Below are 57671 nucleotides of genomic sequence, written 5' to 3'. Positions count from 1 at the left end.
TGCCGGCATCTTGCATCACCCCCAACACCAGCGCAAACACACTCCCCATCACTCCGCCCGCCCCAAAATAATCGTCGCATTGTGCCCCCCCATGCCAAACCCGTTGGACATTACCATGCGCAGCGACGACGGACGCGCCGTATTGGGCACGTAATCCAGATCGCAGGCGGGATCAGGCGTTTCGTAGTTGATTGTGGGGGGGATGATGCCGGCATTCAACGCCTGCACCAACACCACCGCCTCCAGCGCCCCCGCCGCCCCCAACAAATGCCCATGCACCGACTTCGTGGAACTGATCGCCACTCGGTACGCATGGTCGCCGAACACCGTTTTGATCGCCGCCGTCTCGCTCTTGTCGTTGAGCTGCGTCCCCGTGCCGTGGGCGTTGATGTAGTCAATGTCCGTGGGCGGGATGCCGGCATCCGCCAGAGCCATCCGCATCGCCCGCACCGCGCCCGCGCCATTCTCCGCCGGCGCGGAAACGTGGTAGGCGTCGGCGCTGGTTCCATAGCCGAGGAACTCGGCATAGATGTGCGCGCCGCGCGCCAGGGCGTGTTCCCGTTCCTCCAGGATGAGAATGGCCGCCCCCTCGCCGGTGACGAAACCGTCTCGCCGGATGTCAAAAGGACGAGCGGCGCGCGCCGGGTCGTCGTTGCGCGTGGACATGGCTCCGGTGGCGTTGAAGCCGGCGATGACGATAGGCAACAGCGGCGCTTCCGTGCCTCCCGCCAGCATCACCGATGCCTCGCCACGCTCAATGATGCGAGCGGCCTCGCCGAGGGCGTTGTTGCTGGCGGCGCAGGCGGTGGCAATGGCCATGTTCGGGCCGCGCAGCCCGAAGGCGATGGAAATGGCGGCGGCAGGCGCGTCCGCCAGCAACATGGGGATGAAGAAGGGGGAAACGCGGTTGAGGCCTTTGCTGCTGGCTGTGTTGAGGCCGTCCAGCAGGGTGTTCATGCCGCCCAGGCCGCAGCCGAGGACGACGCCGATGTCGTCCTGGTTGGCGTGGGTGGGGGAAATGCCGGCATCTCGCAACGCATCCTCCGCCGCCGCCATGGCAAACTGCGTGCTGGGGTCCATCCGCCGCGCGTCCTTGCGCCCAAAACGGGCCACCGGATCGAAATCCCGTACTTCGCCGCCAAACTGCGTCTTCAACTCTCGCGTATCGCAACGTGTCAACGGTCCAATGCCGGACACCCCATCGCGGGCGCGCGCCCAGGTCGCTTCCGGCGTATGCCCCAGCGGGTTAATCGTCCCCATCCCCGTAATCACCACACGTCGTTTCTCGTTCATCATTCACCCTGGCGCATCGCGCCCCATCTCCGCCCCCCTACAAGATGATATAACCCACCATCGCGGATCAGGTTGCTGACAGGGCCGAAAAGCAGCGCGCAAGCAACAATGCCGCCAATCTCGCGCGGCCTTTGGGCGACACCCACTCTTGCGCCCCCTTGTCAGGTCACGAACTGGCTTCTATACTATGCAAACATTTGTGCGAAAAAGGAACCGCCCATGACGAGACAACCGTCCCGCACGATTTACCCGCTCTCCGCCCTCCGCGCCACCGTGCTGCGCACCCAACGCCTGGCAACGCCCCATGACGCCTCCCCCACGCCCACGCCCGATGCCATCGCCGATCTCGTGCGGGCACTCGGCTACGTGCAGATCGACACGCTGCACGTCGTCCAGCGCGCCCATTACGTCACGATATGGTCACGCTTCGGGTCATATGCGATTGATGATTTCCACAAGCTGATTTACACTGCCGGTCAGCGCCGGCTCTATGAGGGGTGGGGCCACGCCGCCAGCATCATCCCGCTGGAATATTATCGCTACCACAGATGGCGCACGAATCGAAAAATCAGCTACAACCCCGCCTTCCAGGAATGGGCGAGCAAGGGCGGCAATCGCCAGTTGGCCGCGCAGACTTTGGCGCGCATCCACGAGGAAGGCGGGCTGCGCGTGGGCGATTTTGAGTACAAAGGCCCGCGCAAGGGGGAGTGGTACGACTGGAAGCCGCCGAAGATGGCGTTGGAGGCGCTGTTTGCCTGGGGCGATCTGATGGTGGCCGACCGCGTGAACTTCCATCGCGTGTATGATGTGCGGGAGCGCGTGCTGCCGGCATGGGTGGACACCACGCCCGTCAATCCCGATGAGGCGCGCCGCTTCTGTCTGGAGCAGGCGGCACAGGCGCTGGGCGTCTTTGAGCCACGTCATCTCACTCTCTACGCTTACATGAGGGCCACGCCTGCCCGCTCACTGATCAAGGCGCTAATCGCGGAAGGCGCGTTGGTGGAGATTCAGGGCGAATCCATGAACGGAACACAAAAATGGCTGGTGCATCGTGACAACCTGTCCCTGCTCCAGCGTGCCGCGGAGGGGGATGTCAAGGCGAATCGCACTACCTTTCTCGCCCCGTTCGATTCGTTGTTCTGGGCGGGGGAGCGGGATCAAAAGCTGTGGGGCTTCAAGCAACTGCTGGAATGTTACAAACCGGCCGCGCAGCGTGTCTATGGGTACTTCTGTTTCCCCATTCTGCACAAAGACCGGTTGGTGGGTCGCTTCGATCCGAAACTGGACCGCCAATCGGGCGTGCTGCACCTGAAGGCGCTCTACCTGGAGCCGGGTGTTGGCCTGGATGATGAGCTTGTGGTTGCGGTTGCTGCCGGCATGCGTGACTTCCTCACCTGGCACAACGCCACCAGCCTCCAAATAGAGAAAAGCAACCCATCCACATTCGGCGAAAAACTGATGCGCGCCCTGTAGCACGTCTCTTTTCTAAAAGCACCCTGTCCATTTGCCCAAGAGGCGCGTTTCATTTCAGTTGACCACTGCTGTAGGACCATTCGCCGAATTGTCCGCCGCCATGAAAGGACAGTGCGAGCAAATTGTGCGACGGCGCGGGCAGCCTGAGCAACCTATTTGAAACACACCCACCCAGGTTAGTTGCCAGTTATTTCAGAAATGCGAACAATATACGGAGAATAGCAAGCCGGTAGCAAAACAGGTGATTTTATGAAAGTGCCCCACCCAATACCATATCAAGGAAGCAAGCGGAAAATAGCCAGATATGTTCTTGCCTGTTTTCCGCGCGACATTGACACGCTCATTGAGCCGTTTGCCGGGTCAGCAGCGATAACGATTGCGGCTGCTTCTTTAGGCAAGGCTTCGCGTTTTTACATTAACGATCTCAATGCTCCATTAATGTCGTTATGGGAAGAAATCATAAACGACCCTCAAGGATTGTCGGGAAAATACGCTCATTTGTGGGAAGAACAACAGGAAAACGCACGAGAATACTATGATCTCGTGAGGGACAAATTCAATGCCACACACAAACCTGAATACTTGTTGTATCTCTTAGCCAGATGTGTTAAAGCATCGGTTCGGTATAATCCCAAAGGGGAATTCAATCAAAGCCCGGACAACAGACGATTGGGACGTCGCCCGCAACAGATGGCAGGCGATATACATGCAGTATCGAACTTACTGCGGGGCAAAGTCACAATAACCAGTCAGGACTATAGAGAAATGTTATCCTTCATGGAAGAGGGTGATTTGGTATACATGGATCCGCCATATCAAGGGGTCTGTGGGACCGGGGATCCTCGCTATTATGGGGGGATTAACTCCGAAGAGTTTGTGCAGTTCCTGGTAGAGCTTACGAGCCGGGATATTTCGTTTATTCTTAGCTATGATGGGCGTACAGGGACGAAGACTTATGGGAAGAGTCTTCCATCCAACCTGGAAATGCGACACATTGAAATCAATGCCGGCAGATCCACGCAATCCACCTTGCTAGGGCGTAAAGCGATAACGTATGAATCGATCTATCTCTCAAAGGCTCTTGTATCGCGGTTAGGCCCCAAAATACAGGAAATCGAAGGGAAAACACACAAGCGACCCGCGCGGCAGCTTGAGCTATTCCAGATGTAATACGGACAATACGGTATAATAAACGCATGTCTGCTACGTATGTTGTCGTTGACCTGGAAACAACGGGGTTGGACCCGAACCGCGACGCCATTATTGAGGTGGCGGCGGTTGCTTTTGAGTTGGATGGTATTGTGGAGGAGTTTTCCACGTTGGTCTATCCGCATCAGGGCATTCCGGCGCTGGTGACGGACCTGACGGGGATTACGGATGAGATGGTGGCGGATGCGCCGGGCATCACGACGCTGCGCCCCCAGTTGCGCCGTTTCCTGGGGGATAGCGTGGTGGTGGGGCACAACGTGGATTTTGACATGGGGTTTTTGCGGGCCGCGTATGTGGGGGCGAATAATGCGCGCCTGGATACGGTGACGCTGGCTTCGATTGTGCTGCCAGATGCCGGCAAATACGCCCTCGACGCCCTCATCAAACACCTCAACCTGGACAACCTCACCGGACGCCAGGAACACCGCGCCCTCGCCGACGCCCACCAAACCGTCGCCCTCTTCTACACCCTCCTCGAGCGAGCGCAGCGCATGGGCGTGGCCCGCCTGAACGAAATCGTCCAGAGCGGGCGACGACTCGGCTGGCCGGAAACACGCTTCTTTGAAGAAGCGTTGGGATTAGCCGTGCGGCATGGATTTGGGCGTGGCGGGGCGCAGCGCGTGGAGAAGTTGTTCGATCCGCCCAAAGTGGAAGGGCCCAACCTCGCCGGCGTGGGAGACGACCCAAAGAAAATCGACGCGCAGGCCATCGCCAACATGCTCAAACCGGGCGCTAATTTCAGCCGCGCCTTTCCCGACTACGAATACCGCGAACAGCAGGTCGCCATGGTGCGGCGCGTGGCCGAAGCCTTCAACCACGGCGAACACCTGTTTGTGGAAGCGGGCACGGGCACGGGCAAGAGCATCGGCTATCTCCTGCCCGCCGCCTTCTGGGCGGACAGCAACGACCGCCCCGTAGTCGTCTCTACCAACACCATCAACCTGCAAGACCAGCTTATCAGCAAAGACATTCCCCAATTACAGCGATTGCTTTTTTTCGACCTGCGCGCGGCCATCCTCAAAGGAAAGCGCAACTACCTCTGCACCCGCCTTTTTGAGCAGATGCGCCACCGCGGCCCAGGCAATGCCGACGAGATGACGCTCTATGCGCGCATTCTCAACTGGCTACCCGGTTCCGACACGGGAGACGTCAACGAGATCACCCTGCGCACGCGCGAAGAACAGCTCGCCTGGAGCCGCCTCAGCGCGGAAAACGACGGCTGCAACCGTGATGTGTGCGCGCAGGCGCGCTGCCCGCTACATATCTCGCGTCAGCGCGCGGCCAAGGCGCACATTATCGTCGTCAATCATTCGCTGCTGTTGGCCGACGTAGCTGCCGGCAATATGGTCATCCCCGAATACCATGATCTAATCATTGACGAGGCCCACCACATCGAAGCCGCCGTCACCGACAGCCTCAGCTTTGAAGCCGACAAACGCTACCTGGATTCCGTGCTGGAAGACATCGTGCGCCCGCGCGCCGGCCTCCTCGGCCAGGCACAAGCCGCCGTGCAGGCCGTCGTCCCCGCCGACGTGGCCCGTCGCTTCCACGCCCTCGCCGACAGCACCCGCGAACAAGGCGTACTGGCCGCCAGCTACGTGGAGGATTTCTTCGCCACACTGCAATACTTTGTGCGCGACCACCTGAACCAGCGCAGCCAGTACGCGCAGCAGCTCCGCCTCACGCCCGCCCTGCGCACCCAGCCCTATTATGATGAAGTGGAAATGAGTTGGGATAACTTGCGCAAGCCGCTGAAAAAGATCAGCGAAGGGGTGCAATCCCTGGCCGGCGGATTGGCGGAGCTGCGCGACGATTTTGAACTGGAAGATGGCGAAGACCTGGGGTTGGGATTGACCAACCTGGGGCGCGACCTGGCGGAGATTCTGTTGAAAACGGACGCCATCATCGCCGCGCCCCAGGATGAGTGGATTTACTGGATTGAGATGTGGCGTGACCGCATTTCGCTGCACGCCGCGCCGCTGCACATTGGCCCCCTCTTCGCCGAACACATCTTCAAGACCAAAGACACCGTCATCCTCACCTCCGCCACTATGCGCACCGCGGACCCCGGCGCGGGCACGGAGCCGGGCTTCACCTACATTCGGGAGCGGCTGAATGGGCATGACGCCGCCGAACTGGCCGTGGGTTCTCCCTTTGACTACAAAAGCTCCACGTTGGTCTATCTCCCCACGGACATCCCCGAACCGAACCAGCCAGGCTACCAGCGGTACGTGGAGCAGGCGATTATTGACGTTGCCACGACATTGGGTGGGCGCACCATGGCCCTTTTCACGTCCTACAGCCAGTTGGCGCAAACGGTGCAGGGCATAGAGGCGACGCTGAAAGGCCAAGGGATTACGGTGCTGGCGCAGCTTGAGGGAGCCTCACGGCAGCAGCTTCTGGAACAATTCAAGGCGGAGGACGCGCGCGCCGTCCTTCTGGGAACCCGCTCCTTCTGGGAAGGGGTGGACGTGCCTGGTCCTGCTTTGCAGGCGGTGCTGCTGGTGAAAATCCCCTTCGACGTGCCTTCCGACCCCATTTTCGCCGCCCGCTCCGAGACGTATGACAATCCCTTCTTCCAGTACAGCATTCCCGAAGCGGTGTTGCGTTTCCGCCAGGGCTTTGGTCGCCTTATCCGCCGCCAGAACGACGAGGGTATTGTCGTTATTCTGGACCGGCGCGTGATCAGCAAGCGATATGGGCAGCTATTTCTGGAGGCCCTGCCGGAATGCACCGTTATCCGCCAGCGCATGGGTCGCCTCGGCGAATTGACGCAGCGCTGGTTTAACCGGGAGCGTGCCTAGCATGAGCCTGCGCCACTTCATCACGACAACGCTACGCCCCGCCGTGTATCACGGACATGGCAAACGTCCGCCCTTCTTTGAGGGTTGGTATTTTAAGTTGGTGGATGCGGCACGGGGGCAGGCGTGGGCTGTTATTCCGGGGATTTATGTGGGGGAAATGCCGGCACAAACCCACGCCTTCATTCAGGTATTAAACGGCAATCGGAACGTCGTGGAATATCACCGCTTCCCCCCGGAAGCGTTCGCCGCCTCCAACCGCCAGTTCGACGTGCGCATCGGCGACAACCACTTCACCACCAACACACTCATCCTCAACCTGCCAAACCTGCAGGGACGCCTGACATTTACGGGAACCATCCCCTGGCCGGTTACGCTACCATCTCCAGGCGTCATGGGCTGGTATGGCTGGGTTCCGGTGATGGAGTGTTACCATGGCGTGGTGAGCATGGATCATCGCATTGATGGCCGCCTGGTCCACGATGGACACATTATTGACTTCAGCGGGGGGCGCGGCTACATCGAGAAGGATTGGGGCCGGCATTTTCCGCGCACGTGGGTCTGGCTACAAGCAAATCACTTCCCCACGCCGGGGACGAGCCTGATGGCCTCCGTCGCCCGCATCCCCTGGATTGGGCGCGCTTTTCCCGGTTTCATTATTGGCTTGTGGCACGAGGGAATGCTGCATCGCTTTACGACGTATACGGGGGGGGTGCTGGAAGCGGTCAACGTGGCAGACACGGACGTACAGGTGGTGGTGCGGAACCGGCGTCACCGGCTGACGATTACGGCGCGGCGCTCCGCGGGGGCGACGTTGCTGGGGCCGACGCCCCAGGGGATGGCGCCGTTTGTGACGGAGATGCTGGGAGCGGCGGTGCGGGTGGTGCTGACGGACCTGGATGGGCAGGTTTTGTTTGCGGAGGAGAGCGAAAATGCCGGCATGGAAGTCGAAGGCGACACCTCCCTGCTACAGCCATAACATCCCCCCCCCGCAAAAAAAAACATCCCGCCAGAGATGGGCGGGATGTTCCCAGTCACAAAAGTCAGTCGCGCGCCAGCGCGCCAGGCGACATCCCGGATTTTGCCAGGTCTGGCCCAATCCGCGTCCGCCTGACACGCTCAACTCAAACGCATATTCTCAATCGTAATCGTCAAATTCGGCAGCGCATCCAGATCGAAATCTTCATCATTTTCGTACAACTGCTCCATAATCGTCTCCAAAGCAATCATATAGGCATCGTACGAATCCAGTTCATCGTTTTCATCCGTTTCTACTTCCAGTTCAATCGTGCTGCCGCCCTCAACAACACCGCCATCGGCCAATTCCAACTGAAAGGTATAGTCAAAATCGAGATTGGTGTCCATGTCAAACTCCTTCGAAGTATCGTTTTTGATTCGTGATAGCCGGTTGCGAATTCCTCCGCGCCATCATTTTTCATTCGCCGCGGAACGCCAATCATGCCCGCTCTCGCGGACCATTGGCAACAGACAACCAGAAATCTACCAAAAAGCAGACACGCCTTCATGGATTCTTCCATGAAGACGCACCACCGAAAGGCTGGATTGTAACCTCACTGCCTATAGAATACCAGAGACACGCAAACGGCGCGGTGAGCATCGACCTGCGTACACACATGCAAACCCACCAACGCACAGAGGAAAACATGAACAACCGAAGGATGTGGGCATGGTTATTCGTCACGGCACTGCTGGGGTTGAGTTGTCAGCTCGTTACGGGAACAGGCAGCGGCAATCCGGCGGCGGCGTACGGCGTCAAGCGGGACGAAGGGCTGTTCCTGGCCGGTGGGCAACCGCAAACGCTGGACCCGGCCACCACGTTGAGCGGACCAGACAGCATCGTTGGACACGTGTTCAGCGGGCTGGTGCAGCTTGACACACAGTTGCAAGTGCAACCAGACCTGGCCGCCGGCTGGCAAGTCAGCGAAGATGGCACGCTCTACACCTTTTTCCTCCGCCACAATGCCGTGTTTCACGACGGACGCCCCGTCACCGCCGCGGACGTCGTCTTCTCCTGGGAACGGGCCACCGACCCCGGCCTGGCCTCCGATACGGCGCTGACTTATCTGGGGGACATTGTGGGCGTGGCGGAGAAGGTCAGCGGCGCGGCGGACCACATCGCCGGGGTGCGGCAACTAGACGATTACACGCTCCAGGTACAAATTGACGCCCCCAAAGTGTATTTTCTGGCAAAACTGACCCTGCCCGTGGCCTTTGTGGTGGACCGGGAAAATGTGGCCGCGCCCGATTGGGAGCATCACGCAAATGGGACAGGACCGTTTCGGCTCCAGGTATGGAAGGATGATGAGATTATTGTACTGGACCGCAACGAGCAGTATTACCGCACGCCCCCGGCATTAGCCCACGTCGTAGTCCTCATGGGAGCGGGCATTCCCCTATCCCTGTACGAAACAGGCCAGATCGATATGGTCGGCGTCGGTGGCAGCACCCTGGAACGGCTGCGAGACGTAGATAATCCCCTATCGACGGAGTTGCAAATGAGCGTGGATTTTTGCACATCCTACGTGGGTTTCAACGCCGGCGCCCCGCCATTTGACGACGTGCGCGTGCGGCAAGCATTTACGCTGGCAATAGATCGGGAGCAATTGGCACGCACATTGTTTGGAGAGGACGCCATTCTTGCCTCTGGCCCTCTTCCGCCTGGCATGCCCGGCTACCAACCTCCAAACCCGCTTCCCTTCGACATTTCCCAGGCGCGGCAGCTTCTCGCCGAAGCGGGCTACCCCAACCCCACGGACCTCCCCCCCATCACCTTCGCCACGGACGGCTACGAGGATATCGGCCCCCTCGTGACCACCCTCATCACCCGCTGGCGGCAAAACCTGGGCGTTACCATCACGCCCACCCTGATAGACCCTTACCGCTACTCTCAGTCACTGTACGACAACCCTGCCAACCTCTTCACCTACGGCTGGTGCGCCGACTACCCCGACCCGGAAAACTTCCTCGACGTCCTCTACTACAGCGGCTCCCCGCAAAACCTGGGTCGCTTCCATGACGCCGATCTGGACGCCCTGCTGCTACAGGCGCGTAGCACAGCAGACGTCACGGCGCGGCTCGCCCTGTACGCCCAGACGGAACAGCGCCTCGTGGCCGCCGCCCCCGCCCTCTTCATCACCCATCCCCTCTCCGCCATCCTCGTCAAGCCCACCATCTACGGCTACACCCTCACGCCCATGGGCGTCCCCCAGTGGCAAAACCTATCCCGCCAATCCAGCCCGCAGGTCAATTTGCCGAAATTGACCGGACAAGACAGCGGCCCGTCCTACAACGCCGCCACCCGCAGGTCAATTTGCCGAAATTGACCGGACAAGACAGCATCTTGTCCTACATTGCGGCCATCCGCAGGTCAATTTGCCGAAATTGACCGGACAAGACAGCGTCTTGTCCTACATTGCGGCCACCCGTAGGTCAATTTGCCGAAATTGACCGGACAAGACAGCGTCTTGTCCTACATTGCGGCCACCCGCAGGTCAATTTGCCGAAATTGACCGGACAAGACAGCGTCTCGTCCTACAACGCCGCCACCCGCAGGTCAATTTGCCGAAATTGACCGGACAAGACAGCGTCTTGTCCTACATTGCGGCCATCCGTAGGTCAATTTGCCGAAATTGACCGGACAAGACAGCGTCTTGTCCTACATTGCGGCCACCCGTAGGTCAATTTGCCGAAATTGACCGGACAAGACAGCGTCTTGTCCTACAACGCCGCCATCCGTAGGTCAATTTGCCGAAATTGACCGGACAAGACAGCGGCCCGTCCTACAACGCCGCCATCCGTAGGTCAATTTGCCGAAATTGACCGGACAAGACAGCGTCTTGTCCTACAACGCCGCCATCCGCAGGTCAATTTGCCGAAATTGACCGGACAAGACAGCGTCTTGTCCTACATTGCGGCCATCCGCAGGTCAATTTGCCGAAATTGACCGGACAAGACAGCGTCTTGTCCTACATTGCGGCCACCCGTAGGTCAATTTGCCGAAATTGACCGGACAAGACAGCGGCCCGTCCTACATTGCGGCCACCCGTAGGTCAATTTGCCGAAATTGACCGGACAAGACAGCGTCTTGTCCTACAACGCCGCCATCCGCAGGTCAATTTGCCGAAATTGACCGGACAAGACAGCGTCTTGTCCTACATTGCGGCCACCCGCAGGTCAATTTGCCGAAATTGACCGGACAAGACAGCGTCTTGGACAAGACATCCGTAGGTCAATTTGCCGAAATTGACCGGACAAGACAGCGTCTTGTCCTACATTGCGGCCACCCGCAGGTCAATTTGCCGAAATTGACCGGACAAGACAGCGTCTTGTCCTACATTGCGGCCATCCGTAGGTCAATTTGCCGAAATTGACCGGACAAGACAGCGTCTTGTCCTACATTGCGGCCATCCGCAGGTCAATTTGCCGAAATTGACCGGACAAGACAGCGTCTTGTCCTACATTGCGGCCATCCGCAGGTCAATTTGCCGAAATTGACCGGACAAGACAGCGTCTTGTCCTACATTGCCGCCATCCGCAGGTCAATTTGCCGAAATTGACCGGACAAGACAGCGTCTTGTCCTACATTGCGGCCACCCGCAGGTCAATTTGCCGAAATTGACCGGACAAGACAGCGGCCCGTCCTACAACGCCGCCACCCGCAGGTCAATTTGCCGAAATTGACCGGACAAGACAGCGTCTTGTCCTACATTGCGGCCATCCGCAGGTCAATTTGCCGAAATTGACCGGACAAGACAGCGTCTTGTCCTACACACGCGGCCACCCGCAGGTCAATTTGCCGAAATTGACCGGACAAGACAGCGTCTTGTCCTACATTGCAACCACCCGCAGGTCAATTTGCCGAAATTGACCGGACAAGACAGCGTCTTGTCCCATTGCGGCCACCCGCAGGTCAATTTGCCGAAATTGACCGGACAAGACAGCGTCCCGTGCAACCCAGGTCAATTTGCCGAAATTGACCGGACAAGACAGCGGCCCGTCCACCATCCGTAGGTCAATTTGCCGAAATTGACCGGACAAGACAGCGTCTTGTCCTACAACGCCGCCATCCGTAGGTCAATTTGCCGAAATTGACCGGACAAGACAGCGTCTTGTCCTACAACGCCGCCATCCGTAGGTCAATTTGCCGAAATTGACCGGACAAGACAGCGGCCCGTCCTACAACGCCGCCATCCGTAGGTCAATTTGCCGAAATTGACCGGACAAGACAGCGTCTTGTCCTACAACGCCGCCATCCGTAGGTCAATTTGCCGAAATTGACCGGACAAGACAGCGTCTTGTCCTACAACGCCGCCATCCGTAGGTCAATTTGCCGAAATTGACCGGACAAGACAGCGTCTTGTCCTACAACGCCGCCATCCGTAGGTCAATTTGCCGAAATTGACCGGACAAGACAGCGTCTTGTCCTACATTGCGGCCATCCGTAGGTCAATTTGCCGAAATTGACCAGTCTCTCCGGGAATAAAAAAGCTCTGCCCATTGATGTGAGCAGAGCTTTTCACTCATCAGATACTGCGTTGTGTCTCGCGTTCTCACGCTTTCTTCAAAACGGGCAGCCCATTCTTGCTTTCCGAAACGATGTACCCGGCGGGGACAGCATCCAGAGCGCCTTCTTTGGCCTCTTTGGCGAAGAAGTAAATGGTTTGCTTCGTTCCATTCTTCAACGTTGTCTCGCGGCCATGCAGAATGTAGGCATTGCCTTTGGAATTGGTGTAGGAATAAGCCATCGTCATTACCTTCCTTGTGAATTTGTTTGCCACGTGCGAGGAAAGGCAATCAAGACAGTTGGCGGCTCACACGTGGTTCCTCCAGCATGAGTAGGTGCACTGCGCCCGACTCATGCTCATTGACTGAGCGGCGCGTATCTTAGAGTAGTTTACACTGGAAAGCAACATTTTTTCACCTGAAGCGAATTCTTTAAGGTTTACTCTCAGGTGGAATTCAGGAAGCGTATGCTTCAAGCGTCAATTGACGCCCTTTTTGGAGACTGTTATACTTTTTCGACCTCTGGCGGCAGGCGGGCCGCCCTCCCAGACCGCAATACGTTGGCTCTCTGCAAACTCATCGGGTCATGGCCTAAATATGGGGCGGCATGGAGATTTTAGTCGGGACCGTTCCGGCTGAAGCCTCCACTCCCCCTGAGATGCCAAGAGCCAAAACTTCTACTCAAAATGGAACAGCATGGCAGATAAAGACAAACTCGTCTCTCGTAGTGAAGATTTTAATGAATGGTACAACAGCCTGGTGCTGAAGGCGGACATGGCCGACTATGGCCCCGTGCGCGGCACGATGATCGTGAAGCCGTATGGCTGGGCGTTGTGGGAAAATATGCAGCAGGCATTGGACCGCCGCTTTAAGGCCACGGGGGTGCAAAACGCGGGCTTTCCCCTCTTTATCCCCATGAGTTTTTTGGAAAAAGAGTCGAAGCACGTGGAAGGGTTCGCCCCGGAACTGGCGGTGGTCACGCATGGCGGCGGGCAAGAATTGGGGGAGCCGCTGGTGGTGCGCCCCACGTCGGAGACGATCATCGGCCACGCTTACGCCAACTGGATTCAGAGCTACCGCGACCTGCCCGTGCTGATCAACCTGTGGAACAGCGTGGTGCGCTGGGAGCTACGCACGAAGCTGTTTTTGCGCACGCTGGAGTTTTACTGGCAGGAAGGGCACACGGCCCACGCCACCGCCGCCGAAGCGGAAGAACGCACGCGGCAAATGCTGGAAGTGTACGCGGATTTCGCCATCAACGAGGCGGCCATCCCCGTCATTCGCGGCGAGAAGTCGGCGTTGGAGCGTTTCGCGGGCGCGGACCGCACGTACACGATTGAGGCGATGATGGGGGATGGCAAGGCGCTGCAATCGGGCACGTCGCACAACCTGGGGCAGAATTTCGCCCGCGCCTTTGACATTCAATATCTGGACGCGAACAACGAGCTGCAACATTGCTGGACCACGTCCTGGGGATTGAGTACGCGCTTCGTGGGCGCGGTGGTGATGACGCACGGGGACGATGCGGGGCTGGTGCTGCCGCCGCGCCTGGCGCCTTACCAGACGGTGATTGTGCCCATTTACCGACGGGACGAGGAACGCGCCACGGTGATGGAGGCGGTGGAGCAGATTGCGCGGGCGTTGGTGGCAGAAGGTATTCGCGTCAAGGTGGACGACCGCGACAACCTCACGCCGGGCTTCAAATTCAACGATTGGGAGTTGCGCGGCGTGCCCACGCGCATTGAAATCGGGCCGCGTGACGTGGCGAAGAATGCGGTGGCGTTGGCCCGCCGCGATGTGCCGGGGCGCGAGGGGAAGGTTTTTGTGAGCCAGGATGGTCTGGCGGCGCGGGTCAAGGAGCTGCTGACGGAGATTCATGTGGGGATGCTGGATAAAGCCACCCGCTTCCGCGACGCGAACACGCATGACGTGAGCGATTATGCGGGCTTCAAAGAGGCGATCCAGACGGGTTTTGCGCGGGTCTGGTGGGCCGGCGGCAACGAGGATGAGTTGCGGGTGAAGGAAGAGACGAAGGCGACGATTCGCTGCTTTCCGTTGGAGCAGCCGGGCGGGGGCGGCGTCTGTTTCTACACGGGTAAGCCGGCGGACCGGGTCGCTATTTTTAGCCGGGCCTATTGAAAGCCTGAAGAAACCGGTTTTTACGACGATGCCAGGAGAACGTTATGCGGCTGTCGCGCGCGTTTGGTAAGACATTACGGGAGGCCCCGGCTGACGCGGAGATGATCAGCCATCAGCTGTTGATTCGGGGGAGTTTTGTAAGGCCATTGAGTGCCGGCATTTACACCTACATGCCCCTCGGCTACCGCGTCCTGCGTAACCTGTGGCGCATCATGTCCGAAGAGATGGACGCCATCGGCGGACAAGAAATGTGGATGCCTAATCTACACCCCGCGACCATCTGGCAAGCCACCGGTCGCTGGAACACCGTAGACGTCCTCATGAAGTTGGAAGGGAGCGGGGGGCGGGAATACGCCCTCTCCCCCACGCACGAAGAAGTCGTCAACGACCTCACCCTGCGCGACGTAGAGAGCTACCGCGATCTGCCCCGCTTCATCTACCACATCTCCAAGAAGTTCCGCGACGAACCCCGCGCGCGCGGCGGCCTCATCCGCCTGCGCGAATTCGTGATGAAGGACGCCTACACGCTGGACGCCAACGAAGCCTCCCTGGACGCCTTCTATCCCCAAATCCTGGCCGCCTACAAACGCATCTTCGACCGCTGCGGCGTTCCGGCAGTGATGATCAACGCCGACGTGGGCGCCATGGGCGGCAAATCGTCGCAGGAGTTCACCGTGCCCCACCCGCAGGGAGAAGACCTGTTCATCGCCTGCGAAGCGTGCGACTACGCCGCCAACGTAGAAGCCGCCGTTTTTGTGCGTGAGGGTCGTCCGCCCGCCACGCCGGAGCCGCTGACAAAAGTCGCCACGCCCAACTGCACCACCATCGCCGAAGTCGCTGCCTTCATTGGCGTGCCCACCAGCCAGACCGTGAAGGCGGTCTTTTATTGGGCGACGCCGTTGGGCCAGCCGGAAACGGCGGGGCGGTTCGTTTTTGCCCTTGTGCGCGGCGACCTGGACGTGAACGAGGTGAAGTTGAGCAATGCCCTGGATGGTCGCGTGCTGCGCGCGGCCACGGACGAGGAAATCCGGGCGGCGGGGGCGGTTCCGGGATATGCGTCGGCGGTGGGGCTGCCGATTGCCACGGATTTGGATGCGCCGGGTGTATTCGTGATTGCCGACCCTTCCATTGAAGCCGGGGGAAACTTCGTGGTCGGCGCGAACGACGCAGGCTACCACTTCACGGGAGCCAACTATCCCCGCGACCACGCCATTAGCCAGATGGCGGACATTGCCCAGGCGGATACGGGCCACCAGTGCCCGCGGTGCGGCGGGCGTTTTGTGGCGCGGCGCGGCATTGAGTTAGGCCACTGCTTTAAGTTGGGAACGCGGTACAGCGCCCCCGTCAATGCCGTTTACCTGGACGAGGAGAACCAGCCGCAATTGATTTATATGGGGTCGTATGGGATCGGGCTGGATCGGCTGATGGCGGTGATTGCGGAGTTGCATCACGACGCGGATGGGTTGATCTGGCCGGAGAGCGTGGCCCCGTACCGGGTGCATTTGCTGCATCTGGGGAAGGGAGAGGATGTGCGGCTGGCGGCGGAGGGGCTTTATGCGCGGTTGCAGGCGGCGGGCGTGGCGGTTTTGTATGATGATCGGGAGGTGAGTGCCGGCATTAAATTCAAAGACGCCGACCTCATAGGCATCCCCTACCGCCTGGCTGTGGGCGGGCGCGGTCTGTCCCAGGGAACCGTGGAGCTAAAACGACGCGGCGAGTCCAGCCGCCAGGACATCCCTCTGGAAGACGTGGTACAAACCGTTAAGGACTGACGATGAAATAAAGTACGGACTTGCCTCGTCAGTTTGCAGGAACGGTTTGGATGTTGCCGGCATATTTCACCTGTGGCATAATTCGCTTTACAACATCGGTTTTGGGCCATTAGCTCAGTTGGCAGAGCAGGTGACTTTTAATCACTTGGTCGGGGGTTCGAGTCCCTCATGGCCCACTTCCATCAGACCAGCCAAAGAGTCGCGGCAGCGGCTCTTTTTTGTTGCGCTGCGCGACCAGGCCGCGATGCCTTGCCATCTCCCCGACTTACTCGTAGAATTCGCCCACTATGACGCTCGTGTCCCGTAACTACTAACGCGCTAGAAAATTGGTCCAATCTGGCTTAGCCGTTACCGTGCCCCAAAAATAAAGGATGAAAGACGACAAATGGCGAAGGACTTATTCGTCATTCGTCCGTTCTACCTGATAACTTTTCTCAAAGGAGATCCGACGTGGCAACACCCGCCGAACATCAAGAAGCATTGAAGAAAATCAAGGGAGGATTGGCGACAAAGATACGCATTCTGGCTAACCATGACTGTTGCCCGGTGTGCAGGCAGGCCCAGGGCGCGTATGAGTTTGATGACGTACCGGAACTGCCGGTGGAGGGCTGTTCTCATCCCCAGGGCTGCCGCTGCACGTATGCCCCGGTGCTGGATCGGTTTGGCCCGTAGGGGCGCGTTTCTTCTGTCACTATGGGCGCTGCGCCGGAATGCCGGCATTTACCCCCATTCCCCACCCAATCGCCTATGTCCCCTGCTCCCCGACACGCTTCGCTGATGCGCGGCTGGTTCTGCCTCCTCACACTCTTCCTGGCAGCCTGCGGCGGCGCGGCGGCGCAGCCCACTCCCACCCCCACACGCGATCCCATCGTGGTCCACGGTGAAACGGTCTTCAATCTTCATTGCGCCACCTGCCACGCAACCGCGCCGGACACCATCATCGTCGGTCCTTCACTGGCAGGCGTGGCCGAACGCGCCGGCACGCGCGACGCCAACCTGACGGCCAAACAGTACATCGAAATATCCATTTTGCGACCAGATGCGTATCTTGTGGCCGGTTTTCCCAACGCAATGCCGGCAGACCTGGGCAAAAAACTCACCAGCGAAGAACTAGACGCCGTCGTCACCTTCCTGCTCACCCTAAAATAGTTAACATAACCATACATCATACATCATACATCATACTTCTCCATTCACCACTGACCCAGGAGGCCCCCATGTCAACCCTTCTCAAATGGATTTCGCGCATTTTACTTCTGCTAGTGGGCATCGTGGTGCTACTGATGCTCATCGCCGCCTTCACACCCATCCCCGCCGACCCCGTCGTCGCCCCCGCCGACTACGGCGCGGGCGCCAGCAGCGTGGAACCCTCCTACAGCGGCCTGCAACGCGCCTGGCCGCCGGAAAACACCCCCGCCGACAATGCCACAACCCCGGAAAAAGTCGCATTGGGTCGCCTGCTGTTCTTTGATCCCATCCTCTCCGTCAACGACGACATCGCCTGCGCCACCTGCCACCACCCCGATCTGGCCTTTAGCGACGGGCAGGCGCGGCCAACCGGGGCCAGCGGCAAGATGATGCCGCGCAATGCGCCCGGCCTGTGGAACGTCGTGTACCAGAAGTCGCTGTTTTGGGACGGGCGCGCCGCGTCGTTGGAGGATCAGGTACAGACGGCGGTGACGCATGTGGATGAGATGGGCAGCGATCCGGTGGATATGGAAGCGCAATTACAGGCGATTCCCGAATATGTAACGATGTTTAACGCTGCTTTTGGCGGCGGCGAGGCGGCGGTAACGCTGGCGCACGCCACCCAGGCCATTGCCGCTTTCGAGCGCACGCTGGTAAGCAACAACAGTCCATTTGACCAGTACGCTGCCGGCAATTTTGACTCCCTCACTCAACAGCAACGCCGCGGCCTCAACCTGTTCCGCTCCGCCGCCACCCGCTGCTTTGAATGCCACTCCGCGCCCACCTTCACCAACGACACCTTCCGCGTCATTGGCGTCCCCAGCGACGATCCGGGGCGCACAGGCGTGGCTGCCGATGCCCCCGCGGGCGCGTTCAAAGTCCCCTCCCTGCGCAACGTGGCCCTCACCGCCCCCTACATGCACGACGGCTCCCTGGCCTCGCTGGAGGAAGTCGTCGATTTTTATGCCGACGGCGGTGGGCGGGCACACGGTATGAGCAACGTGGACCAGTTCATCCTCGGCTTTGACCTCACGGACCAGGAGAAGGCGGACCTGATCGCCTTCCTCTACGCACTCACGGACGAACAAACCCGCCCCGAAATCCCCGCCGCCGTCCCCTCCGGGCTGCCCGTGGTGCAGCCCGTGGACAATCCGGCGCGGGCGGAAGTCGCGGCGGCGAACGCGGTCAACGCCGCCGGCGAACGTTTGCAACCGGCGCGCGCGCCGATGACGATCCGCGTGGAAACGGGCGAGCCAATCCAGGCCGCCGTGGACCGCGCCCGTCCGGGAGATACGGTGCTGGTTCCGTATGGTGTCTACCACGAGCGCGTGGTGGTGGACCTGAGCGATTTTACGCTGTTGGGCGAGGCGAACGCGGCCGGGGATTGGCCGGTACTGGATGGCCTGGGGGAGATGGCGGATGGCGTGATTGCCTCAGGCAACAATTTTGAAATGGCGAATTTCGTGGTGCGACATTACAAGAGTAATGGCGTGCTGGTGGAGGGCGCGACGGGGGTGCATTTGCATCATCTGTATGTGGAGGATACGGGGACGTATGGGATTTATCCGACGCGCAGCACGAATGTGTTGGTGGAGGATTCGACGGCGGTGGGGATGCATGATGCCGGCATTTATGCCGGCAAATGCGCGCAAGTCGTCGTCCGTAACAATGTCGCCTATGGCAACGTCCTGGGCATCGAGGTCGAAAACACCGACACCGCCGAAATCTACGGCAACCACACCTACGACAACGCCACCGGCATCTTCGTGGACCTGCTCCCCAACCTCCCCTCTAAAGTCTCTCTGAACACAAAAGTGTACGACAACCTGGTGGAGAACAACAACCACGTCAACTTCGCCCCGCCGGAAATCACCGCCGCGCTCGTGCCCGAAGGGGCGGGCATTGTCCTTCTGGGCACAAACCAGGCGGAGATTTTCGAAAATACGGTGCAGGGGAACAATAGTGCCGGCATCGCCGTCTTCAACCTCACCATCGCCTTTGACCCCGCCACCGTAGACGTTGGCCCCATTCCCGAAGACAACTGGATTCACGACAACATCCTGGAAAACAACGGCGCCAAACCCGACAAAATGGTCGCCGACCTGGGCATCCCCGGCGCCGACATCCTCTGGGACGTTTCCGGCAAAGGCAACACCTTCGACCAACCCGGAGCCAGCAAATTCCCGCCCCTCATGCCCACCAGCAAATGGCCTACGCCCCTCTACCGCATCTACTGGCACACCCTCAACCTGGCCCTCAAACTCCTGGGATAAGGCCCAAATCAGACGAAAACGCGGGCGCGCCGCGCGGTATGCGTGGCGCGCCCGCCTCCTCACCACCCACATGCTCACCCTGGCACGCGCCGCCATCGCTCGCCGCTTCATTGGCTGGATTTTTGCCCACATGAGCAACCTCTTGCCCCTCAAACGACTGCGGGAAACGGAAACGCTGCTCGCCTTCCACCATCCCCAACCGAATTACCCACTGCACATCCTGCTCGTCCCCAAGCGGACCATCCCCAACCTCGCCGCCCTCACACCCGCCGACGCCGACTTCACCGCCGATTTATTCGCCGTCGTGCAAAGCCTCATCGCCCAATTCGACCTGCAACAACACGGGTATCGCCTCATCGTCAACGGCGGCCCCAACCAGCACATCCCCCAACTCCACTTCCACCTGATCAGCGACCTTCCCACCCGCCTCGAATGAGCGCCGCGGCGCGCCACCAGCAATGAGAACATCTTCCCGGAAGCTGTTACCCAGGCTATCATCCGTGAATGAGCTTCCGGGAAGATTATTTTCGAAGGAAAAATCCATGAACATCGAAAACAACCCCGACTACCCGATGGTCCGTGACCTCTACGCCATCCCCCGATTGTTTGGCGTCTCCGGCCGACGCGAACGCGCCGATTTCCTCTATCGTAATAACGAAACCGGCGTGCCTTTGCTATACCACTGGCACGCCGGCGAGTCTCGGCTTCTCACGCCCGGCAATGAGTCCGTTTATGGCGAGGCCGTCCTCCACCCCACACAGCCCTGGGTCATCTTTGCCCAAGATGAAGGCGGCAGCGAAAAATACAACATCTTCCGCCTGGACTACGAGAGCGGCGAGCGACAACAGATCACCCCCGCCCCCATTGGCCGCGTTGGCTGGCTGGCCTGGCTCACCGATGATAGCTGGCTGGTCGCCGGCGGTGATGACGAGGAGCAATACGTGCGCATTCTGCAGACGAACGGCGACATGCGCACCCTTTTTACCAGTAGCCGCTGGCTCCTCTCTATTGACTATGACCCCGATCTGGGCCTGGCGGCGCTCTCCGTCGGGCGCGGCGCGGACAAAACCAACTTCGATGTGGGCATCCTGGATGTCGCCGCGGGGCAGCTCACGCGCTGGCACAGCGAAAGCGATGCCTCCCGCGAGGCCCAGGTAACCATCCGCGCCGGCCAACTCGCCTACACCACCACCGTCAACAAAGACCAGGAACAAATTATCATCCGCGACCTGGCCCACGGCGCGGAACTTCAACGCATTCCCGTTCCCGGCAACGTGGAAGACATGCACTGGTTGGACGCCGAAACCATCGTCGCCATCGTTGGCCACCATGCGCGCCTGCAACCGCGCCAGCTTTCCTGGCGCGACGGCGTCTGGTCAGAACCGCTGGGAACCACCTCCGCCTGGGCAGTCACCGTCACCCAGGATGGCCCCGTCTGGGCGGGCAGCCGCCTGGACCAGCCCAACACCATCAGCCGCTATCGCCGCGGGTCGGCGGAGGACGTGATCACCGTCACGCAGGCGGGCTCCTACGTGCCCGTGGAAAATCACTGGTTCACCTCCTTCGATGGGCGGCAAGTGCAGGGCTGGCTGCTGCGTAACGCGCAGGCGGATGCGCCATTGGTCGTCTACTGCCACGGCGGCCCCACCTCCGTCACTTCCGACATGTGGCGGGCGCAAATCCAGGCGCTGGCGCTGGCCGGCTTCCACGTTTTCGCCCCCAATTTTCGCGGCAGCACCTCCTTTGGCACGACGTTTGAAGAGTTGAACATCGGCGACCTGGGCGGAGGGGATATGCAGGACGTCCTCTTTGGGGCGCGCTATGCAGCGCAGGCGCTAGGCAGCGGCGAGAAACCGGCGATTACGGGCGGCTCCTATGGCGGCTTCCTCACCCTTTTTGCCCTCACCACGCAGCCGGACGAGTGGGCCGGCGGCGTCGGCATCGTGCCCGTGGCGGATTGGGTGGACGACTATTATCTGTTGGACGCCGGTTTTCGCTTCTACGATGAATTCTTCTTCGGCGGCAGCCCCACGGAAAAACCGGACCTGTACCGCGAACGCTCCCCCATCACCTACCTGGCGCAACTCAAAGCGCCACTGCTCATTCTACATGGCGAAAACGACTCCCGCTGCGCCATTGAGCCGGTCATCCGCTTCGCCGAAGAGGCCAAAACGCGCGGGCTGCCCGTGGAAATGGTGATCACGCGGGACGAGGGGCATGGCTCCGTGGTCAACATCAACGCCATACGGGACACCGTTATGACGTTGACACACATGAGACGCCTGTTTGCCCCAGACGCCGATAATTCGCATTCTAGTACCTCGACAACCTAAAAATGAGGGGTGAGGATGCGAACTCCTCAAAATCACATTGTTGAGGTACTAGCATCTGACGGGAGAGGCGGGACCGGCAGGGCGTCATCTTGATAGCGACCGACACACTGTCACCCGCCTGTCTCGCCCTTTATGCCGGCAGCATAAAGATAAAACGCCGCGAAAAAGATACCGTTTGTCTGGCGCAATAGGATTGCGCGCCGCCCCCCGGCGCCTTATCATGCCAACTTGAGCATTGCCCACCGGAAGGGTTCGTTCTTGCTTACCGGATAACCCAACGTTGGTTTTGCACGAACCCTCAGCCGATTTCGATTTTGGTGACGGCGTCGAAATCGAGGGATTCGCCGGAGCCAAGAATCGTTTCCAGGGCCATATTGGCAAACTGGAAGAACGCTTGCAAGTCGTCTACGCGCTCCAGGTAGAAGGCGGCCAGCTCTTTTTCCTCTGGGCTGAGGCCAGACTCCGCCTTTTGCAATCGGGCGACGCTGTCACCCAGCACTTGCAACGCCGTTTGCACTTCGCGCCGCTCCCGCCCGTTCAACACGCTGCGGATCACCTGCCACATATCGTGTTCCGCTTCGTAGTACTTTTTCCGCTCCCCACGCACCCACACTTCCTTGGCCATGCCCCACCGCTCCAGGGCGCGCATGTTCATGCTCACCGAGCCTTTGCTGATTTTCAGCCGCTCCATCAAGTCGTCCAATGAAAGTGGCTCCGGGCTGAGCAGAAGCGTGCCATAGAGCCGCCCCATCACCTCGCCAAACCCAAAAAAGCGAGCCAGACGACCGAGGCCCGCGACGGTGCTTTCGTTGACGGCAGTTAATGCGTGGTCCATAATTTCCCTTTTGTTCAGAACGTTTTGAATGAAGGTTAGCAAAAACAGGGAGATATGACAAGGATAGAAATAGGGAGCAGGGAACGGAAAGAAGATTGGTCCAATCTCAGCAAGTTAATTTTGGACGATTACTTAGTCTGACCAGTGGAGCAAAGGGCCGTGGCCGCGGGTGAGCCGCCAGGGGGCGGCGGCACGGATGGCTTGTTGGGTGAAGGCGTGGGCGGCGGCGATGGCCTGGGGCAGCGGTTGCCCTTGCGCGAGATAGTTGATGATGGCGGCGCTGAGGGTGTCACCGCTGCCGTGGGTGTTGGCGGTGGTTTGGCGCGGGGCGCGAAAGAGGGTGATCTGGCCGTCGTGGAGGATGTCCACGAGGTGGGGGCCATCGGGGATGCTTTTGAGGAGCCAGGGGCGAGGGTGGGCGGCGCGCAGGTGTTGAAGGGCGGCCACCCCTTCTGCGACATGCCTTACCGCCATTCCGCTCAACAGTTCCGCCTCCCGCCGGTTTGGCGTAATCAGTGCAGCGCGCGGGAACAGGGCCATTTCGTACGCCAGGGTCACGGCGGCGGGAAACATGGCTTCGCCGCGATGATTCACTAACACCGGATCGACCAGCAGGGGGATGTGGGCGTACGGGGCAAGGGCGGCGGCGATGGTTTGCACCAGGTCGGCTTGACCGATGAAGCCTGTTTTGATGGCGTCGGCGCCGTAGTCGCCGAGGACACTCTCTATCTGGGCGGCGACGAGCGCAGGCGGGAGGAAGTGGGCGGCGGCGATGCGTTCGCTGTCTTGCGCGGTGACGACGGTGAGGGCGCTCATGCCGTAGGCGTGCAGGGCGGTGAAGGTTTTGAGGTCGGCTTGAATGCCGGCAGCGCCGCCGCTGTCCGAGCCGCCAATAGTCAGGAGCCTCAACGGGTAGGATGAGGACATGGTTACCGCAAAGGGGCGAAGATTGGTCCAATCCCAAAGATTGGACCAATCTGGCCATGGATTTTACATATGGCTGATGATGGCGTCGGCGAAGCCAGACGTACTCACCTTCGTGGCCCCTTCCATCTGGCGATGCAGGTCGTAGGTAACGGTCCTGGCCTGGATGGCTTTGGTCATACCGTCAATAACGAGGTCGGCGGCTTCCTGCCAGCCCATGTATTCGAGCATCATGGCCCCGCTGAGGATGAGACTGCCGGGGTTGACCATGTCTTTGCCGGCATATTTCGGAGCCGTGCCATGCGTCGCTTCAAACAAAGCCACGCCATCGCCAATGTTCCCACCGGGAGCCATACCCAGGCCGCCCACCTGTGCCGCGGCGGCGTCGCTCATGTAGTCGCCGTTCAGATTCAGCGTGGCGATCACGTCGTACTCATTGGTGCGCGTGAGGAGTTGTTGCAGCATGTTGTCGGCGATACGGTCTTTGATCACGATTTTGCCGGCAGGCACTTTACCATCATACGCCGACCACAACTCATCTTCCGTGATCGTCACGTCGCCGAACTCATCTTGCGCCAACTCATACCCCCAGTTCTTAAACGCCCCCTCCGTAAACTTCATGATATTGCCCTTATGCACCAGCGTCACGCTACCGCGGTGATGGTCTACCGCGTACTGCACCGCCTGGCGCACCAGCCGCTTCGTGCCAAAGGCCGTCACCGGCTTGATGCCAATGGCCGCATCCATGCGCACATGCTTGCCCAGCTTCTCATTCATGAACTGAATAATTGCCTTTGCCTCGTCCGATTCCGCCATCCATTCAACACCCGAATAAACATCTTCCGTGTTCTCACGGAAAATAACGATGTTCATTTTCTCCGGTTCGCGCATGGGGCTGGGCGTGCCCGGAATGTAGCGCACCGGGCGCACGCACGCATACAGGTCCAGCACTTGCCGCAGCGTCACGTTCAGGCTACGGAAGCCGCCGCCGATGGGTGTCGTCAACGGGCCTTTGATGCCCACGGCGAACTCCCGCATGGCCGCGAAGGTTTCTTCGGGCATGTAGTTGCCGGCATACAGGTTGGCGGCCTTTTCGCCGGCGTAAATTTCCATCCAGGCGATCTTACGCCGGCTGCCATACGCTTTCGCCACCGCCGCATCCCAGACGCGAATGGAAGCGGGCGTAATGTCTACGCCAATTCCGTCTCCTTCGATGAAGGCCAGGATAGGATTGTCAGGAACGTGCAGCTTGCCGTCGGTATACGTGATTTTTTCGCCGTTGGGAACGACGATGTGTGAATACGCCATATTATTTCTCCTCGAGTGGAATGGTAACTGAAATGCGGGGGATTCTACCGCAGTCAGATTGATACCTGAAAATACCGCCTTGCGGCGGCACGGCTCCTGATTTTAATGCAAATTGGCTTTGCCGGCATCCCGGCGCAGCCACACACTCAATAGTAAGACACGCGCATGTTTTTCACCTCAAACACCTCAATGCGCCCCCACAAATTCGTGGACACGATATACTGATGGGCAATGGCGTTATCTTCCGCCAACGAGTTGTTTCGCACCTCATCCGCCGGCGGCGCATAAACCCCCACCATCCGCAACCCTCCCGACTCATTACGCTTTACATCTCGCCACTGGATAGCCTCTAAAACATGCTGCCGGTCTTCTCCTATCGCCTGCAGCAATTCCTTCTGAATTAACCGCATCATCAACGGCACATTCGCAAAAACAGGCGGCGAAAGGCGCACATTTATCTTGTCAACATGACTCTTGACGGCGCTATACGCCACAAGAATGGTCACAACCAGCGTCGGCAACATGCCGGCAAACCATAACGTGGCGAACAATCTCGTGGAAAAGGACGCCACCTCTGGAGGCGACTCTGGCTCAGGCTCCGGCTCATCTGGCGTACGTTCACGGAGGGCCGCGAAGCCCTGATCCAGTGTCTCCCAAATGTCCTTTTGCGCCTCCAAGACCTCCGTGGACAAACTATCACGAATCTCCTGGTAGACTCCGAGCAGTGTTTGTACAGTCTGTTCTTGAGGCGGAGGGGACGCCGGGAAAACCATGCCTTGTACTTGAGCCAATGCGCGAGGTCCAATGATCACCATCATCGGGATGACAACAACCAGTGAGAAGGAAAGCAAGCCTATTGTCGGCCCCATACCCTTGAACGAGGCATCACCCTTCTTCGCCCCGACATACCGGCTAATGAATTGCTGTTTGCGGATTTCTGGCCAGCGATTCGTCACCAGCGTCATGATAGCCAGGTTGCTGAATAGAATGCCGGCAAACAGCAGCAACGTAGCGCCAGAGCCCAAGCCAGCGAGAAAGCCCATTAGAGCAGCCAGCGCGCCCATTACCACAACCATCCCCACCCCGAACACAGCGGATCGGAAGGAATCCAGCCAGTCTGCAACATTGTACAGAATCACCTGCCACGGGGTTAACGGCAGCAAGTGCACTCTGTGTTTGTAGCGCAGTTGTAGCCAAACGCGATTGTCGGTATCACAGCGAGGGCATAGCGTCGTGGGGCGTTCACCAACAACAAAGATGCTTGTCGTATCTATTGTGAATTTCTCATTACAACAAACACATTCGATAGTGCGCGGCTGATCGGGGGGGACGTTCAGATCGGGCATCAGGTTGCTAGCTCGGAGATGCTGCCCTGCTGTACAGGGCAAGCTGAGGGAGCAATAAGGACGGGAACAATGCTTAATAGTAGCACCCTTGTCTTGATGATGGCAACTTTAAGCGGATAGGCATGCGTCAAATTCATGAATGCGGATGCATGGAACCGTAACAAGAGTGCAATACGCCGCCCCTCCACAGATTGGTTCATTCTCCAAGAAAAAGGCCAAAAACCGGGTTTTTACACATGAACCACTCTGGTAATTTCGGCCGGAAAATCGAAAAACCCGGTTTTTTCAGTGAACTCAAGAGTGAACCAATCTTGGGAAGCAGCGCGTCATGAATACTTGGTGAAAGGTAAACAGACAAGTGGGCGGGGAACCATCAACGCCCATCAAGCTGGTCTATAATAATCAAAGGGAACGATGAGCGGCAGCTACGTGCTGATGTCGCGGGCGTTTCGCCTGGAAAACGTTGGCGACTCTTCACTTCGTTTTTATACAATGAAGGTGTGTGCTTGTTCACCAGCCGCGAAGCGTGTTCTGGACGACGTTTTACAAGGCCACATTTCAGGTGACGGACACGGACAGGCAACCTAATGCCGTCCCGTCAAATGAATAGCTGACAACAAGATCTCAATGTCGCAAATTCCGGTTTAATTCGCCGCCCGCTTACAACACAGGTACATCCTGGTTTACTGCGAGAGTGTCAACCGGCCCACTGCGGAGATGACAACCCTTTGACATAATAGTTTATCCATGAAACGCGGAATTTTTCCCCCTTTTCTCATTTTTTGGGCATTGTTGCTTGCCGGCTGCGGTACGGTTAGCCCATCGACGGCAACATCTTCTGCCGGCATTCCCACGGCAACGGCCAGCACAACAGCAGCCCCAACGACCAATCCCACAGCCACGCCCACCCCTCCCCCCACATCCGCGCCCGGGCCTCAGCCCGATCTCTCCCTTTCCGCCGGCGGCATCTTAATTTATCCCGTGGCTCCCGTCTACGGCGGGGAGCGGGTGACGTTTGAGGTGCTGGCGCATGTGCCGGACCTGATTGCGCCGCGGGACGTGGGGGTGAGCATTTTTGTGAATGAGCAGTTGGTCGTGCAGGACCGCCTGAACGGTAGCAATCTGGGCGGCGATGGCGTGGGGCTGTTCCCCTGGGTGTGGACGGCGCCGGATGTGGCGGGCACGTACACGGTGACGGTGACGCTGGACCCGCAAGATGTAATTCGGGTGGGAGATGAGGATGCCGGCAATAATCAGGCGACCCATTTTCTGCAAGTAGCGACGACGACGGAGATGCCGGCATCTGTCGCCAACGCCGCCTGGATAGTAAGAGAAAACAACTGCTGCCGTGTGCACGTCGTCAGCGGCACCGCCGCCGAACGGGACCTGAACGACCTGCTCACCCTCACCGACGAGGCCGTAGCCCAGGCCGCCAGCCGCCTGGAAGAGCAGCCAAACAACCGCCTCAACGTGTACCTCGTCGACCGCGTCATCGGGCAAGGGGGCTACTCGGCGGGACCAACATTGGTCGTCTCCTATCTGGACCGGGATTATGCCGGCACGGGCCTGCGCGAAGTCCTGGTACACGAAGCCGTCCACGCCATCGACAGCCAGTTCGCCCCCAAACGCATCACCTTCCTTGCCGAAGGCGTCGCCGTCTGGGCCACCGGCGGCCACTACAAAACCGAACCACTCGACGAACGCACCGCCGCCCTCGTCGAACTTGACCGCTACGTCCCCCTCGCGCAACTCATCAACGACTTCTACCCCCATCAACACGAAATCGGCTACCTCGAAGCCGCCGGATTCATCAGCTACCTCGTCAACCAGTACGGCTGGCCCGACGTGCGCGCCTTCTACGCCAGCGTCAGCGCCGACATCGCCCCCACCCAGGCCGACGCCGTAGATATGCAGTTGCAGGCCCATTTCGGCACCACCCTGGCGCAGCTAGAAGTCGAATGGCTTGCCTACCTCGGTCGTCTACGCCCACAGCGCGAGATCGTCACCGATCTGGCAACCACCATCCGCTATTTCGACACCATGCGCCGCTATCAATCCGTCTACGACCCCACGGCATACTTCCTCACCGCCTGGCTGCCCGCACCGCAGCAGGCGGAGGAACGCGGCATCACCGCCGACCTGACACGTCACCCAGAAGAGGAGGTTAACGTGACGCTGGAAACCATGTTGGGGGCGGCGGATGAGGCCTTGCGTGCCGGCAATTACAACCGCGCCAACGTCATCCTGGACAGCGTCGAACGGGTCCTCGACTACAACGGGGACTTCCTCGATCCCCTCGCCAACAACTACCGCAACATCGTCCGCACCCTCCACGCCCGCGGCTACACAGCCCAACAGATCGACCTGCGCGGTAGTCGGGCCATCGTCCAGGCCAGCCTACAAGACACCATCCACCTGCGACAAATCCTCCTCACCCTCAACAACAGCGTCTGGTCCTTTGCCCAATAACCCGCTGCGCCGCACGCACCAACAACGCCGCCAATCACGCGCGTCTCCCACCCACGGAATCCCGTTAAAATTGCCCCTACAAAGGTGAACCATTTCCTGATTTATGCTACAATGCCCTTGCTTGCATTTGGCAGCCAGGCACACCGTCACTTGATATCCCCTCCTGGCTCTCATACGGCCTGACCCTTCAGCTTGCTGCCAAAACTACGTAGAGAGGAGAGATTTCTCAATGATTGAGGTCGAAATTGATAGTATTCGGATAAGCTTAATCTCTCAGCATCGCATCGTCATGTTGCGCGAAGTCGATGGGCAACGCCAATTGCCGATCTGGATCGGCCCGTGCGAGGCTGACGCCATTACCATCGAACTGCAAGACACGGAAATCTCCCGTCCCATGACCCACGATCTCCTCAAGAGCGTCATTGAGCAACTCCACGGCAGAATTTCACACATCCTGGTCAGCGAGCTGCGCAATCAGGTGTTCTACGCCCGCCTGGTTCTGGACGTAAAAGGGGAACAAATGGAGGTCGACTGCCGTCCCTCCGACGCCATCGCCCTGGCGGTGCGCGCCAAAGTACCCATCTTCGTCGGCGAATCCGTCCTGGACGAGGTAGGCGTGCTACCCGAACCCGACGTCAGCGCCAAAGAAGAACCAACCCAATCCGGTGAAGACACACTGGATGCCTTCATGGATTTCGTGGACACTCTGGACTTCGACGACTTCGACGAATAACGCCATCACTATCAGCCATCCACTTGGTGACCATCTAAAGACAATCTGCCATTTTGCGGGTTAGCAGGTCACCTCCAACGCATCCAACGACTCCATGATTTCTTTCTGGATGCGTCCTTGCCTGTTACCTCAGGTCGTCAGCCCAAACGTGGAACGCGAGGCTCTCTTGCGTTTCACGTTTTGTATTCTCCACAGCCATAACCCTGACGTCGCGTGACTACAAACCTGTTGCCTGCGCCTGGCGCAGGCAACGCGGGGCTGACACGAGCTTCGACAAACTCAGCCCCCGAAAGGGTTAGCAGTTACGACATTGCCCGCCGTGGCCATCATTCACCCTCACCACCATCTGGGAAATGTCATTCTGGGAACTGCCATCAATGGCAGCCCACTTCTCTTGTGAATCTTTATGGAAACAATCGAAAGATTGCCCCCGCAGAGCATAGACGCCGAAGAAGCCGTCCTGGGTTCGCTCCTCATCGATCCAGACGCCATTCACGATGTTGCCGCCTTCCTCAGGCCGGACTCTTTTTACCGCGAGCAAAACAAGTGGATCTATGAGGCCATCGTCAGCCTGTATGAAAAGCGCGAACCCGTTGACCTGGTCACGCTGACGGAGCGGCTGAGCAAAAACGGCCAACTCACGGAGATGGGCGGGGAAGCCTACCTCATCAGTCTCATCAACACCGTCCCCACGTCGGTCAACGCGGAAAGCTATGGCCGCCTGGTGGAAGCCGCCGCCATGCGCCGCAAGCTGATCAAGGCGGCGGGCAGCATTGCCAACCTGGCTTACGACGAAGCCGAAGACATTGAGATCGTCATCGACCGCGCGGAGCAGACGCTTTTCGCCGTTACCGAGGAGCGCACGACCCGCGACCTCGTGTCCGTGCGCGAAGTTGCCCGCCAATACCTGGACCGCATTCAAGCCCTCTCGGAATTGGGCCAGGACATGATCGGTATCCCCACCGGCTTCACCGACCTGGACCGCATTCTCAGCGGCCTCAACCGCTCCGACCTGATTATCGTGGCCGCACGCCCAGGCATGGGCAAGACCGCGCTGCAACTGAGCATTGCCCTGGCCGCGGGCATGCGTTATGCGCGGCGCGTGGCTATCTTCAGCATGGAAATGAGCGCCGAGCAGTTAGTGCAGCGCATGATCGCCGCGGAGACGCGCATTGACTCGCAGCGACTGCGGCGCGGCGATCTGCACGATCAGGAGTGGCCCATCTTCTTCGAGGCTGTAGGCCGCCTTTCCGAAACCAGTATCTTCATTGACGACACCCCCGGCGTTACGCCGGCGCAACTTCGCACCAAGTGCCGCCGTCTCTACGCTGAACACGGGCTGGATTTGATTCTGATCGATTATTTGCAATTGATGCAGTCGGATCGCTTCTCGAATAACCGCGTACAGGAGATCAGCGACATCTCGCGTGGCTTAAAAAACCTGGCGCGTGAACTGGATGTGCCCGTGCTGGCTGCCGCTCAGTTAAGCCGCGCCGTGGAACAACGCCAGGATAAGCACCCCGTCCTCTCCGATCTACGTGACTCTGGCTGCTTAACTGGTGACACGTTGATTACCATGGCGGATACTGGCGCGCGCATACCCATGCGTGAACTTGAAGGGAAGCATGGCTATTGGGTATGGTCGCTAAATACCATGACCTGGAAGCTGGAAAAGTCCCAGGTCAGCCGCAGCTTTGCCACAGGCGTCAAAGACACTTTCCGCCTGACAACCCAATTAGGGCGGACGCTCAAAGCAACCGCGAATCATCGTTTTCTGACGATTTCGGGGTGGAAACGATTGGATGAATTAACGCCCGGAGATCACATAGCCCTGCCAAGCGCGGAGCTATCCCGTCTGGCGGACAGCGACGTGTACTGGGACAAAATCTCGGACATCGTTTTTGCCGGCACGGAAGAAGTATTCGACCTGACCGTACCCGGCAATCACAACTTCGTGGCAAACGACATTGTTGTTCATAACAGCATTGAGCAGGACGCGGACATCGTCATGTTTATCTATCGGGACGAATACTACAATCCCGACACCACGGAACGCCCCAACATCGCGGAAATCAACATCGCCAAGCACCGCAATGGCCCCACAGCCACGATTGACTTATACTGGCACAATAAGCTGGCGACGTTCCGCAACTTGCAGCGCCAGGAACTAAATCTGTAGCTGGCGCCATATACCGCGCCGCATACGGACAAGACATGAAAGGCTTCCCCGGATTCCCTGACGGCAAACTGCGATTGACAGTTGTGCCCAACCTCTTTTTCAGCGACCTGCTGCCGATTATTGATAATCTGGCGGAGCTGAAGGTAACATTGTACGCTTTTTGGGCGCTATCGCAAAAGGAAGGCAAGGTCCGCTATCTGCGCCTGACGGACTTCCTGAGCGATTCGGTGCTGCTGTCGGGATTAGGCGCCAACCCGACGACGGCGGCGCAAACACTCATGGACGGTATCGAACGCGCCATTGCCCGCGGCACATTTCTGCACGTGAGCATTGAGGGGGCGGATGGGCAGATAGACCTCTATTTCCTGAACACGGAAAAGGGGCGCAGCGCGGTTGAGGGCATCACGCGCGGCGAGTGGCGGCCCGGAACGGATGACGAGAGTCCCATCACCCTGTTGGTGGAACGCCCCAACATTTTCGTCCTCTATGAGCAAAACATCGGTCCGCTGACGCCGCTGATTGCCGATGAACTGCGCGACGCGGAGCAAACGTATCCGCCCGCCTGGTTTGAGGAGGCGATTCAACTGGCGGTGGAGAACAATGTGCGCAAGTGGCGATACGTTTTGAGCATTCTGGAAAGATGGCGTCAGGAAGGGAAACATGATGGAATCAGCCGCCGAGATTCTGCGCAAAGCTTACGACAGCAAATCCCCGATGAATTCAAAGACATCATCAAACGGTAAAGAGATGCCGGCATCAAAGAACTTCGAACGTCCAACAGGCGGGCGCGCTGACTGTCCGTTGTGCGGGGGCATGGGTTTTATGATGCCGAATGTGCCGCCAACGCATCCCGGTTTTGGTCGCGCTGTGCCGTGTGAATGCCGGCATTCTCTCGTCGAAACAGAGCGGCACGAAAAAATGCTCAAACTGAGCCAGTTAGGCCCCCTGGCCGAATGCACCTTCGACACCTTCCTGGCCACCGGACACGGCCTCACCCCCATCAAACAACGCAACCTCAAACTCGCCTTCGACGCCTGCCAGACCTACGCCCAGGCCCCGAACGGCTGGCTCGTCCTCAAAGGCGGCTATGGCTGCGGCAAAACCCACCTGGCCGCCGCCATCGCCAACCACCGGCTCAACCTGGGACATCCCGTCCTGTTCATCAACACCCCCGACCTGCTCGATCACCTGCGCGCCGCCTACAGCCCACACGCGGAAACCACCTACGACGAACGGTTCGAGCAAGTGCGCAACGCCTCGCTCCTTGTCCTGGACGACCTGGGCACGCAGAGCAACACGGAATGGGCACAAGAAAAACTGTACCAGATTTTCAACCACCGCTACAACATGCGCCTCCCCACCGTGATCACCACCAACGAGGAGCTGGAATCCATCGAAATTCGCATCCAGTCCCGCATGGTTGACCCCAGCCTGACGCAAATCGTACACATTGCCGCCCCCGACTTCCGCCGCGCCGGGGTGGCTCAGGACCAATCCGACCTCTCCACGCTGAATCTGCACATGGACAAGACGCTGGACAACTTCAGCCTGCGCGAAAACGAACTGCCGCGCGCCCAGTCGGAAAATTTGCGGCGCGCCCTGGAAACAGCGCGCACTTTCGCCGAAAATCCGCGCGATTGGCTGGTGTTCAACAGCGTAGGGTATGGCAACGGCAAGACGCACCTGGCGGCGGCCATCGCCAACCACGCGGCGCGCGGCGGCGAAGCGGTCTTGTTCGTTCTCGTGCCCGATTTGCTGGACCACCTGCGCGCCTCCTTCAATCCCGCCAGCGGCGTACGCTACGACCAGCGGTTCGACGAGGTGAAGAAAGCGCCCTTATTGGTTTTGGATGATCTGGGGACGGAAAGCGCCACGGCGTGGGCGCGGGAAAAGCTGTACCAGTTGTTCAACTATCGCTACAACGCCCGCCTGCCTACGGTGATCACGACGGCCACGCCCATTGATGAAATTGACCCACGGCTGGCGACGCGGATGTTGGACGGCAGCCGCTGTACGTTTTTTGTGCTGGAAGTGCCCAGCTTTCGCGGCGGCGCCAAACCGAAGGCCCCCTCCCGTGCCAGGCGTAAATAAAAGCCTCTGCTCAGGGTTCGGGGATGAGGAGGGGGTCGCCGGCGACGATCTGGTTGGGGTTGGCGAGGCCGTTTAGTTGCAGAATGGCGTCCACGGTGACGTTGTATTGGGCGGCGATGGTGATCAGGTTTTCGCCGCGTTGGATGATGTGAATAAGTGGGGTGGGGGTGGGAATGCCGGCATCTTGCTCCACAGTCTCTGCCTCCAGGGTGGGGGTATTGGCTCCCGGCGCGTCGGGTAGTTCCTCCGTGGGCACGATAGGCGGTTCTTCCGCCGGGGGAGCCGGCAGTTCTACATTTGTAGCGGGCATGGGCGTGAGAAAATCTCCGACAATTGCCGGCACAATCCGCCCAAAAACCAGCGGTCGCACCCACGAAACCACCAAAATAGCCCCCACCATGATCACGGCCAACACCGCAAACTTGAGGACATCCCTACCCTTACCGTCATGACTGCTGTCCATTTGTCACTCCATACTAATCCATGGGCAATAATTCGTGAGAATTCCTGCAATTCTTGCGGGCAACCAGGAATGGGAGAAGTGTAGCATAGGGGTAAGAATGCCGGCAATCCCCGCAACGGACTACTGACCCAACTCAACCACCGCCTCGTCAATCGGCCGCGCACTCGTCGAGTCCTGCGCCATCACCCAATCAATAATCGGCTGTCGCCAATCAATCGCCGTGTTGTACCCATCCGGGTCAAACTGCGCCAGCATCGTCAGCCCATCCCCACCCGCATACAAAAAATCCGTCACCAGGACGCTGTACGTCGCCGCCGGGTCCAGCCGCTCCCCCGTTTTCGCCACCACCCAGCCGGTCCCCTGCCGCCGCAGGCCGCCAAACGCCAACTGGCTCCGCGACAAAAGCTGCATGATCTGGCTGCCGCTCAACTGCAAGTCCACCAGCACATTATCAAACGGCAACACGCCGATGATGTCCGCCAGCGTCAGATCGCCCGGCGAAATGCCGGCACGGATGCCGCCGCGATTAGTAAAAGCCACATCCGCCGTCGGATAACCCCACAGCCACGTCTCCGTGATCAGCGATTCCATCAGCGTACCGCGGCGGGCGATACCGTTGACGCTGTAGCCAATCGTCTGGTTCAGTTCCGCGTCCGCTTCCTCCCGCCATTGGGCAACGATGGCCTGCACCGTTGGCTCCGCCGCCGCGCCGCGATTCCGGCCCACGCCAAATGTGCTGCTGACCACTTCATCCGTGGCCGTGTCAAACTGGAAGGTGGCCCGGGCATAACCGGTCAGGTGATACCCGCCCTCCAGCAGCACAATACCGTTGATCTCTTTGGCAAATAGCTCGTTGCAATGCCCACCGCCGATCATGGCGATGCCCAGGTCTCCCACGCGGCGGGCGAGTGATTCCATCTCATCCTGACAGATATGTGCCGGCACAACGATCATCTCCGCGCCCGCCGCCCGCGCCTGGGGCACAACCGCGCGCAGCGTTGGCTCATAATCCTCAAACGTAAAGCGGCTCACATTGACGGGATTGGTCGTCACCGGGGTGCTGGTCGTCGTCAGGCCAATGATGCCCACACGAATGCCGTTCACCGTCACCAACGTAAACGGCTGAATGCCCAGGTCGGTGGGCGTCTGGCCCGTGCTTTTGTCGCGCATGTTGGCGCTGAGGAAGGGGTACCGCGACGCCTCGGCCCGTTTTCGCAACGCCTCCAGGCCAAAATCAAACTCATGGTTGCCCACGGCGGCGGCGGCATAAGGCATGGCATCCATCACTTCCGCCATGCTGGCCCCCTGGAACCAGGTGGAGATGGCCGGTCCCGTCCACATATCACCGCCGCTGAGGACGAGAAAAGGGCCATCGGGCATATACCCTTCCTGCTCCTGCCACAGCGTAAGCAGATTGGCCGCCCCTTCCCCCGGCTCCATCCCTTCCATCCAGCCATGCTCGTCGTTGGTGTACAAAATGGTTATCTCGCGGACATCGCTCTGCGCGACCGGCGCGACGCTCTCAACCACAGTTGTAGCAGGCGCGACCGGCGGCGCACCGTCACAGCCCGCCAGCAGCAGACAGAGGACACCCAGACAAACCCATTTCCCGCGCATTGTCAGACCTCCCGTGGAAATGTAGGGCGATTTTCCAAATCGCCCGCCCGATTTGGAAAATCGGGCTACGACAGCACATCATTTTCATTCGTAGTGGTGAACCCCGTTCGTGGGGAACTCATGTAAGAATAGTGGTCGGTGGATAGTGAAAAGTGGTCAGAAGCGCCACCCGCCAAAATTCCTCCTTCGAAAATGATCTTCCCGGAAGCTTCGCCACGGATGATGGCCCTGGGTAACAGCTTCCGGGAAGATGGTCTCAGCCGCGGCGCATGAAGCCTCCTTCGTGATTCGCGCTCAATTGTACTTGAACCACCGTCGCGGATCATGGCTCGTTTGCGTCTCTTCTCGTAGGCAAGGCATTGAGTAAAACCCCTGTTTTCGTGTATAGTATTCATGTCCAGCAATTTCCCTGGAGTCCTTGACGCACCTTCCCCGGTGCGTTTTGCAAATGGAGCAACCTTATGTCCCGCGACCGTTCTTTCGTCATGTTCCTGTTGATTGGCGCATTGATTCTGGTGGTAGGTTGTCGCAAACGTGAGGAGCCACTTCCTACGCCCACGCCGACGATAACGGTAACGGTAATGCCGGCAACCCCCACCACGCCCCCCGTCTCCCCCACGCCCGGCCTGATCCCGCCCGGCGAATCAGCCATCGCCCCCACCGTCATCGGCCAAAACCCGCCGCCGGGAGCGGAAGCCTCGCTCGACGGCTTTTTTGAACTATACTTCGACCAGCCAATGGACCAGAGCGCCACCATTGCCGCCCTTTCCGTCGTCGATGACACCGGCACGCTGGTAGACGGCGAAGTCAGTTGGCCCGGCGCGCGCGTGCTGCGCTTCCAACCCGTGCAGCGGCTCAAACCCAATGTCCGCTACCGCATCATCCTCTCCGACCGCGCCAAAAGCACCGCCGGGGACACGCTGCTGGAAGGGCTAACGCTGGATTTCGACACGATTGGCGACCTGGCCGTGAGCCAGGTCTCGCCGGCCCCGGATGCGCAAGATGTGGCGATTGACTCCGTGATCACGGTCCTCTTCAATCGCCCGGTTGTGCCGCTGCGCATCGCGGAAGAGCAACCCAATCTGCCCAACCCCCTGCGCATCACACCGGAGATGGCAGGCAGCGGGCAGTGGGTGAACACGTCCGTTTTTGTCTTCCGCCCTGATGGACCGTTGATTGGTCGTGAACAGTATGAAGTGGTGGTGGAGGCGGATGTGATCAACGCCATCAGCGCCACCGGCGCACAACTTCCCGCCGACTACGACTTCACCTTCACCGTCACCGCCCCCACCTACGACTACTTCGCCCTCCCCCATCTGACCACCGGCCCCAATAACGACTACGTTGACCTCCCCCTGGATCAAGACTTCCAGATCGTCTTCACCCAACCCATGGATCCCGCCAGCACCGAAGCCGCCATCAATCTCGCGGACAGCGCGGGCACATCTACGCCCTTCGTCTTCGATTGGGACGATGCCTTCACCACCGTCACCTTCACTCCCACCCAACTACTGGCGCTGGATACCCGCTACACCCTCACCCTCAGCGATACTGCCCTCTCCTCCTATGGCGGGCGACTGCGCGCGGGATTTACCTGGCGCGCCACCACGGTCCCCGCCCCAGCCATTCACTCCACGGACCCGCGCGATGGACAAACGCAGCGGCAATTCTCCAGTATCGCCGCGCTCACCTTTGCCGCCCCCATGGAGCGCAAGAGCCTGGCGGGCAAGGTCATCTTCACCCCGGAAATTGCCGGAGATCCCAACGGGCAGTACGACCGCTGGGATAACAGTTTGCGGTTCTATGGTCTGGCCCCCTCCACCACCTACACCATGCGCGTGCTGCCCGGAATGCGCGACCCCTATGGCAATGAAATCACCACGGAGCAAACCTTCACCTTTACCACGGCGGCCTACGACCCTTCGGCCAACTTTGGTTTCCCAGATAATCTGGCCCTCTATCGTCCAGGTGGCTCCACCGCCGCCTGGGTCACTTTCCGCAACGTCAGCCAGGTGGACGTCGCCCTCTATCGCATCACGCCCTCCCAGTTTGGCAACCTGACCAGCGGCAGCATCATCAGCCTTAACTTCACGCCGACGGCGGACGCCATCGTCTGGCAACGGTCGCAGTCCATCTCCGCCGATCTGAACGAACGGGGCTATCAACGTTTTGACATGACGACCGCTGATGGCGCGCCGCTGCCACCGGGTCTTTATTTCCTCACCCTGGATTCGCCGCAGGTGCGCCATGATCTGGCCCATCTACAAACACAGACCGTCATTATGGGCACGGCCAACCTCACGCTGAAAACAACGGCCACGGAAGCGATGGTCTGGGTCACGGACCTGAACAGCGGGCAACCCCTGCCCAATGTCCCCGTCGTTCTCTATGATCGCAACTTCAAGCAGGTCTTCCGTGCCGAAACAGACGCCTCCGGGCTGGCTTATCGGGACGATCTCGACTTGAGTACCGACTACGGCGACTGGTATTATGCCTTCACGGACACCGCGAATGTATTTGGCGTGGCGATCAGCAACTGGTGGGAAGGGGTCAACCCGTATGATTTCGGCATCTACACGGATTATTACCTGCGTCCCAACGAACCAACGGCCTATGTCTATACGGATCGCCCGCTCTACCGCCCGGACCAGGTGGTGTCATTCAAGGGCGTGGTGCGCCTGAATGACGATCTGGACTACAGCCTGCCGCCGTATGAAACGGTCCACGTGAACATCAGCAACTATAATGGCAATGTCTTTGACGAGGACATGCCGTTGTCCGCCTTTGGCAGTTTTGCCGGCCGATTCACGCTGGACAAGGAGGCGGTGCTGGGCGGTTATGGCATCAATGTCACGGCGGGGGACCGGTACATTGGTGGCGGTTACTTCAATGTGGCCGAGTACCGTAAGCCAACGTTCCAGGTGCTGGTGAGCAGCGACGCGCCGGAGGTGCTGGCGGGGTCGAACATCGGCGTCACGGTAGACGCGCAGTTCTTCTCCGGCGGCAGCGTGGTCGATGGGAACGTCAGTTGGGCGGTGCTGTCGTCGGATTACGTCTTCCAGCCCGGCGGGAACCTGAGCCGCTTCAGTTTTGTGAATGATGAACGGGACACGGGGTATTTCTACGACTATTATTACCGGCCACAGGAGGTGATCGCCAGCGGTACGGGGCAGACGGATAGCACGGGTCGCTTCGTGGCGCAAATCCCGGCGGCATTGGGGGATGAGCAGGGAAGCCGCTCGTTTACGATTGAGGCGACGGTGGAGGATATTGCCGGCAATGCCGTCAGCGGGCGTACGTCTGTTGTGGTACATGGGGGATTGGTGTATGCCGGCATCCGCGCCACCAGCACCGTCGGCGAAGCAGGCAAAGAAATGACCTTCGCAGCCATCGCCGTCGATTGGGACGGCGTGGCCGTCCCCGGCCAAACCCTCGCCATCGACATCGTCGAACGCCGCTGGTACAGCGTCCAGGAAGAAAACGAACAAGGCGACACCATCTGGCGCACCAGCGTCGAAGACATCCCCGCCGCCAGTTTCCCCGACCTCATCGCCGACGCCGACGGGCGCGCCCAGGCCACCTTCATCCCCGAAAAAGGCGGCGTCTACCGCGCCACCGTCACCGCCCGCGACAGCCAGGGCAACCCGGCCATCGCCTCCACCTATGCCTGGGTCGCCGGCGACGAATACGTTTCCTGGCGGCGCGTAAACGACCACAGCTTCGACCTGATCACCGACGCGAACAGCTACCTCCCCGGCGACACCGCCGAAATCCTCATCGCCTCCCCCTTCCAGGGCGAAGCCAGCGCCCTCGTCACCGTCGAACGCGGGCACATCAAGCGGCACGAAGTCCTCCGCCTCACCGGCAACAGCACCATCTACCGCCTCCCCATCACCGGCGACATGGCCCCCAACGTCTTCGTCACCGTCGTCGTCATCAAAGGCGTGGACGACACCAACCCCGCCCCGGACTTCAAAGTGAGCATGACCCAGTTCACCGTAGACCGCGAGGAACAGGATTTGCACGTCGAAGTCACACCCGACCAGGACACGCTGGGGCCGGGCGACACCGTTAACTTCACCGTGCGCGTCACCGACTACCAGGGGCAACCCGTAGACGCGGAAGTATCGCTGGCGCTGGCCGACCTGGCCGCCCTCTCCCTGGCGGACCGTACCGATCCCCCCATCCTCGACTACTTCTACTCCACCCGTTGGCTCAGCGTGAACACGGCCCTCCTGCTCACGCGCATCGTAGATGCCTTCAATCAGGAGCTAGAAAGCCAGATCAAGGGCGGCGGTGGCGGCGGCGACGGCTTTGGCGTCCTCACCATTCGCCAGAACTTCCCCGACACCGCCTACTGGCAAGGACAGTTGCAGACCGGACCAGACGGTGAAGCCACCGTCTCCATCACCCTGCCCGACAACCTCACCACCTGGCGCATGGACGCCCGCGCCATCACCAAAGAGACCCTCGTGGGCGAGACGACCGCGGACATCGTCACCACGCGCCCGCTGCTGGTGGACCCGACGACGCCCCGCTTCTTCATCCGCGGCGATAGCGCCCAACTGGGGGCCGTGGTCCACAACAACACCGACGCCGCTCTCGATGCCGCCGTCACCCTGGACGCCGAGGGCGTGACGCTAAACAGCAGCGCCACGCAAAACGTGACGATTCCCGCCCACCAGCAAAGCTACGTCACCTGGAACGTGGTCGTCAACGACGTGGCGCGCGTAGACCTGGTCTTCACCGCCCGCGCCGGCGACCTGGCCGACGCTACCCGCCCCACGCTGGGCACGCTGGACGGGCAGGGTATTCCCGTCTACAAGTACGAAGTGGCGGAAACGGTGGGCACGTCGGGCCAATTGCTGGAAAGCGGCGTGGCCGTAGAATCGCTGGCGCTGCCCATCTTCCCCGACTTCACCGTGACGGAAGGGCAGGTAACGGTAGAGGTCGCGCCCTCCCTGGCCGCCGCCATGACGGACGGACTCACCTACCTGGAGCATTATCCGTATGAATGCACGGAGCAGGTCGTCTCCCGCTTCCTGCCCAATGTCCTCACGAATCGCGCCTTGCAGGCGGCCAACATCAGCGACCCCAACTTGCAGGCCAACCTGGACGCGCAAGTAAGCATCGGCTTGCAGCGATTGTATGCGCGGCAGTTGTCTGATGGCGGCTGGCCCTGGTGGGATGGCTCCAATAGCAACACGCTCGTTTCCGCCTACGTGGTCCTGGCCCTGATTGAAGCCCAAACCAGCGGCTACACGGTCACCCCCGCCGTACTGAATCGCGGCGTCAGCTACTTGAAGAACCACATGGTGAGTGTGGACATCCTCAGCGGGCGCTTCAAATACAATCGCCAGGCATTCCTGGTATACGTGCTGGCGCGCGCGGACGAATTTCGTGGCGAGATTGACCAGCTTTATGAGCGGCGGGAGACGCTGGACCTGTATGCACGCGCTTATCTGGCGCAGGCGATTGCTCTACGCGACGCGGGCGACCCCCGCCTGGAGACGCTGCGCTCGGACTTTATCAGCGCGGCGATCCTCTCCGCCACGGGCGCGAACTGGCAGGAAGAGGAGCGGGATTACTGGAATTGGAACTCGGACACACGCACGACGGCGATTGTGCTGGACACCATGGCGAAATTGGACCCCACCAACCCGTTGACGGCGAACGCCGTGCGCTGGTTAATGGCGCATCGCGTGGATGGTCGCTGGAGCAGCACGCAGGAAACGGCGTGGACGCTGATGGCGCTCACCGATTGGATGGTCGCTTCCGGCGAACTGCAAGCGGATTTCCGCTACGAGGTGGCTTTGAATGGGAAGTTACTGGGCAGCGGCGCGGCGACGGCGGCGACGCTGCGGGAGACGCTGAAGCTGCAAGTGGATGTGTCGCAGTTGTTCCAGGATGAGTTGAACCGGCTGGCAATTGCCCGCGACGAGGGAGCGGGGAATCTGTACTACACGGCGCACATGAAACTATCGCTGCCGGTGGAGCAGGTTTTGCCGCTGGACCAGGGCATCATCGTCTCCCGCGAATACTTCGATCCCGCCGATCGGGAAACGCCGGTGACGCAGATGGCGCAGGGCGAGACGTTCCTGGTGCGGCTGACGATTGTGGCCCCCAATGATTTGCACTATGTGTTGATTGAGGATCCGCTGCCGGCAGGCGTGGAAGCGATAGACACATCGTTGAAGACCAGCCAGCAAGTCGATCAGCCGGAATTGTACGATGCGACCGCCTTCGATTGGCGCACGCTGCAATCGTCCGGTTGGGGCTGGTGGTACTTCGACCATGTCGAGTTGCGAGACGAGAAGGTGGTGTTGTCGGCCAGCTACCTGCCACGGGGCACGTATGAGTACGTGTACCTGGTGCGGGCGGCGACGCCGGGAGAATACCGCGTGATCCCGCCGACGGCGCAGGAGTTCTACTTCCCGGAAGTATCCGGTCGCGGCGCGGGTTCGCTGTTCGTGGTCACGCCGCGCTAGAATCGCCCGGCACGGTTCCCGGCTTTTGCGGCGAACAAGGGCGCATCCGTCAAGAAGGTTGAAATTGACGGATGTGCCCTTCATGACCGTCTAAAAACGCAACTACCAACGCTCTCGGGAGATTGGACCGATGTCACGCGCTCAATGACCATTGTCACCAGAGAAAATTGGTCCAATCTCTCGGAGACGTGAATAGTTACTACTTTTTTTCATCGTCACTCCTTCGCATGAAAATAGCTTCCGGGACGGGGGGCGGGCAAAGTTGCCCCTATTCGCCCAAATTACATTTTTCCTCTTGACTCTGACACCGTGTCAGGGTATAGCTTCATGCCTGCGTGTTGTTAATAAATCAGGCGCGATGTACGTCGCGCCACCAGACTGCGAGTGTAAAGAATGAGCAACAATGAGGCGTTACACGTTATTTTTGGCACGGGACCGCTGGGGTTGGCGGTGATGCGGGAGCTGCATCGGCGGGGCAAGCGGGTGCGGATGGTGAATCGGAGCGGAAGGAGGGGGGCGGAAATGCCGGCACAAATCGAACTCACCGCCGCCGATGCCTACAACCAGGAACAGGCACGGGCCGTCACCCAAGGCGCCGCCGTCGTTTACCAGTGCGCCCAACCCGCCTACCACCAGTGGCCGGAAAAGTTCCCGCCGCTACAAACCAGCATCCTGGAAGCAGCCGCCGCCAACGATGCCCGTCTCATCGTCGCCGAAAACCTGTACATGTACGGCCTGGTGGACGGCCCCATCACCGAAGACCTGCCCTTCCGCGCCCACACACGCAAAGGCCAGGTGCGCGCGCGCATGGCGGAGCAGCTCCTGGAAGCGCACCAACGCGGCCACGTTCGCGCCGCCAGCGCCCGCGGCTCCGATTTCTATGGTCCCGGCGTGCTTAATTCCGCCCTGGGGGATCGCGTCTTCGTACCCATATTGCAGGGCAAAAAGGCCAGCGCCGTGGGCAATCTGGACCTGCTCCACACCTACACCTACATTGACGACTTCGGCAAGGCGCTGGTTGTTTTGGGGGAGCGCGAGGAAGCGCTGGGTCAGGCGTGGCACGTCCCCAATCCGCCCCCGTTGACCACGCGGGCGCTGCTGACCATGGCTTTCCAGCAGGTGGGGCACACGCCGCAAATGAGCGGCATGAGCAAACTGATGATGCGTATCGGCGGATTGTTCGTCATGGCCGCGCGCGAATCAGTCGAGATGATGTATGAGTTTGAACACCCATTTGTGGTGGACCACGGCAAGTTTGCGCGCGCATTTGGGGACCACGCCACACCGCACGATGCGGCCCTGGCGCAGACATTGTCCTGGTACAAAACGCACCACGCCGCCTGACGCGGCGCGGCGCGCAAAAAAAGGGGTGTGGCGTTTTGCCACACCCCTTTTTGGGCTTGAAGTCGCCAGGGAAGGGATTTAGCCGTTCTGGGTGGGGAAGGTGAAAATGGTGTTGCCGGTGTCGGTGCCGTTGTCCTGACTGCCGGGTCCGAAGCGGAAGCCGGGCATTCCCCCGCGCATCCCGCCATGGTGTCCACGTCCGCCGCCGAAGCCAGGACCACCGAGGCCGGCCGGGTGACTGAGGATGGCATCGGCCTGTTCTTGGGTGATTGTGCCGGCATCTACCGCCGCCTGCACCGCTTCAGTCCGCGCAGCTTCCACCGCTGCCTGGATGTCCGCCAAGTCTACGCTTTGCTCCGCTGCCAGGTCCGTGATGGTTGTGCCGGCATCCTTCGCCGCCTGCAACGCCTCCACCGTCAAACCCAGCGCATCCGCAATAGCCGCCTGCTCCGCTTCACGGTCGAAAATCTGTGGCAGCACCGCGCCCAAACCATCACCCATGTCACCCTTGCAGCCTACGCCCTCGCTGAGGATGCGGTCTGCCTGCTCCTGCGTGATGTCACCATTGGCGACCGCCTCGGCCACAGCCGCTTCCTTCGCCGCCTGCACCGCCGCCTGCACGTCCGCCATGTCCACGTCCTGCGCGGCGGCGATTTCCGCAAGCGTCTGACCTTCATCACGCGCCGCTTGCAGTTCTTCCACCGTCATGCCCAGCGCATCCGCCACAGCCACTTCCGTCTGCTCCGGCGTCAGGAATTGACCATGCCCACCGCGAGGGCCACCAAAACCAAATGGGGCATCAAAACCAGGGCCACCGAAGCGCTCTGGCGCGGAGAGGATGCGGTCCGCCTGCTCCTGCGTGATGTCGCCATTGGCAACCGCCTCGGCCACGGCTGCTTCCTTCGCCGCCTGAATGGCCGCTTCTACGTCCGCCATGTCCACGCCCTGCGCGGCGGCGATTTGCGTCAGCGTTTGGCCTTCGTCACGGGCGGCTTGCAGTTCTTCCACGGTCATGCCCAGCGCGTCCGCAATTGCCTTATCCATCGTTTCTTGATCGAGAAAACCAGGCCGTTCGGAACCGAAATTCAAGCCCCCGAAGTGAACGAGGGTTTGCGTAATCGTGCCGGCGGGGGTCTCAATCGCGGCGGCGACGGCGGGCGTTTGGGATACGCCATAACCAATCCCACCGAGCGCCATCACGCCTGTCAACATTAAGCCAGCTACTTTTAAGTTCAACATGATAACCTCCGATGTTGATGATACAGACTCTTCACGCTCAGCAGTCATTCCTGGCGAGCGGGCGCTTTGTTGTGCGCCGTTGTTCAAACTTGGCCTAAGAATACACCGAACTTTTTTAGAAATTGTGAAGAGGCTGTTTGGAATCCGTTAGATCCCGCATGGCAGGTTATCAAAAACCGGGAGATTGATGGTTTGCTTTGCCCTATTCCGTCCTTAGGACTGACGATGAAATGAAGGTCGGAATGGCATCGTCAGTTTGAAGGAACGGTAAGGAAACAACTTCGTTGTCTTATCTAATTCCGTTCCTCAAGAAGATGCCGGCATCCAAACAGTAAAAACCGTTCCCTCATCCGGCCGGCTGGCGACTTCGATTCGCCCCCCATACGCAGTAACGATGGAATGGGCAATGGACAGCCCCAGACCGCTACCCGCCGTCTCCGGCGACGTTTCTTCATCCCGCGTGCGCGCATCGTCCACGCGATAGAAGCGATCAAACAGGTGTGGCAAATGCGCCGGCAAAATGCCCGGTCCATTATCCGCCACACGCAGCCAGCATTGCGCCCGCCCATTCGCAGACGCCCGCCCCGTCTCCACTACCACCCGCGCCCCTTCTGCGCGGGCGTACTTCATGCCGTTTTCCAGCAAATTGTTGAGCATTTGCGTCAGATAGCCGCGATCCGCCTCCGTAATGGCCTCCGTCAACTCGCCCGTTTGCAAGGCAACCCGCTTCTGCCGCGCCAACGGCGCGAGGCGGTCAATCGCATCCACCGCCAATTCGCTCAGGTCCAGCGGCTCCCGTGGCAGATGCGTCAGCCCCGCATCCATGCGCGCCAGCGTCAGGAGTTGGTCTACCAGGCGACTCATCCACTCATTTTCCGACTGGATAATACGCAGCGCCGCCTCGTATTCTTCCACGGGACGGCGGCGCTCCAAAATGCGGTTGGATTCCAGTTCGATAATGGTCAAAGGCGTGCGCAGTTCGTGGCTGGCGTCAGCCGTAAACTGGCGCTGCCGCTCAAAGGCGGCCTGCAAGCGGTCCAGCATGGCATCAAACGTGTCCGCCAGTTCCCCCAGCTCGTCTACGCGATTGAGGTGCAGCCGTCGGCTCAGATCGTGGTCGCTGATGTCGCGCGCGGTGTGCGTGATGGCCTGGACCGGGCGCATGGCCTGGTCGGCCAGCCAGTAGCCACCGCCAAAAGAGACGAGCAGCGTGACCACGAACACGAGCGCCAACGTGAGCGCCAGACGGGGAAGCTGCCCCCCCGGATCAATGGGGCCGCCCAATATCAGCAGCCCCTGCCCTTGACGCCCGAAGTTGATGGACGTGTTGACCAGGAGATAGCTGTCCGGGGTCTCCCCCGTCTCGTGGTGTTCATCGCCGGGGAAGGTGTAGGGGACGGGTTCTGCCGGCAATCCCGCTTCCTTCCACGTATTGTAGATTTGCCCGATGTCGCTGACCTGAAAATTCTCGCTGCGCTGGATCAGATTACCGGCGGCGTCAATCAAAGCCAGCACGTCTTGTCTTTGCAACAGGGGAAGATCGCTTTGGGAAAGGCGGAACCGAACGCCTTCGTTATGTTCCTCTTCAAAGTCGCGGCGGTAGATGGCGCTATAGTAAGCGGCGATCTGGCTGGATTGGGCTACGAGGCGGTTGGTAGTCTCGGCGCGCAGCACCTGCGCCTGCCGCCAATAAATGAAGAGGCTAAACCCCGCCAGCAGCAGGGCCAGGACCGCCACGAACCACAAAGTGAGGCGAAAGCGAAAGCTGCGCAGCAGTCGGCGCAGGCGCGTGGTGAGGGTGTGGGACACTGGCATGTGTGTCATTCTGACATCTCATCGGGCTGAATGAGGCGGTAGCCGACGCCGCGCACCGTTTCCAGCAGACGCACGGCAAAGGGTTCGTCTATTTTGCGGCGCAGGCGGCGCACATAAACGTCGATGACGTTGGAGCCGGGAACAAAATCGTAGTTCCAGACGTGGGCTTCGATCATGTCGCGGGTGAGAATGCGGTTGGCGTTGTGCATAAGGTATTCAAGCATGGCGAATTCGCGGGTGGTCAGCTCAATGGATTGACCATCGCGCGCCACCTGGCGGGCGGCCGGGTCCAGTTTGAGGTCGCCGACTTGCAAGATGCCGCTTTTTTCGGGCAGGTCGCGCCGCAGCAGGGCGCGCAGGCGGGCACGCAGTTCTTGCAGGGCAAACGGCTTCACCAGGTAATCGTCGGCGCCGCTGTCCAATCCCGTCACGCGGTCTTCCACGGTATCACGAGCGGTGAGCATGAGGATGGGGCTACGCAGGCGCTGTTGGCGCAAGGTGCGACAAACGTCCAGGCCGTTTTTCCGGGGCAGCATGATGTCCAGGATGATCAGGTCGTAGGGCGCGGAGAGGGCAAAAAGCTCACCCTCGGGGCCATCGAAGGCGGAATCAACGGCGTAGCCATCTTCCTCCAGGCTCTGGCGCAGGGATGTATGCAGGCGGCGATTGTCTTCTACTAATAGGATGCGCATCTGTGTACCTCGGTGGGGGCGGCGTGGTTTGGGATAACTGGGCGACACCATGCGGGGCGCGCTCATGCGTCCGCCCGCTGACGACACCTGTTATTGTACTCGCCGTAGATGAAAATTCGATGACACGGAGCAGATTGCCCTCAAGAGAGGAGTTTGGAGGTGTTTCATCTTTCTGTCATTTTGCCTGTTTATACTGGCGATCAATGGTAACTGCTGAGCCAGATTGGACCAATTTTCTCTGGTGACATTGGTCCAATCTCCAGAGAGCGTTAGTGGTTACGATCAATGTCAATCAGCAACTGTCAATCACCAACTGACAACTTTCTTGGAAGGAGATTTTATATGGCTACTGTGAATAATCGGGGGCAGTCGAAGAAGAAGATGCCGGCATTCATCGCCGCCTTCATCATGACCATCTTTGTGGGTATTGCCATCCTCGCCCTCGGCTTCAACGCCCTCTTCAACATCAACACCGTCCCCGTCGTTACCGCCGACCAGGAGCCGGCCGTCACGGCTGTCCAGGAACAGCCCGTCAACGACAACAGCGCGCAGATCGCGCAGTTGCAGCAGACGATCACCCAATACCAGGCGCGAGAGCAGCAGTACCGGCAGGAACTGACGCAAGCCGCCGATGAATTGTCGCAGACGAAAGCGGAGTTGACACAGTATCAGAATCTGGTTGAGGCGTTGCAAAATGCCGGCATCATCCAGATCAGACCAGATGGGCGCGTCATGGTCGGTCGTGGCCGGCTTAGCGACAGTGATGATTGACGGGTTGCCCCCGTGAAAACGGAAATCAAAGTGACATAATCCGTTCTTTCCACCATTCACCACGCGCTCGTCACACTTTATAAGGCATACACCATGAACAAACTAACAAAGATTCTCCTGAGACTGTGGATTTCCCTCATGTCCGTCGCTACGTTCGTCGCCGGTTGGGCCATGCTCTCCCATGCGCAGAAGCCCGCGCCGCTCACGCCAACCGCGCCGGCGCAAACGACAACGAACACGACTATCAACATGCCTGAACTGGCCCCCATTCCGTCCCTGGAAGAACTGGTGGGCAGCAATGAGACAGCCAATCAACCCGTCTTCGTGCAGCCCAGCGTCTCAACCGGATTCCCGCGCATGCGCACGCGGGGTTCCTAAGTAACCGTCCGAAAATAACTTCGAGCTTTTTGCGGACGGTTACTAACAAGCTGTCCGCACATTTCCGCGAATTTAATTGCGGACAGCCACTAATCGGCGTCAGCCGCGACCAGCGTCACACACACTCAGGCTTTGATCATGGAATATGACGAATTCTCAGCCATGAACACGACCGTCGTATCGGCGGCGGAAGGCGCTCAAGCGCATTTGCAGCGCGGTTTTGCCCGGGTGCGCCGCTTCGTGGCCGCGGCGGAACAGCGGTTCTCCCGTTTCCGCCCCACCAGCGAACTTTCCCAACTCAACGAAGCCGCGGGCGGTTGGTTTCCGGTTTCGGCGGATATGATGGCCGTGTTGCAAGAGGCGCGGGCGCTGCATGAGTTGACGGGTGGGTTGTTTGATCCGGCGGTTTTGCCGGCACTCATCAACGCCGGATACGACCGCAACATGGACGAACTACGTTACCTGCACCTCCCCACCATCACCCAGGCCGCCGCCGCGCCCCCGTTCAGCGCCATTTGCCTGGACGTGGACCACTGCGCCGTCTACATGCCTGCCGGCATGGAGATCGACCTCGGCGGCATTGCCAAAGGGTGGATAGCCGCCCGCGCCGCCGACCTGCTTTCCACCTACTGCGACGCCTGCGCCGTCAGCGCCGGTGGCGACATGGCCCTCGTGGGCCTGCCCGCCGGGCAGCCCCACTGGCTCGTCTCCCTGGAAGACCCGCGTGACCCGGAGCGCGTCTTGTCCGTGCTGCGCGTGGGGCCGGGCGGGCTGGCAACCTCCTCCGTGACGCGGCGGAGCTGGCCGCAAGGCGACGCGCTGCGCCACCACATCATTGACCCGCGTGACGGCCAATCCGCGCGCACAAGCTGGTTGAGCGTCACCGTTTTTAGCGAAAAAACAACCAGTGCCGAAGCTCTGGCCAAGGCGCTGTTAATTGCCGGCCCTCACGTTGGGCCGGCGCTGGCCGGCCGTGTTCCCGGACTGCGCTTCGTGGCCGTGCAGCCAGATGGCGCGATCTGGGGCACGCCCGCCAGCAAGGAGATGTTACATGTCCCCACTCCAAGCGAACTCATCCCGTTCCGTTAAGAAAAAGGACCCGCCGTATGGTTGGATTGCCCTGACCCTGATCGCTCTGTTCGTAGCGGGCGCCGGGCTGGTTTTGGCCTCGCCGCAAGGCGCAGCCGCGCGCAGCGCGTTAAACTGGCTATTATTGCTGGATACGCAAAATTCGGCCTGGTTTGTCACCCGTTCTGCCGGCATTCTCTCCTACCTCCTCGTCTGGTTATCCACCGCCTGGGGCCTGGCAATCCCCACCAAACTCATCGACCGCATCCTGCACCGCGGCGACACCTTTGAATTCCACCAATTCATTTCCCTGCTCTCATTCGGCTTCCTCGCCCTACACATCTTCATCCTCGCCGCCGACCAATATCTACCCTATTCCCTGGCGCAGATGTTCATCCCCTTCCTCTCCCCCTATCGTCCCCTATGGGTCGGCGTGGGCATCATCGCCTTCTACCTGCTCCTGCTGGTCACCGTCACCTTCTACATGCGACAGCGCATCGGCATGAAAGCGTTTCGCGCCATCCACTACTCCAGCCTGCTGGCCTACCTGGGCGCGACGGCGCATGGCCTGATGGCCGGCACGGATTCCTCCCTGCCCATGACGCTGCTCATGTACGGCGGCACCTTCCTCGTCATCGTCTTCCTCACCACCTACTGGCTGGTCATGGTGTGGCAGGGCAAACGCGCCAGTGTCCAAAAAGCAAGCGCCACCGCCTGACGCACGACCCGGCGGCGCGGCGGCGGTCCCGCAAACAGCCCCCGCGCTCCATCCCCATCGCGCGCCCCCCAAGCCGCGCAACAAAAAAACGCCCGGAGGTGATAAACCTCCGGGCGTTTCCTTTTTCCCGGACGTAAACTCATAACCGCCCCCCGCATCATCTTTGGCGCGAACGTTAGGGTTCGCCCAAAATCAAATTTGGACTAGCCATCAAGCAAGAACCCCTCCAGCGCATCCGTCAATTCCCGAGCGAAGCCTTTATCAACGGATGCGCCCTTAGGGTTCGCCCAAAATCAACTTCACACTTCTTCCGGATGACTACTGCCAAGCTATCACAGATAGCCGCTGTCCGTGATAGCCGCTATCCGTGATAGCCACTATCCGTGATAGCCGCTATCCGTGATAGCCACTGTCCGCACATTTCCGCTAATTCAATTGCGGACAGCCACTTAGCTCGACTTTGTACAAAACTCGAAATCGGAAATATTTCCAGAAAGCCTTGTAACCAGAGCGAGCGGTGAGACCACAGTTAATCGTGGTCGGTTAACACCATCGATTTATCAGTTCTAGCAACGCTTTAGAAGGCCGCCCACGTTGCTTGGGTGGTGTCCAACGCGGTGGTGGCACACGATACATTAACAATTCATCGACTGTCCAGATGTGGTCTGTCAATCCCGCTGCGATAGCTGGCGTGCGCGGCACCCAACGATACCCCCTTTCGCCCACAGACAGACGACAACGCAAAGAGCGATGGGGGTCGCAAAGGTTGTACAAACACCCTGTGACATACATACCCACCGTTAAGGTCGCCGTTTGTTGCGCCAGATGCCGCGTGCGCCGGCCCAACCAGCTTAGGCGAGAGCGGAAGGTGGCATTGAGCCGCTCAATGAAAGCGGTATTGATAACACCCACTCCATTTTGCGTCGTGGCAATCAGCTTCTCTACCTGTTGCGGGTCACCCTGAGCCACTCGTCGTTCAACCTCCAGTCCAGATGGCAGACGCCGTTTGATGACTTGCACGATAGCCACTTCGGACCAGGCGTGCCATTGACAACGACCTGGCTGCCCCCAGCGGGGCAACTTGCTGCGGAAACTGCGGCCAAAGGCTTTGACGTAGCCGGGCAAGCCATCCACCGCCAACAACAACGGACGACACAAGGCCATTTGGCGCACCTTGTCCGTCAGGCTTTGCAGCAAGCGCTTATCCCGTCGCGGGCTGATGACGCCACCTAACCAGAGTCGGGTGGATACCATCATCGCCAACGCCATCCACACCGAACCGCCTTGTACCTTGACTTTGATTTCATCCGCTTGCACTTGTTGCAAGTCCAGTGGCTGGCTGGCAATGACCGCTTCATGGACATGTGCGCAATGCACACCCGCTCGTTGCCACCAATTCTTGACCGTGCGCTCATCAAACCCAAAGGCTTTGACGATGGCCTGGACGGGACAGCCATACGCCAGCAAGACGATGACCCACATCACTATTTGCGGGTCGGTGCGCAAGCGATAGAACAATGTCCCTTTGCTGACGGCAAATGTTGTGTTGCAGACATGACAATGACATCGCTTTTCTTTTTGGCTATGGACGGTGATATTGCCTTCACCCCGTTGTCCTCTAGCCGGACAGTCGATATTAGGGCAAAATAGTTGTTCTGGATTCATCATGTCTCCTACTGATTTCGGTTCTGCAAAACTTACCAGTATGCATGATGAATCCTTTTTTGCCAAATTGGCCGTTTTTGACGGTCAACCACGATTTACTGTGGTGCTACCCCGTGCGCTTCTCCCCCTTTTTCTGGTATCATTTCCCTACCAGTAATTAGGGGATGAAACCGTGAGCTTACCAGACCTGCGCGACCTGCTTGCCCGACATTTCAACCAGGAGGAGCTACGCCAGCTTTGCTTCGACCTGGGCATTGAATATGAAGACCTGCGCGGCGACACGCGCCACGCCAAAGCCCAGGCGCTGGTTGCTTATTGCCACCGCACCGACGACCTGCCCCACTTAATCACCCGTTGCCGCGCTTTGCGTCCCGCGGTCAACTGGCCGGCTCCCCCGCCCGCCGCGGACCAGGCCGGGCAACTCGCCTTGCAGGCGGAGGCGCAGGCCCTCTATGACCGCGCCAGTGGGTGGTTGTCTCCCCAGGTGCGGCTGCCCACCCGCCGCGATGCCCTCTTCTCCGAAGCGTTTTATCCGGCCCATGAATGGGTGTTGGACCAGATAGACTTTGCCGGCGCTGCCGCCGTTTTTTTGCCCCGCTGCTGGCGAAAGCTACAGGAACTGGCCCCGGATGGCTACCTCCACGTGCTGCTGCTGCGCCAATTGCGGCAGCAGGTAGGCGGCAATCAACAACAGCAACTGGACGACCTCATCGCCGCCTGGCAGCAACACTGCCGCGCCGGGGTCGCCGCGCAGGCGGAAACACCCCCTTCCCTCCCCCCACGCCGGCCAACGCCCGTTTCCCCCACGTCCGCGCCGGCCCTCTTTCTCAGCTTTGCGCAGAGCGATGCGCCCCTGGCCGCCCGTCTGCGGACGGAACTGGCCGCTTACGGCTACGCCTGCCACCTGCCGCCGCTAACTCATCGCGGCGGGGGTGACTGGTTGGCGGCGACTGCCGCCGGCCTGGGCAGCGCCTATGCCGTCCTCCTGCTCATTGGCGCGGACAGCGCCGCAGACCGCTGGCAGCGCATTGAGTACCTGGGCGCGGCTGACCGCCAGAAGCCCATCATCCCCATGCGCCTGCAGCCGGATGCCGCCGTCCCCACCTACGTGCGCGAAGCGGCGCTGGATGCGCTCACGGCGGATGACGCGGGTCTGGCAACCCTCCTGCGACGATTGCCGCCGCAGCCGCCGGCCTCGTCGCGCGCCTGGGCCGGTCAAAACGATGCCCTGCGCCCACGCCTGGCGGAACTGCTCTACATGGACCGGCTGAAGCTGGCGGAGCTACAGCACGTGGCCCAATACACGCGCCTCAGCGGGGAAGCGGAGATCCGGCGCCACGCCAGCGGCCGCGTGCGGTTGCAGCCCGTCGTCGCCCGCACGGAGTTCGTCCATGCCCCGTGGCGGGAGGACTCGGAACAGATTGTGCGGCGATTCACCTTCACCGATGCGGTGGCCCAGTTGCAAACCATTCGCCGCGCCGTGCTGCTGGGCGACCCGGGTTCGGGGAAGACGACGACGCTGTACCGGCTGGCGGCGGACCTGATTGAGGCCGCCTGGCTAGACCGCGCCGCGCCCGTGCCCCTGATGGTGCGGCTGGGGCTGTGGACGGAAGGGGCGGAGCCGTTCTCCGATTTCCTGCGCCGCGGCGCCGTGGAACTGGGCGACCACCTGGGAACCTTGTTGGTGCAGGGCCGCGTCGCCCTGCTGCTGGACGGCCTGAACGAGATCCCCTCCGATCAGCAGGCAGGCAAATACAGGCAGGTGCGCGACTTCCTGGCCGGGCATGCCCATCTGCTGGCCTGGGTGAGCTGCCGGGAGCAGGATTATCCGCCCGACCGCGACCTGGGGTTGGACCGGGTGACGGTGGCCCCGCTGGACGCGGTGCGGGTGCGCGAATTTGTGGGCAACTACCTGGACGCCCTGCCGGACTATGGCCCCACGGCCAGCGCCGACCTGTTCTGGCAGTTGGCCGGTGCGGCGGCGCATGAAACCTACACGCGCTTTACGCAGGACGTGCGGCACACGCTGCCTGATGAAGCGGAACGGTTCGCTGCCTTCTGGCTGGCGGCGCAGTTACCGCCCGGTGTTACCTGGGGATACGGATCGTTAGAAGGGTACGAGAGCAAATATTGGGAAGACTGGCTACAGCAGCGCGCCCATCCCGCCAGCCTGCTGCTGCTGGCCACCAACCCATACATGCTCTTCATGCTGCTGGACGTGTACCAGGCGTACCGCCGCTTGCCGGATAACCGCGGCCAGCTCTTTGACCAGTTTGTGCAGACGCTGCTGGTGCGCGAGCGGCTGCTGGCGCGGGATAAAAACAGCGGCGCTGTGATCTTCTTACTAGAAGGAACAGCGCTGCTGGCGGCCCTCACGGGACTCGCCTTTGCCCTGCAAACGCAGCGCACGGGGCAGAAGGGGGCCGCGGCGGCTTTGACCGCCCTGCCGCTGGCGGAAGCCACCGCCTACCTCACGGAACAGCATCGCTACCAGGCGGCCAGCGCCAATCTGCTGCTTATTGGCGCGGACGTGCGTTTTGCGCACCAACTGCTGCAGGAGTATTTCGCGGCGCGGGGGATGCGCGAGCGCATCTGGGGGGCGGCAGCGCCGGCGTCGCCGCCTGTCGCCGGCGCGCAGTCGCTGCGCGCCGTGGACATCTGGCCGCCGCGGGAGTGGTGGCAGCCGACCAACTGGGAGGAAGCGACTATCTTGCTGGCCGGCCTCTACAGCGATGACTGCACGCGCGTCCTGGAGTGGGTGGCGGAGGCCAATCCGGAGGTGGCCGCGCGCTGCGTGGTGGAGAGCGGCGCGCACACGCCGGAGGAAACAAAGCGGCGTCTGCGCGATCGCTGGCTGCCGCGCCTGGCCGATGCGCAGCGCGACCCGGACGCCCGCGCCCGCGCCGCCGTCGGGCGCGCCCTGGGGCGCATCACCCTGCGCGATGGCGCGCCCCTGGACAACCGGCCCGGCGTAGGGATCGTAGTGCGCAATGGGCTGAAGCTGCCGCATATCGTCTGGGGAGGGGAAGTGCCGACTGGAACGTATACTATTGGCGGGGACAAGGATGCCTATGGAGGCGAAGCCAGGAAAAAGGTGCGCATTGAGCACCCGTATCGGCTGGCCCGCTACCCTGTCACCTACGCCCAGTTTCAATGCTTTGTGGCGGCGGCTGATTTTAACGACGCGCGTTGGTGGGCAGGGATGCCCGCCGCGGAAGAGGCTTACGGCACCGTTTACCCACTTCGTGAGTTGAGTGAGCAGACGTTCCCCTTTGACAACCACCCCCGCGAAAGCGTCAGTTGGTACCAGGCCATTGCTTTTTGCCGCTGGCTGAGCCATCACCTGGGGGAAGAAATAGACCTGCCGCATGAGTATGAGTGGGAAGTGGCGGCCCGCTATCCGGATGGGCGTTTTTATCCCTGGGGCAACACCTTTGACCCGGCCAAAGCAAATACTTGGGAAGGAGCGCGTTTGGAGCAAACGTCGGCGGTGGGACTGTACCCGGATGGGACGAATCCGACCCTGGGCCTGTATGATTTGAGCGGCAATGTGTGGGAGTGGTGTCGCAATAAATATAAAGACCCGGTGGATGCGGCAGTGGATGTGAGCGGTGCGCCCCGTACCTTGCGTGGCGGGTCGTGGTACGACGCCCGTGTCAGCGCGCGCGCGGCGGCCCGTAACAACGACCATCCAGTCGCCCGTTACAGCGATGTGGGTCTGCGGGTGGTGGTGGTGCGTCGTCCGTGCGCCCGTAATGGGCTCTTATCACAGTGAGGCAGAAACCTCACTTCCTGCGGAAATGGAAGTTGCACAGCGTCTAACCTGGCGTTGAAAGACAAAGGGGACAACAGCATGACGTAAAAAAGGGAGACAGATGTTCGTCAGTAACAGATGGGTTCCCTCAAGTGCAATCTCGACAAGGTGAAAGCTGGATTGCCTGAAGCCTAAGGTTAAGCGGCATAACCCACCAACGGGTAGGCAAGCTGGAGCTACCTACTCTCTCCTGGATAGGTGCGAAGGGGACGAGCGTGCTTATATCCGCCCAGGAGACGCAACCCAAGTATCTGGGCTAACGACCTGAAAGGGCCACCTAAATCGAGAGCATCTGGATAAGAGACTAAACGGGGATTGCCCTAGTGTGAGCGCCAGGGAACTGGCTATGGCAGCAGAGCCTGAAAATCAGACGGGCAACGGAGTCGGCGTAGTAGTCGGCAGGGAGAACGACCTGCCTACGGAGCGCGGGAAAGCCGCGTACAGGGCGAAGGCCGACAGGGAAACCAATTGCGAGGATATGAGAGGAGCACAAAGTGCAAGACCCAAACATATTGCTGGCAATACTTAGCAAAATGGCGCAAAAGCCAGAAGTAAAGTTTGACAAGCTGTTCCAGAAGCTCTACAACCCAGAGCTATGGCTAATGGCGTATGAGCAGATAGCGTCTCGTCCGGGCAACATGACAAAAGGCGTAGATGGGAAAACGATTGATGGCACGGGAATGGAACGGATAACGAGGATGATAGCATCGCTGAAAACGTCCCGGTACAAACCCCAACCCGTCCGTCGCCGCTACATCCCGAAAAGCAAAGGACGACGCGCCATAGGGATACCCAGTGCGGAAGATAAGCATCTGCAAACCGTCGTCAAACTCATCTTGGAAGCCATATATGAACCCCTCTTCACGGAAACATCACATGGATACAGGCCAGGAAGAAGCTGTCACACAGCATTGGAACAGGTCAAGAAAATGGATGGGGTCAGGTGGTGGATAGAGGGCGACGTAAGGGGATTCTTTGACAACATGCACCATGGAACCATGATACGCATATTAGCCAAACGCATCACCGACAAACGATTTCTCCATCTGATTGCCCAATTCCTGAAAGCAGGATATGTGGAAAACTGGCAATACAACGAAACCTACTCTGGTGTGCCACAAGGGGAAATCTCAGTCCCATTCTGTCCAACATCTATCTCCATGAACTGGACCAGGCAATGGCGGCCAAGATGAAAGCCTTCCACAAGGGCAAACGACGGCAACGACCCAAAGCATACGAACGCATCGAAAGCCAGAAGGTCAGAGCCAAGAAAGAAGCCCAGCGGAGTGGCGATTGGCAAAGGTACAAAACGCTGACACGGCAACAACTGCAAATGCCGGCCAGTGACAATTTCGACCCTGACTTCCGCCGACTGTATTACGTCAGATACGCAGATGACATCCAGATAGGAATCATCGGCAGCAAGGCCGAGGCAAGAAAATCAAGGCTTGGTTAAAAGAGTATCTGGCGACAGAATTGCAGTTGACGTTATCGGAGGAAAAAACACGTATTACCAACGCCAAGAAGCGCGTCAGGTTTCTGGGATATGATATTAAACGATGGCGAGGACAGAAGAAAGTCAGATACCAGATGCAGGGCAAACAAGTCACAAGGCGAACAACAACATACAAGTTAGTGCTACTCATGCCACGGGACAAGTGTGAAGCGTTTGCCAAACGATATGGAATGCCACAAAACTGGCGCGGACGG

The 57671-nt window shown here is 59.7% G+C and carries 41 protein-coding genes and 1 tRNA gene (2 of these 42 cut by a window edge); 28 read left to right on the top strand and 14 right to left on the bottom strand.

Annotated features, from left to right (window positions below; all coding sequences use genetic code 11):
• Nucleotides 1–49, bottom strand: partial view of an MBL fold metallo-hydrolase gene (locus tag H6650_01720; GenBank protein ID MCB8950710.1) — the start only. Its footprint begins 806 nt before the window's first position; the window shows 49 of its 855 coding nt (coding positions 1–49); its start codon is at nucleotides 47–49; its stop codon lies beyond the left edge, outside the window.
• Nucleotides 49–1293: a beta-ketoacyl-ACP synthase II gene (gene fabF, locus H6650_01715; protein ID MCB8950709.1), complete on the bottom strand. Its 1245-nt coding sequence runs from the start codon at nucleotides 1291–1293 to the stop codon at nucleotides 49–51. The genes H6650_01720 and fabF overlap by 1 nt, the downstream gene beginning before the upstream one ends.
• Nucleotides 1294–1512: 219 nt before the next feature.
• Here fabF and H6650_01710 point away from each other — a divergent pair, with 219 nt between their 5' ends.
• From H6650_01710 to H6650_01695, 4 genes are all read left to right on the top strand, one after another.
• Nucleotides 1513–2766: a YcaQ family DNA glycosylase gene (locus H6650_01710; GenBank protein ID MCB8950708.1), complete on the top strand. Its 1254-nt coding sequence runs from the start codon at nucleotides 1513–1515 to the stop codon at nucleotides 2764–2766.
• A 249-nt stretch (nucleotides 2767–3015) separates the two neighbouring features.
• Entirely contained in the window at nucleotides 3016–3936 is a 921-nt protein-coding gene (locus H6650_01705; GenBank protein MCB8950707.1) for a DNA adenine methylase, read from the top strand.
• A 26-nt stretch (nucleotides 3937–3962) separates the two neighbouring features.
• The gene (locus tag H6650_01700; GenBank protein MCB8950706.1) at nucleotides 3963–6779 is read left to right on the top strand and encodes a 3'-5' exoribonuclease; all 2817 of its coding nucleotides are present in this window, start codon (nucleotides 3963–3965) and stop codon (nucleotides 6777–6779) included.
• A 1-nt stretch (nucleotide 6780) separates the two neighbouring features.
• A complete protein-coding gene (locus tag H6650_01695) occupies nucleotides 6781–7755 on the top strand; it encodes a hypothetical protein (protein ID MCB8950705.1) in 975 nt (324 codons plus the stop codon).
• 140 nt (nucleotides 7756–7895) lie between these two features.
• Here the strand turns inward: H6650_01695 and H6650_01690 are convergent, their stop codons facing one another.
• Complete coding sequence (locus tag H6650_01690) at nucleotides 7896–8141, bottom strand: hypothetical protein (protein ID MCB8950704.1); 246 nt, start codon at nucleotides 8139–8141, stop codon at nucleotides 7896–7898.
• Nucleotides 8142–8440: 299 nt separating this feature from the next.
• Between H6650_01690 and H6650_01685 the strand changes: the two genes are divergently transcribed.
• A complete protein-coding gene (locus tag H6650_01685) occupies nucleotides 8441–10120 on the top strand; it encodes a peptide ABC transporter substrate-binding protein (protein ID MCB8950703.1) in 1680 nt (559 codons plus the stop codon).
• A gap of 2226 nt (nucleotides 10121–12346) precedes the next feature.
• Here the strand turns inward: H6650_01685 and H6650_01680 are convergent.
• Nucleotides 12347–12541, bottom strand: coding sequence for a hypothetical protein (locus H6650_01680; protein MCB8950702.1), 195 nt, complete (start codon nucleotides 12539–12541; stop codon nucleotides 12347–12349).
• A 454-nt stretch (nucleotides 12542–12995) separates the two neighbouring features.
• Between H6650_01680 and H6650_01675 the strand changes: the two genes are divergently transcribed.
• From H6650_01675 to H6650_01640, 8 genes are all read left to right on the top strand, one after another.
• Nucleotides 12996–14438 carry a proline--tRNA ligase gene (locus H6650_01675; protein ID MCB8950701.1) on the top strand — a complete coding sequence of 481 codons (1443 nt, stop codon included), beginning with the start codon at nucleotides 12996–12998 and terminating at the stop codon, nucleotides 14436–14438.
• Between the two features lie 44 nt (nucleotides 14439–14482).
• Nucleotides 14483–16210 (top strand): proline--tRNA ligase, encoded by a 1728-nt coding sequence (locus H6650_01670; protein MCB8950700.1) that lies wholly within the window; start codon nucleotides 14483–14485, stop codon nucleotides 16208–16210.
• Nucleotides 16211–16313: 103 nt separating this feature from the next.
• Nucleotides 16314–16386 (top strand) — tRNA-Lys (locus tag H6650_01665).
• A gap of 274 nt (nucleotides 16387–16660) precedes the next feature.
• Nucleotides 16661–16882, top strand: a complete 222-nt coding sequence (locus H6650_01660; protein ID MCB8950699.1) for a hypothetical protein — start codon at nucleotides 16661–16663, stop codon at nucleotides 16880–16882.
• 75 nt (nucleotides 16883–16957) lie between these two features.
• Entirely contained in the window at nucleotides 16958–17359 is a 402-nt protein-coding gene (locus H6650_01655; protein ID MCB8950698.1) for a cytochrome c, read from the top strand.
• Nucleotides 17360–17427: 68 nt separating this feature from the next.
• Nucleotides 17428–19671 (top strand): right-handed parallel beta-helix repeat-containing protein, encoded by a 2244-nt coding sequence (locus H6650_01650; GenBank protein ID MCB8950697.1) that lies wholly within the window; start codon nucleotides 17428–17430, stop codon nucleotides 19669–19671.
• Between the two features lie 70 nt (nucleotides 19672–19741).
• Nucleotides 19742–20107 (top strand): HIT domain-containing protein, encoded by a 366-nt coding sequence (locus H6650_01645; GenBank protein ID MCB8950696.1) that lies wholly within the window; start codon nucleotides 19742–19744, stop codon nucleotides 20105–20107.
• A 106-nt stretch (nucleotides 20108–20213) separates the two neighbouring features.
• Complete coding sequence (locus tag H6650_01640) at nucleotides 20214–22004, top strand: S9 family peptidase (GenBank protein MCB8950695.1); 1791 nt, start codon at nucleotides 20214–20216, stop codon at nucleotides 22002–22004.
• 298 nt (nucleotides 22005–22302) lie between these two features.
• Here H6650_01640 and H6650_01635 read toward each other — a convergent pair whose 3' ends face one another.
• The 4 genes from H6650_01635 to H6650_01620 all read right to left on the bottom strand — a co-directional run bounded on the left by H6650_01635 (nucleotide 22303) and on the right by H6650_01620 (nucleotide 26417).
• On the bottom strand, nucleotides 22303–22839 hold the full coding sequence (locus H6650_01635; protein MCB8950694.1) for a hypothetical protein: 537 nt from the start codon (nucleotides 22837–22839) through the stop codon (nucleotides 22303–22305).
• Between the two features lie 132 nt (nucleotides 22840–22971).
• Nucleotides 22972–23766 carry a bifunctional hydroxymethylpyrimidine kinase/phosphomethylpyrimidine kinase gene (gene thiD / locus H6650_01630; protein ID MCB8950693.1) on the bottom strand — a complete coding sequence of 265 codons (795 nt, stop codon included), beginning with the start codon at nucleotides 23764–23766 and terminating at the stop codon, nucleotides 22972–22974.
• Nucleotides 23767–23829: 63 nt separating this feature from the next.
• Nucleotides 23830–25071, bottom strand: coding sequence for an isocitrate dehydrogenase (NADP(+)) (gene icd, locus H6650_01625; GenBank protein ID MCB8950692.1), 1242 nt, complete (start codon nucleotides 25069–25071; stop codon nucleotides 23830–23832).
• A gap of 146 nt (nucleotides 25072–25217) precedes the next feature.
• A complete protein-coding gene (locus H6650_01620; GenBank protein ID MCB8950691.1) occupies nucleotides 25218–26417 on the bottom strand; it encodes a hypothetical protein in 1200 nt (399 codons plus the stop codon).
• Nucleotides 26418–27164: 747 nt separating this feature from the next.
• On the opposite strand from H6650_01620, the gene H6650_01615 reads away from it, so the two are divergent.
• The 5 genes from H6650_01615 (at nucleotide 27165) to H6650_01595 (ending at nucleotide 33889) form a co-directional block, all read left to right on the top strand.
• Nucleotides 27165–28886 (top strand): hypothetical protein, encoded by a 1722-nt coding sequence (locus H6650_01615; protein MCB8950690.1) that lies wholly within the window; start codon nucleotides 27165–27167, stop codon nucleotides 28884–28886.
• Nucleotides 28887–29115: 229 nt separating this feature from the next.
• The gene (locus H6650_01610) at nucleotides 29116–29619 is read left to right on the top strand and encodes a bifunctional nuclease family protein (protein MCB8950689.1); all 504 of its coding nucleotides are present in this window, start codon (nucleotides 29116–29118) and stop codon (nucleotides 29617–29619) included.
• Between the two features lie 406 nt (nucleotides 29620–30025).
• Complete coding sequence (gene dnaB / locus H6650_01605) at nucleotides 30026–31798, top strand: replicative DNA helicase (protein ID MCB8950688.1); 1773 nt, start codon at nucleotides 30026–30028, stop codon at nucleotides 31796–31798.
• 35 nt (nucleotides 31799–31833) lie between these two features.
• Entirely contained in the window at nucleotides 31834–32541 is a 708-nt protein-coding gene (locus tag H6650_01600) for a DnaD domain protein (GenBank protein MCB8950687.1), read from the top strand.
• Between the two features lie 79 nt (nucleotides 32542–32620).
• Entirely contained in the window at nucleotides 32621–33889 is a 1269-nt protein-coding gene (locus H6650_01595; protein MCB8950686.1) for an ATP-binding protein, read from the top strand.
• Between the two features lie 10 nt (nucleotides 33890–33899).
• On the opposite strand, the gene H6650_01590 is transcribed toward H6650_01595, so the two are convergent.
• Both H6650_01590 and H6650_01585 read right to left on the bottom strand, forming a co-directional pair.
• Nucleotides 33900–34352 carry a LysM peptidoglycan-binding domain-containing protein gene (locus H6650_01590; GenBank protein MCB8950685.1) on the bottom strand — a complete coding sequence of 151 codons (453 nt, stop codon included), beginning with the start codon at nucleotides 34350–34352 and terminating at the stop codon, nucleotides 33900–33902.
• Nucleotides 34353–34472: 120 nt separating this feature from the next.
• Nucleotides 34473–35969, bottom strand: coding sequence for a bifunctional metallophosphatase/5'-nucleotidase (locus H6650_01585; protein MCB8950684.1), 1497 nt, complete (start codon nucleotides 35967–35969; stop codon nucleotides 34473–34475).
• A 461-nt stretch (nucleotides 35970–36430) separates the two neighbouring features.
• Between H6650_01585 and H6650_01580 the strand changes: the two genes are divergently transcribed.
• On the top strand, nucleotides 36431–42457 hold the full coding sequence (locus H6650_01580; GenBank protein MCB8950683.1) for an Ig-like domain-containing protein: 6027 nt from the start codon (nucleotides 36431–36433) through the stop codon (nucleotides 42455–42457).
• A 393-nt stretch (nucleotides 42458–42850) separates the two neighbouring features.
• Entirely contained in the window at nucleotides 42851–43801 is a 951-nt protein-coding gene (locus H6650_01575) for an NAD-dependent epimerase/dehydratase family protein (protein ID MCB8950682.1), read from the top strand.
• 78 nt (nucleotides 43802–43879) lie between these two features.
• On the opposite strand, the gene H6650_01570 is transcribed toward H6650_01575, so the two are convergent.
• The 3 genes from H6650_01570 to H6650_01560 all read right to left on the bottom strand — a co-directional run bounded on the left by H6650_01570 (nucleotide 43880) and on the right by H6650_01560 (nucleotide 47547).
• Complete coding sequence (locus H6650_01570; GenBank protein MCB8950681.1) at nucleotides 43880–45040, bottom strand: hypothetical protein; 1161 nt, start codon at nucleotides 45038–45040, stop codon at nucleotides 43880–43882.
• A 306-nt stretch (nucleotides 45041–45346) separates the two neighbouring features.
• Nucleotides 45347–46864, bottom strand: coding sequence for a HAMP domain-containing protein (locus tag H6650_01565; GenBank protein MCB8950680.1), 1518 nt, complete (start codon nucleotides 46862–46864; stop codon nucleotides 45347–45349).
• Nucleotides 46861–47547, bottom strand: a complete 687-nt coding sequence (locus H6650_01560; GenBank protein MCB8950679.1) for a response regulator transcription factor — start codon at nucleotides 47545–47547, stop codon at nucleotides 46861–46863. The genes H6650_01565 and H6650_01560 overlap by 4 nt, the downstream gene beginning before the upstream one ends.
• A 342-nt stretch (nucleotides 47548–47889) precedes the next feature.
• Between H6650_01560 and H6650_01555 the strand changes: the two genes are divergently transcribed.
• The 4 genes from H6650_01555 (at nucleotide 47890) to H6650_01540 (ending at nucleotide 50482) form a co-directional block, all read left to right on the top strand.
• A complete protein-coding gene (locus tag H6650_01555) occupies nucleotides 47890–48318 on the top strand; it encodes a hypothetical protein (GenBank protein ID MCB8950678.1) in 429 nt (142 codons plus the stop codon).
• 93 nt (nucleotides 48319–48411) lie between these two features.
• Nucleotides 48412–48696: a hypothetical protein gene (locus tag H6650_01550; protein ID MCB8950677.1), complete on the top strand. Its 285-nt coding sequence runs from the start codon at nucleotides 48412–48414 to the stop codon at nucleotides 48694–48696.
• 162 nt (nucleotides 48697–48858) lie between these two features.
• A complete protein-coding gene (locus H6650_01545) occupies nucleotides 48859–49785 on the top strand; it encodes an FAD:protein FMN transferase (protein ID MCB8950676.1) in 927 nt (308 codons plus the stop codon).
• Entirely contained in the window at nucleotides 49748–50482 is a 735-nt protein-coding gene (locus H6650_01540) for a ferric reductase-like transmembrane domain-containing protein (protein ID MCB8950675.1), read from the top strand. The genes H6650_01545 and H6650_01540 overlap by 38 nt, the downstream gene beginning before the upstream one ends.
• Before the next feature lie 543 nt (nucleotides 50483–51025).
• Here H6650_01540 and H6650_01535 read toward each other — a convergent pair.
• On the bottom strand, nucleotides 51026–52150 hold the full coding sequence (locus H6650_01535; GenBank protein ID MCB8950674.1) for a hypothetical protein: 1125 nt from the start codon (nucleotides 52148–52150) through the stop codon (nucleotides 51026–51028).
• A gap of 169 nt (nucleotides 52151–52319) precedes the next feature.
• On the opposite strand from H6650_01535, the gene H6650_01530 reads away from it, so the two are divergent.
• From H6650_01530 to H6650_01515, 4 genes are all read left to right on the top strand, one after another.
• Entirely contained in the window at nucleotides 52320–55922 is a 3603-nt protein-coding gene (locus H6650_01530) for an SUMF1/EgtB/PvdO family nonheme iron enzyme (GenBank protein MCB8950673.1), read from the top strand.
• Nucleotides 55923–56455: 533 nt separating this feature from the next.
• Complete coding sequence (locus H6650_01525) at nucleotides 56456–57154, top strand: hypothetical protein (GenBank protein ID MCB8950672.1); 699 nt, start codon at nucleotides 56456–56458, stop codon at nucleotides 57152–57154.
• Nucleotides 57139–57417, top strand: coding sequence for a hypothetical protein (locus tag H6650_01520; GenBank protein ID MCB8950671.1), 279 nt, complete (start codon nucleotides 57139–57141; stop codon nucleotides 57415–57417). Before H6650_01525 ends, H6650_01520 begins: the two co-directional genes overlap by 16 nt.
• Nucleotides 57418–57437: 20 nt before the next feature.
• A protein-coding gene (locus H6650_01515; GenBank protein ID MCB8950670.1) for a hypothetical protein crosses the window boundary here: on the top strand, nucleotides 57438–57671 show its beginning. 270 nt of this gene lie beyond the right edge of the window; only the first 234 of its 504 coding nucleotides appear in the window; it begins with the start codon at nucleotides 57438–57440; the stop codon falls past the right edge of the window.

Source organism: Ardenticatenales bacterium (assembly GCA_020634515.1).
Taxonomy (GTDB): domain Bacteria; phylum Chloroflexota; class Anaerolineae; order Promineifilales; family Promineifilaceae; genus JAGVTM01.
Note: the sequence above shows the minus strand (reverse complement) of the source record. Positions and strands in the feature narration are given on the sequence as shown.

Coding starts and splice junctions, on each gene's coding strand:
- H6650_01700 (MCB8950706.1), top strand. CDS start 3,963: ATGTCTGCTACGTATGTTGTCGTTGACCTGGAAACAACGGGGTTGGAC.
- H6650_01680 (MCB8950702.1), bottom strand. CDS start 12,541: ATGGCTTATTCCTACACCAATTCCAAAGGCAATGCCTACATTCTGCAT.
- fabF (MCB8950709.1), bottom strand. CDS start 1,293: ATGAACGAGAAACGACGTGTGGTGATTACGGGGATGGGGACGATTAAC.
- thiD (MCB8950693.1), bottom strand. CDS start 23,766: ATGTCCTCATCCTACCCGTTGAGGCTCCTGACTATTGGCGGCTCGGAC.
- H6650_01580 (MCB8950683.1), top strand. CDS start 36,431: ATGTCCCGCGACCGTTCTTTCGTCATGTTCCTGTTGATTGGCGCATTG.
- H6650_01590 (MCB8950685.1), bottom strand. CDS start 34,352: ATGGACAGCAGTCATGACGGTAAGGGTAGGGATGTCCTCAAGTTTGCG.
- H6650_01635 (MCB8950694.1), bottom strand. CDS start 22,839: ATGGACCACGCATTAACTGCCGTCAACGAAAGCACCGTCGCGGGCCTC.
- H6650_01570 (MCB8950681.1), bottom strand. CDS start 45,040: ATGTTGAACTTAAAAGTAGCTGGCTTAATGTTGACAGGCGTGATGGCG.
- H6650_01585 (MCB8950684.1), bottom strand. CDS start 35,969: ATGCGCGGGAAATGGGTTTGTCTGGGTGTCCTCTGTCTGCTGCTGGCG.
- H6650_01695 (MCB8950705.1), top strand. CDS start 6,781: ATGAGCCTGCGCCACTTCATCACGACAACGCTACGCCCCGCCGTGTAT.
- H6650_01610 (MCB8950689.1), top strand. CDS start 29,116: ATGATTGAGGTCGAAATTGATAGTATTCGGATAAGCTTAATCTCTCAG.
- dnaB (MCB8950688.1), top strand. CDS start 30,026: ATGGAAACAATCGAAAGATTGCCCCCGCAGAGCATAGACGCCGAAGAA.
- H6650_01550 (MCB8950677.1), top strand. CDS start 48,412: ATGAACAAACTAACAAAGATTCTCCTGAGACTGTGGATTTCCCTCATG.
- H6650_01535 (MCB8950674.1), bottom strand. CDS start 52,150: ATGATGAATCCAGAACAACTATTTTGCCCTAATATCGACTGTCCGGCT.
- H6650_01670 (MCB8950700.1), top strand. CDS start 14,483: ATGCGGCTGTCGCGCGCGTTTGGTAAGACATTACGGGAGGCCCCGGCT.
- H6650_01595 (MCB8950686.1), top strand. CDS start 32,621: ATGATGCCGAATGTGCCGCCAACGCATCCCGGTTTTGGTCGCGCTGTG.
- H6650_01620 (MCB8950691.1), bottom strand. CDS start 26,417: ATGCCCGATCTGAACGTCCCCCCCGATCAGCCGCGCACTATCGAATGT.
- H6650_01710 (MCB8950708.1), top strand. CDS start 1,513: ATGACGAGACAACCGTCCCGCACGATTTACCCGCTCTCCGCCCTCCGC.
- H6650_01560 (MCB8950679.1), bottom strand. CDS start 47,547: ATGCGCATCCTATTAGTAGAAGACAATCGCCGCCTGCATACATCCCTG.
- H6650_01705 (MCB8950707.1), top strand. CDS start 3,016: ATGAAAGTGCCCCACCCAATACCATATCAAGGAAGCAAGCGGAAAATA.
- H6650_01555 (MCB8950678.1), top strand. CDS start 47,890: ATGGCTACTGTGAATAATCGGGGGCAGTCGAAGAAGAAGATGCCGGCA.
- icd (MCB8950692.1), bottom strand. CDS start 25,071: ATGGCGTATTCACACATCGTCGTTCCCAACGGCGAAAAAATCACGTAT.
- H6650_01600 (MCB8950687.1), top strand. CDS start 31,834: ATGAAAGGCTTCCCCGGATTCCCTGACGGCAAACTGCGATTGACAGTT.
- H6650_01615 (MCB8950690.1), top strand. CDS start 27,165: ATGAAACGCGGAATTTTTCCCCCTTTTCTCATTTTTTGGGCATTGTTG.
- H6650_01655 (MCB8950698.1), top strand. CDS start 16,958: ATGTCCCCTGCTCCCCGACACGCTTCGCTGATGCGCGGCTGGTTCTGC.
- H6650_01565 (MCB8950680.1), bottom strand. CDS start 46,864: ATGACACACATGCCAGTGTCCCACACCCTCACCACGCGCCTGCGCCGA.
- H6650_01685 (MCB8950703.1), top strand. CDS start 8,441: ATGAACAACCGAAGGATGTGGGCATGGTTATTCGTCACGGCACTGCTG.
- H6650_01520 (MCB8950671.1), top strand. CDS start 57,139: ATGGCGGCCAAGATGAAAGCCTTCCACAAGGGCAAACGACGGCAACGA.
- H6650_01645 (MCB8950696.1), top strand. CDS start 19,742: ATGCTCACCCTGGCACGCGCCGCCATCGCTCGCCGCTTCATTGGCTGG.
- H6650_01690 (MCB8950704.1), bottom strand. CDS start 8,141: ATGGACACCAATCTCGATTTTGACTATACCTTTCAGTTGGAATTGGCC.
- H6650_01540 (MCB8950675.1), top strand. CDS start 49,748: ATGTCCCCACTCCAAGCGAACTCATCCCGTTCCGTTAAGAAAAAGGAC.
- H6650_01575 (MCB8950682.1), top strand. CDS start 42,851: ATGAGCAACAATGAGGCGTTACACGTTATTTTTGGCACGGGACCGCTG.
- H6650_01650 (MCB8950697.1), top strand. CDS start 17,428: ATGTCAACCCTTCTCAAATGGATTTCGCGCATTTTACTTCTGCTAGTG.
- H6650_01675 (MCB8950701.1), top strand. CDS start 12,996: ATGGCAGATAAAGACAAACTCGTCTCTCGTAGTGAAGATTTTAATGAA.
- H6650_01640 (MCB8950695.1), top strand. CDS start 20,214: ATGAACATCGAAAACAACCCCGACTACCCGATGGTCCGTGACCTCTAC.
- H6650_01545 (MCB8950676.1), top strand. CDS start 48,859: ATGAACACGACCGTCGTATCGGCGGCGGAAGGCGCTCAAGCGCATTTG.